Source organism: Flavobacterium sp. KACC 22758 (assembly GCF_028736135.1).
GTDB classification, from domain to species: Bacteria; Bacteroidota; Bacteroidia; order Flavobacteriales; family Flavobacteriaceae; genus Flavobacterium; species Flavobacterium johnsoniae.
Map to the genome: position 1 here is coordinate 3,978,122 of NZ_CP117878.1, position 57,671 is coordinate 4,035,792.

At 33.0% G+C, this 57,671-nt stretch carries 53 protein-coding genes and 3 tRNA genes (2 of these 56 running past the window's edge); 31 read left to right on the forward strand and 25 right to left on the reverse strand.

The window, feature by feature from the left end:
- Together PQ462_RS16535 and PQ462_RS16540 are read left to right on the forward strand one after the other, a co-directional pair.
- Positions 1 to 261, forward strand: the 3' end of a protein-coding gene (locus PQ462_RS16535; RefSeq protein WP_443135204.1) for a putative LPS assembly protein LptD. The gene continues 2,475 nt to the left of window position 1, outside the view; 261 of the gene's 2,736 nt are visible here — the last part of the coding sequence; the start codon falls outside the window, past its left edge; its stop codon occupies positions 259 to 261.
- Between the two features lie 25 nt (positions 262 to 286).
- The gene (locus PQ462_RS16540) at positions 287 to 667 is read left to right on the forward strand and encodes a RidA family protein (protein ID WP_012026552.1); all 381 of its coding nucleotides are present in this window, start codon (positions 287 to 289) and stop codon (positions 665 to 667) included.
- On the opposite strand, the gene PQ462_RS16545 is transcribed toward PQ462_RS16540, so the two are convergent.
- From PQ462_RS16545 to PQ462_RS16565, 5 genes are all read right to left on the reverse strand, one after another.
- On the reverse strand, positions 648 to 1,022 hold the full coding sequence (locus tag PQ462_RS16545) for a methylglyoxal synthase (RefSeq protein WP_044048067.1): 375 nt from the start codon (positions 1,020 to 1,022) through the stop codon (positions 648 to 650). The genes PQ462_RS16540 and PQ462_RS16545 overlap by 20 nt on opposite strands.
- A gap of 10 nt (positions 1,023 to 1,032) precedes the next feature.
- Positions 1,033 to 1,884, reverse strand: a complete 852-nt coding sequence (locus PQ462_RS16550; RefSeq protein WP_012026554.1) for an N-acetylglucosamine kinase-like protein — start codon at positions 1,882 to 1,884, stop codon at positions 1,033 to 1,035.
- A 125-nt stretch (positions 1,885 to 2,009) separates the two neighbouring features.
- Complete coding sequence (gene gap / locus PQ462_RS16555; RefSeq protein WP_012026555.1) at positions 2,010 to 3,014, reverse strand: type I glyceraldehyde-3-phosphate dehydrogenase; 1,005 nt, start codon at positions 3,012 to 3,014, stop codon at positions 2,010 to 2,012.
- 95 nt (positions 3,015 to 3,109) lie between these two features.
- The gene (gene pfkA, locus PQ462_RS16560; protein ID WP_012026556.1) at positions 3,110 to 4,096 is read right to left on the reverse strand and encodes a 6-phosphofructokinase; all 987 of its coding nucleotides are present in this window, start codon (positions 4,094 to 4,096) and stop codon (positions 3,110 to 3,112) included.
- Between the two features lie 309 nt (positions 4,097 to 4,405).
- Complete coding sequence (locus PQ462_RS16565) at positions 4,406 to 8,890, reverse strand: translocation/assembly module TamB domain-containing protein (protein WP_274250826.1); 4,485 nt, start codon at positions 8,888 to 8,890, stop codon at positions 4,406 to 4,408.
- 204 nt (positions 8,891 to 9,094) lie between these two features.
- On the opposite strand from PQ462_RS16565, the gene tsaD reads away from it, so the two are divergent.
- The 8 genes from tsaD (at position 9,095) to PQ462_RS16605 (ending at position 16,371) form a co-directional block, all read left to right on the forward strand.
- Positions 9,095 to 10,117 (forward strand): tRNA (adenosine(37)-N6)-threonylcarbamoyltransferase complex transferase subunit TsaD, encoded by a 1,023-nt coding sequence (gene tsaD / locus PQ462_RS16570; RefSeq protein WP_274250827.1) that lies wholly within the window; start codon positions 9,095 to 9,097, stop codon positions 10,115 to 10,117.
- 2 nt (positions 10,118 to 10,119) lie between these two features.
- Entirely contained in the window at positions 10,120 to 10,827 is a 708-nt protein-coding gene (locus PQ462_RS16575; protein ID WP_012026559.1) for a 16S rRNA (uracil(1498)-N(3))-methyltransferase, read from the forward strand.
- 53 nt (positions 10,828 to 10,880) lie between these two features.
- Positions 10,881 to 11,519, forward strand: coding sequence for a DUF4159 domain-containing protein (locus PQ462_RS16580; RefSeq protein ID WP_274250828.1), 639 nt, complete (start codon positions 10,881 to 10,883; stop codon positions 11,517 to 11,519).
- 131 nt (positions 11,520 to 11,650) lie between these two features.
- Entirely contained in the window at positions 11,651 to 12,148 is a 498-nt protein-coding gene (locus PQ462_RS16585) for a TrmH family RNA methyltransferase (RefSeq protein WP_073408378.1), read from the forward strand.
- A gap of 296 nt (positions 12,149 to 12,444) precedes the next feature.
- A complete protein-coding gene (locus PQ462_RS16590; RefSeq protein ID WP_274250829.1) occupies positions 12,445 to 13,401 on the forward strand; it encodes a zinc metalloprotease in 957 nt (318 codons plus the stop codon).
- 125 nt (positions 13,402 to 13,526) lie between these two features.
- On the forward strand, positions 13,527 to 14,618 hold the full coding sequence (locus tag PQ462_RS16595; protein ID WP_012026563.1) for an AI-2E family transporter: 1,092 nt from the start codon (positions 13,527 to 13,529) through the stop codon (positions 14,616 to 14,618).
- Positions 14,619 to 14,620: 2 nt separating this feature from the next.
- Positions 14,621 to 15,802 (forward strand): THUMP-like domain-containing protein, encoded by a 1,182-nt coding sequence (locus PQ462_RS16600; RefSeq protein WP_274250830.1) that lies wholly within the window; start codon positions 14,621 to 14,623, stop codon positions 15,800 to 15,802.
- A gap of 2 nt (positions 15,803 to 15,804) precedes the next feature.
- Positions 15,805 to 16,371: a hypothetical protein gene (locus PQ462_RS16605; protein ID WP_012026565.1), complete on the forward strand. Its 567-nt coding sequence runs from the start codon at positions 15,805 to 15,807 to the stop codon at positions 16,369 to 16,371.
- Between the two features lies 1 nt (position 16,372).
- On the opposite strand, the gene PQ462_RS16610 is transcribed toward PQ462_RS16605, so the two are convergent.
- On the reverse strand, positions 16,373 to 17,026 hold the full coding sequence (locus PQ462_RS16610) for a M15 family metallopeptidase (RefSeq protein WP_274250831.1): 654 nt from the start codon (positions 17,024 to 17,026) through the stop codon (positions 16,373 to 16,375).
- Between the two features lie 80 nt (positions 17,027 to 17,106).
- On the opposite strand from PQ462_RS16610, the gene PQ462_RS16615 reads away from it, so the two are divergent.
- Positions 17,107 to 18,855, forward strand: coding sequence for a CocE/NonD family hydrolase (locus PQ462_RS16615; RefSeq protein WP_274250832.1), 1,749 nt, complete (start codon positions 17,107 to 17,109; stop codon positions 18,853 to 18,855).
- A 28-nt stretch (positions 18,856 to 18,883) separates the two neighbouring features.
- The gene (locus PQ462_RS16620; protein WP_274250833.1) at positions 18,884 to 20,173 is read left to right on the forward strand and encodes a M20 metallopeptidase family protein; all 1,290 of its coding nucleotides are present in this window, start codon (positions 18,884 to 18,886) and stop codon (positions 20,171 to 20,173) included.
- Between the two features lie 154 nt (positions 20,174 to 20,327).
- On the opposite strand, the gene PQ462_RS16625 is transcribed toward PQ462_RS16620, so the two are convergent.
- The 8 genes from PQ462_RS16625 to PQ462_RS16660 all read right to left on the reverse strand — a co-directional run bounded on the left by PQ462_RS16625 (position 20,328) and on the right by PQ462_RS16660 (position 30,454).
- Positions 20,328 to 21,236 (reverse strand): hypothetical protein, encoded by a 909-nt coding sequence (locus PQ462_RS16625; protein WP_274250834.1) that lies wholly within the window; start codon positions 21,234 to 21,236, stop codon positions 20,328 to 20,330.
- Positions 21,237 to 21,313: 77 nt separating this feature from the next.
- Entirely contained in the window at positions 21,314 to 22,261 is a 948-nt protein-coding gene (locus PQ462_RS16630; protein ID WP_274250835.1) for a hypothetical protein, read from the reverse strand.
- A gap of 224 nt (positions 22,262 to 22,485) precedes the next feature.
- The gene (locus PQ462_RS16635; protein WP_274250836.1) at positions 22,486 to 23,367 is read right to left on the reverse strand and encodes a hypothetical protein; all 882 of its coding nucleotides are present in this window, start codon (positions 23,365 to 23,367) and stop codon (positions 22,486 to 22,488) included.
- 75 nt (positions 23,368 to 23,442) lie between these two features.
- Entirely contained in the window at positions 23,443 to 24,432 is a 990-nt protein-coding gene (locus tag PQ462_RS16640) for a hypothetical protein (protein WP_274250837.1), read from the reverse strand.
- Positions 24,433 to 27,405 (reverse strand): hypothetical protein, encoded by a 2,973-nt coding sequence (locus PQ462_RS16645; RefSeq protein WP_274250838.1) that lies wholly within the window; start codon positions 27,403 to 27,405, stop codon positions 24,433 to 24,435. It abuts the gene before it with no gap.
- A gap of 4 nt (positions 27,406 to 27,409) precedes the next feature.
- Positions 27,410 to 27,901 carry a DUF4280 domain-containing protein gene (locus PQ462_RS16650; RefSeq protein WP_274250839.1) on the reverse strand — a complete coding sequence of 164 codons (492 nt, stop codon included), beginning with the start codon at positions 27,899 to 27,901 and terminating at the stop codon, positions 27,410 to 27,412.
- Positions 27,902 to 27,922: 21 nt separating this feature from the next.
- The gene (locus PQ462_RS16655) at positions 27,923 to 29,026 is read right to left on the reverse strand and encodes a hypothetical protein (RefSeq protein ID WP_274250840.1); all 1,104 of its coding nucleotides are present in this window, start codon (positions 29,024 to 29,026) and stop codon (positions 27,923 to 27,925) included.
- 324 nt (positions 29,027 to 29,350) lie between these two features.
- Complete coding sequence (locus PQ462_RS16660) at positions 29,351 to 30,454, reverse strand: fatty acid desaturase family protein (RefSeq protein WP_274250841.1); 1,104 nt, start codon at positions 30,452 to 30,454, stop codon at positions 29,351 to 29,353.
- A 232-nt stretch (positions 30,455 to 30,686) separates the two neighbouring features.
- Here PQ462_RS16660 and PQ462_RS16665 point away from each other — a divergent pair, with 232 nt between their 5' ends.
- On the forward strand, positions 30,687 to 31,430 hold the full coding sequence (locus PQ462_RS16665; protein ID WP_274250842.1) for a hypothetical protein: 744 nt from the start codon (positions 30,687 to 30,689) through the stop codon (positions 31,428 to 31,430).
- Positions 31,431 to 31,539: 109 nt separating this feature from the next.
- A complete protein-coding gene (locus PQ462_RS16670) occupies positions 31,540 to 32,490 on the forward strand; it encodes an alpha/beta fold hydrolase (protein ID WP_274250843.1) in 951 nt (316 codons plus the stop codon).
- A gap of 8 nt (positions 32,491 to 32,498) precedes the next feature.
- Here the strand turns inward: PQ462_RS16670 and PQ462_RS16675 are convergent, their stop codons facing one another.
- Positions 32,499 to 33,320 (reverse strand): phospholipase A, encoded by an 822-nt coding sequence (locus PQ462_RS16675; RefSeq protein ID WP_274250844.1) that lies wholly within the window; start codon positions 33,318 to 33,320, stop codon positions 32,499 to 32,501.
- Between the two features lie 308 nt (positions 33,321 to 33,628).
- Here PQ462_RS16675 and PQ462_RS16680 point away from each other — a divergent pair, with 308 nt between their 5' ends.
- Both PQ462_RS16680 and PQ462_RS16685 read left to right on the forward strand, forming a co-directional pair.
- Positions 33,629 to 34,306 (forward strand): ThuA domain-containing protein, encoded by a 678-nt coding sequence (locus PQ462_RS16680; RefSeq protein WP_274250846.1) that lies wholly within the window; start codon positions 33,629 to 33,631, stop codon positions 34,304 to 34,306.
- Positions 34,307 to 34,391: 85 nt separating this feature from the next.
- A complete protein-coding gene (locus tag PQ462_RS16685; protein ID WP_274250847.1) occupies positions 34,392 to 34,823 on the forward strand; it encodes a GNAT family N-acetyltransferase in 432 nt (143 codons plus the stop codon).
- A gap of 16 nt (positions 34,824 to 34,839) precedes the next feature.
- Here PQ462_RS16685 and PQ462_RS16690 read toward each other — a convergent pair whose 3' ends face one another.
- The 5 genes from PQ462_RS16690 to PQ462_RS16710 form a co-directional block, all read right to left on the reverse strand.
- Entirely contained in the window at positions 34,840 to 36,027 is a 1,188-nt protein-coding gene (locus tag PQ462_RS16690) for an MFS transporter (protein ID WP_274250848.1), read from the reverse strand.
- A 158-nt stretch (positions 36,028 to 36,185) separates the two neighbouring features.
- Entirely contained in the window at positions 36,186 to 37,169 is a 984-nt protein-coding gene (locus PQ462_RS16695; protein ID WP_274250849.1) for a YheT family hydrolase, read from the reverse strand.
- 117 nt (positions 37,170 to 37,286) lie between these two features.
- Positions 37,287 to 37,360 (reverse strand) — tRNA-Arg (locus tag PQ462_RS16700).
- A 14-nt stretch (positions 37,361 to 37,374) separates the two neighbouring features.
- A tRNA-Pro gene (locus PQ462_RS16705) sits at positions 37,375 to 37,449 on the reverse strand.
- A 14-nt stretch (positions 37,450 to 37,463) separates the two neighbouring features.
- Positions 37,464 to 37,547, reverse strand: a tRNA-Ser gene (locus PQ462_RS16710).
- Positions 37,548 to 37,785: 238 nt separating this feature from the next.
- Between PQ462_RS16710 and PQ462_RS16715 the strand changes: the two genes are divergently transcribed.
- The 3 genes from PQ462_RS16715 (at position 37,786) to PQ462_RS16725 (ending at position 40,882) form a co-directional block, all read left to right on the forward strand.
- Positions 37,786 to 38,964 carry an acetyl-CoA C-acyltransferase gene (locus tag PQ462_RS16715; RefSeq protein WP_073408441.1) on the forward strand — a complete coding sequence of 393 codons (1,179 nt, stop codon included), beginning with the start codon at positions 37,786 to 37,788 and terminating at the stop codon, positions 38,962 to 38,964.
- A 67-nt stretch (positions 38,965 to 39,031) separates the two neighbouring features.
- Positions 39,032 to 39,793 carry a C40 family peptidase gene (locus PQ462_RS16720; protein ID WP_012026578.1) on the forward strand — a complete coding sequence of 254 codons (762 nt, stop codon included), beginning with the start codon at positions 39,032 to 39,034 and terminating at the stop codon, positions 39,791 to 39,793.
- A gap of 30 nt (positions 39,794 to 39,823) precedes the next feature.
- Positions 39,824 to 40,882, forward strand: coding sequence for an SMI1/KNR4 family protein (locus PQ462_RS16725; protein ID WP_274250850.1), 1,059 nt, complete (start codon positions 39,824 to 39,826; stop codon positions 40,880 to 40,882).
- 10 nt (positions 40,883 to 40,892) lie between these two features.
- Here PQ462_RS16725 and PQ462_RS16730 read toward each other — a convergent pair whose 3' ends face one another.
- Both PQ462_RS16730 and PQ462_RS16735 read right to left on the reverse strand, forming a co-directional pair.
- The gene (locus tag PQ462_RS16730; protein ID WP_274250851.1) at positions 40,893 to 41,333 is read right to left on the reverse strand and encodes a hypothetical protein; all 441 of its coding nucleotides are present in this window, start codon (positions 41,331 to 41,333) and stop codon (positions 40,893 to 40,895) included.
- 36 nt (positions 41,334 to 41,369) lie between these two features.
- A complete protein-coding gene (locus PQ462_RS16735) occupies positions 41,370 to 42,215 on the reverse strand; it encodes an AraC family transcriptional regulator (RefSeq protein WP_274250852.1) in 846 nt (281 codons plus the stop codon).
- A gap of 116 nt (positions 42,216 to 42,331) precedes the next feature.
- Here PQ462_RS16735 and PQ462_RS16740 point away from each other — a divergent pair, with 116 nt between their 5' ends.
- The 4 genes from PQ462_RS16740 to PQ462_RS16755 all read left to right on the forward strand — a co-directional run bounded on the left by PQ462_RS16740 (position 42,332) and on the right by PQ462_RS16755 (position 45,101).
- Positions 42,332 to 43,318: an aldo/keto reductase gene (locus PQ462_RS16740; protein WP_274250853.1), complete on the forward strand. Its 987-nt coding sequence runs from the start codon at positions 42,332 to 42,334 to the stop codon at positions 43,316 to 43,318.
- 290 nt (positions 43,319 to 43,608) lie between these two features.
- Positions 43,609 to 44,214 carry an NAD(P)H-dependent oxidoreductase gene (locus PQ462_RS16745; RefSeq protein ID WP_012026582.1) on the forward strand — a complete coding sequence of 202 codons (606 nt, stop codon included), beginning with the start codon at positions 43,609 to 43,611 and terminating at the stop codon, positions 44,212 to 44,214.
- 2 nt (positions 44,215 to 44,216) lie between these two features.
- A complete protein-coding gene (locus PQ462_RS16750) occupies positions 44,217 to 44,495 on the forward strand; it encodes a putative quinol monooxygenase (protein WP_012026583.1) in 279 nt (92 codons plus the stop codon).
- Between the two features lie 141 nt (positions 44,496 to 44,636).
- Positions 44,637 to 45,101 (forward strand): DUF3291 domain-containing protein, encoded by a 465-nt coding sequence (locus PQ462_RS16755; protein WP_274250854.1) that lies wholly within the window; start codon positions 44,637 to 44,639, stop codon positions 45,099 to 45,101.
- A gap of 87 nt (positions 45,102 to 45,188) precedes the next feature.
- Here the strand turns inward: PQ462_RS16755 and PQ462_RS16760 are convergent, their stop codons facing one another.
- Complete coding sequence (locus tag PQ462_RS16760; protein WP_274250855.1) at positions 45,189 to 45,896, reverse strand: class I SAM-dependent methyltransferase; 708 nt, start codon at positions 45,894 to 45,896, stop codon at positions 45,189 to 45,191.
- Between the two features lie 203 nt (positions 45,897 to 46,099).
- Between PQ462_RS16760 and PQ462_RS16765 the strand changes: the two genes are divergently transcribed.
- Positions 46,100 to 46,987 carry a LysR family transcriptional regulator gene (locus PQ462_RS16765; protein WP_274250856.1) on the forward strand — a complete coding sequence of 296 codons (888 nt, stop codon included), beginning with the start codon at positions 46,100 to 46,102 and terminating at the stop codon, positions 46,985 to 46,987.
- Between the two features lie 47 nt (positions 46,988 to 47,034).
- Here PQ462_RS16765 and PQ462_RS16770 read toward each other — a convergent pair whose 3' ends face one another.
- Entirely contained in the window at positions 47,035 to 47,169 is a 135-nt protein-coding gene (locus PQ462_RS16770; protein WP_274250857.1) for a hypothetical protein, read from the reverse strand.
- Between the two features lie 208 nt (positions 47,170 to 47,377).
- Between PQ462_RS16770 and PQ462_RS16775 the strand changes: the two genes are divergently transcribed.
- Entirely contained in the window at positions 47,378 to 48,661 is a 1,284-nt protein-coding gene (locus PQ462_RS16775) for a DUF2130 domain-containing protein (RefSeq protein ID WP_274250858.1), read from the forward strand.
- 68 nt (positions 48,662 to 48,729) lie between these two features.
- Here the strand turns inward: PQ462_RS16775 and PQ462_RS16780 are convergent, their stop codons facing one another.
- A complete protein-coding gene (locus PQ462_RS16780; RefSeq protein WP_274250859.1) occupies positions 48,730 to 49,503 on the reverse strand; it encodes an META domain-containing protein in 774 nt (257 codons plus the stop codon).
- Between the two features lie 270 nt (positions 49,504 to 49,773).
- Between PQ462_RS16780 and nirB the strand changes: the two genes are divergently transcribed.
- From nirB to PQ462_RS16810, 6 genes are all read left to right on the forward strand, one after another.
- On the forward strand, positions 49,774 to 52,287 hold the full coding sequence (gene nirB / locus PQ462_RS16785) for a nitrite reductase large subunit NirB (RefSeq protein WP_274250860.1): 2,514 nt from the start codon (positions 49,774 to 49,776) through the stop codon (positions 52,285 to 52,287).
- A 369-nt stretch (positions 52,288 to 52,656) separates the two neighbouring features.
- Entirely contained in the window at positions 52,657 to 53,034 is a 378-nt protein-coding gene (nirD, locus tag PQ462_RS16790) for a nitrite reductase small subunit NirD (RefSeq protein ID WP_008468748.1), read from the forward strand.
- A gap of 342 nt (positions 53,035 to 53,376) precedes the next feature.
- Positions 53,377 to 53,961 carry a DUF4202 domain-containing protein gene (locus tag PQ462_RS16795; RefSeq protein ID WP_274250861.1) on the forward strand — a complete coding sequence of 195 codons (585 nt, stop codon included), beginning with the start codon at positions 53,377 to 53,379 and terminating at the stop codon, positions 53,959 to 53,961.
- A gap of 7 nt (positions 53,962 to 53,968) precedes the next feature.
- Positions 53,969 to 55,780 (forward strand): PAS domain-containing sensor histidine kinase, encoded by a 1,812-nt coding sequence (locus PQ462_RS16800; protein WP_274250862.1) that lies wholly within the window; start codon positions 53,969 to 53,971, stop codon positions 55,778 to 55,780.
- Positions 55,781 to 56,173: 393 nt separating this feature from the next.
- The gene (locus PQ462_RS16805) at positions 56,174 to 56,833 is read left to right on the forward strand and encodes a response regulator transcription factor (RefSeq protein WP_012026593.1); all 660 of its coding nucleotides are present in this window, start codon (positions 56,174 to 56,176) and stop codon (positions 56,831 to 56,833) included.
- Positions 56,834 to 56,931: 98 nt separating this feature from the next.
- Positions 56,932 to 57,671, forward strand: partial view of an MFS transporter gene (locus PQ462_RS16810; RefSeq protein WP_274250863.1) — the start only. Its footprint extends 745 nt past the window's final position; only the first 740 of its 1,485 coding nucleotides appear in the window; the start codon lies at positions 56,932 to 56,934; its stop codon lies beyond the right edge, outside the window.

The window sequence follows — 57,671 nt, forward strand, 5'->3', positions numbered from 1 at the left end:
ATAACCGGAAACTCAATTATGATTTCTGCCAATATGGATATTACTCCTAAATGGAAAGGCGGGGTTTCTACTGGTTTTGACTTTGTTCAAAAGGGTGTTACTTTTACTCAGTTCCGTTTTGAAAGAGACTTATTAAGCTGGAGAATGGCTTTTAACTGGCAGCCTATGGGAACAAGTTCAAACTGGAACTTCTTCATAGGAATTAAATCTGGTATGCTTAGTGACATTAAGTGGAACAAACGAAGCACTATAAATCGATAATTCATCGACTTAAAATAATTTTATCATGAAAAAAATAATCTTTACAGAAAAGGCTCCGGCTCCTATCGGTCCTTATAATCAAGCCGTTTTATCAGGAAACACATTGTATGCTTCTGGCCAGATTGCAATTAATCCGGCTACAGGAGAATTAGTTACTGATACTATCAACAACGAAACGACTCAGGTAATGGAAAATATTGCAGCTATTCTTGAAGCTGCGAATATGACTTTTGAGAACGTAGTTAAAGCTACTATCTTTATTATGGATATGAACAATTTTGGTGCTATAAACACTATTTACGGTTCGTATTTTAACGAAAAAACCGCTCCAGCACGTGAAACGGTTCAAGTGGCATGTCTGCCAAAAAATGTAAATGTTGAGATTTCTATAATTGCTGTGCAATAGCATCTAATAATAATTGTGCCGTTGCTTCATTTGTTGCCAGCGGCACATTATGTACATCACAAACACGAATCAGCATATTAATATCTGCTTCATGAGGATGACTGGATAATGGATCTTTAAAAAAGAAAACCATTTGTGTAATTCCTTCTGCAACTCTTCCAGCAATCTGCGCATCACCTCCTAAAGGCCCTGAAAGCATTCTCTGCGTTTTAAATCCCGCTGCTTCGGCTTTTCCTCCAGTTGTTCCGGTACCAATAAGTCTGATTTTCTCATTATGAAGAACAGCTTCATTTTTAATCAAAAAATCAATCAAATCAGCTTTTTTACCGTCGTGTGCGATAATTGCAATTTCCATAAACCCAGAACTATTGATTAGCGACATGGTAAGCAATTAAACCGTCAATAGGTCTTCTTAATACATTTCCTAATTTAAGCTCGTATTTATCGAAAGTTTCCTGCAATTCATCTTTTAAATAAAAAGCAATAGAACCAACAAAATGTACAGGAACTTCTTTACAGTTGTCAAACTGTTTGATATAGTTTTTAACGAAAGATTTCATTCCTTTGAAAATAATTTTTCTGCAGAATTCAGTGTCTTTATGTTTAATTAAAAACTTAGCAAAAGTTGCTAAATAAGCATTTGGGTTTGGTTCTTTATATAATTTATTTTTAATAAAATCCGGATCAACGTCGTACTCTTTTTCAAGCTCAACTGCTAATTCTTTAGGCATTTTATTAAAATAGTATTTTCTAATTAGTTCTTTTCCAAAAACGTTTCCGCTGCAGTCATCCATTACGATATAACCTAATGATTGAACTTTTTGGTGCAATACTTTTCCATCAAAATAACTGCAGTTAGACCCAGTTCCCAAGATAGATACAATTGCTTCTTCTCCTTTTGGAGTTGTAGCATAAACAGCAGCATAAGTATCTTCCTGAACATCAACAATAGCGTTAGTAAAATACTCCTGAAAGATTTGTTTTAAAGCTTCTTTCATTCTGTCTGTTCCACAACCTGCTCCATAAAAGAACAAATGTGTTGCATTTTTTTTGTTTTGTAAAATATCGAAACGGTCGTTTAATCTTGAGATAATTTCCGGTCCGTCTAGAATTTCAGGATTTAATCCTAATGTTTGTGTGGTGAACAATACTTTTCCGTTATCATCAATTGCAATCCAATCTGCTTTAGTAGACCCACTATCAACTATTAATTTCATTTTATTTTTTGTTTTTGGTTTAGTTTTTCTTCAATAAGTGTAGTTTTTACATTAATTAAAGACGTAACAAAATAAGAAAATCCCGTTACTTTGATGATAACGGGATTTTGCAAAAATATATAATATTATTTTAAACCTGCGATATGCACAGACAAATCGATTAATTTGCTTGAGTATCCGTACTCATTGTCATACCAAGATACTAATTTGAAGAAAGTAGAATTTAATCCAATTCCTGCACCAGCATCAACGATTGAAGTTCTTTTATCAGAGATAAAGTCTTGAGAAACAACTGCATCTTCAGTATATCCTAAGATACCTTTCATTTCGTTTTCTGAAGCTTTTTTCAATACAGCTAAGATTTCTTCGTATGTAGTTTCTTTAGCAACTTTTACAGTTAAATCTACAACAGAAACGTCAGCAGTAGGTACACGGAAAGACATTCCAGTTAATTTTCCATTTAAAGATGGGATAACTTTTCCAACCGCTTTAGCAGCACCTGTTGAAGAAGGAATGATGTTGATTGCAGCTGCACGTCCACCTCTCCAGTCTTTTCTAGAAGGTCCGTCAGCAGTCATTTGAGTTGAAGTAGTTGCGTGAACAGTTGTCATTAAACCTTCAACGATTTCGAAATTATCGTGGATAACTTTAGCTAAAGGAGCTAAACAGTTTGTAGTACAAGAAGCGTTAGAAACAACTAAATCAGAAGCTTTTGCAGTTTCGTGGTTCACTCCCATTACAAACATTGGAGCATCAGCAGATGGAGCAGAAATGATAACTTTTTTAGCTCCTCCTTTTAAGTGCTCGCTTGCAGTTTCGATAGTTGTGAAGATACCAGTACATTCTGCTACTACATCAACATCAACTTCGTTCCATTTTAAGTCAGCAGGATTTCTTTCTGCAGTGATACGGATGTTTCTTCCGTTTACATACAATTTTCCTTCTTTAACTTCAACAGTTCCGTTGAAACGACCGTGAACTGAATCATATTTTAATAAGTAAGCTAAGTGATCTACGTCTAATAAATCGTTGATCGCTACAACTTCTACATTATCTCTATTGAAAGACTCTCTAAAAACGATTCTTCCGATACGTCCAAATCCGTTTATTCCTAATTTTACTTTTGACATTTTACTAAATTTTTGCTTTTGTTTTTATTATATTAATTCAAAGTCTAATTTCCTCACAATAAACTTCTTCTCTTTTAAACTTTTATCTTATATAATTATGTAGACATAATGTCTGACACTCTCAATAATTCTCTATCAATTTCAGATTTACCTTTAATTGCCTGCTCCAGCGGAGTTAAAACAACTTTATCTTCCTTAAGACCAACCATGTAGTTTGATTTTCCTTCAATTAAAGACTCTACTGCTTTTACACCAAGACGGCTTGCCAGAACACGGTCAAAACAAGATGGCGAACCACCACGCTGCATGTGTCCTAAAACAGATACTCTTACGTCGTATTCAGGTAAATTAGCTTCAACGTAATCTTTTAATTCGAATACATTTTTACCAATTTTATCACCTTCGGCAATAACTACTATACTTGATGATTTTCCTGAAGCTTTACTTTTTTGAAGAGAGTCTAACAATCTGTCAAGACCTAAATCTTCTTCAGGAATAAGGATTTCTTCTGCACCGGCTCCAATTCCGGCATTAAGTGCGATGTGGCCTGCATCTCTACCCATAACCTCTACAAAGAATAAACGGTTATGTGAACTTGCAGTATCTCTAATTTTATCTATACAGTCAACAACAGTATTTAAAGCAGTGTCATAACCTAAAGTAAAGCTTGTACCATAAATATCATTATCAATTGTACCTGGAATTCCCATTACAGGAAAATCATATTCTGAGTTAAAAATTAAACCTCCGGTAAAACTTCCGTCTCCACCAATAACAACTAAAGCATCGATTCCGGCTTTAAGAAGATTTTCGTGAGCTTTTTTACGGCCTTCCGGGGTTCTAAAGTCTACAGAGCGAGCCGATTTAAGGATCGTTCCTCCTTTATTTACAATATTATTAACGCTTCGAGGGCCCATTTCTTTAAAATCACCTTCGATCATTCCTTGATACCCTCTATAAATTCCTATGCATTCTATATTATGATAAGCACATGTTCGAACAACTGATCGTATTGCAGCATTCATTCCCGGTGAGTCTCCTCCTGAGGTAAGAACACCTACTTTTTTTATTGTTTTTGACATTATTTAAGTATTAAAGTTGTAAATTTAGCAAACATTCAGCACTTCTGCGGTTATATTTATTATAATTTAATAAAATCTGTTAAATTCAAACGTTTTCGTTAATAAGTTTTTTGATACCAAAAATTTCATTTAAAATAATAAATAGGGCATTTTTTAATTAATTCTTTAAAATTAACAATACCCAAAAGAAGTGTTATAAAAATCTCACTTAGAGCTTTTTAGAAAAAACTTACAAAAACTATAAATTTAAGCATAAAAAAACCATTCGTTGTTTCGAATGGTTTTTTTATACTCTTTTTAACAAATTATCTAGAAATCATTGTCAGGAATTAAGCCTTCATTATTGTTTTGCGGTTTTGGCTTTTTCTCTTCTTCTTTTTCAGGTTTCTTTTTGTCTTTTTCTGCCTCTTTAGCGCTTTTAAAATTCAGATAATCCGGATTTAGATTTGAATCCTGAAAATCATCTGATTTTTTAATCGCTTTCTCGAGTTTATGGCTTTTAAACAATTTATTCACCAATTCGCTGAAAGTATCAAAATCTACTTCATAAGAAATACCAACTCCCTGCGTATAACCAATTCCTTGTCCTATATAATTAATATCATTTTCTTTATTGAATAATCGAAGGTTCATTGATCCGTCTTCGTTTACACGGTATAAGATTTCAATATCACCCACAATAGCAGATTCGTTTACTCCGCCTACCGGAACCCCTACTTTACCATTAATAGAAATTCTTTCGTTAATCTGCGATGAAATATTGGCTACAAACTGCCCGTCGGCTTCCTGACCTAATCTTCTGTCGGCAGAAATAAAATTCAGGTCAATATTAATAAGGTCGTTATCTGATTTGATAATTCCTCCTAATAAACTTGCAGCAGTTTCTGCAAATGTTCCTGACAAATCGCTTTGGTTAAATCCGTCCTGACTCATAAATGAACCTGTAGATAATAAATACAAAGCCTGCGTTTGACGAACGTCTTTATCATCTAACTTATATTGTATTTCAGATTTCAATACATTACTTACCGATGGAAACTGAATATCGAAATTAGGTTCAGGACTAGTTAAATCTCCTCTTAAACCAATTACAACTTCTACAGGTACTTTTTTATTGAAAGAAGAATTATCCAGCAATACGGCAGGATTTGCCGATGTTTTGTAAACGGCTTCTAAATTCAGCTGTGCTTTCATCGGGTTTCCTTCCCAAATAATAGAACCACCTTTTTTAACTGCGAATTTTTTATCGATTAAACCTCCGTATTTAAAGTTATAAGTTCCTTCGTATGCCTGGAAATCCCCCCACATATTAAATTTACCCAGTGTATTAATCTTAAATAACAGCGATCCGTATCCTTTTCCTTTCATACCGTGACCGGAATTTCTGTCAAGGATAACTTCTACTTCGGCATCCGGCGTAATGTCAAAATCAAATTCCAGCTCCAGACCATTGTAGTTTCTGGTTCTTTCGACAATTCCTTTTTGCAGATTGTATTTTTCTTTTGGTGTTACAAAATGTATCCAGCTGCTTTCTCCTACACTTTGTACATTATTTATAGGAATCTTGACTTCGGTCCCTTTTTCAGATTTTGCATCAACCTTAATAAATAAACTTTCTGTTGGTCCTTTTATACTTGCAGTTCCGTTTATGAATGCTGTACCAAAATAAGCCGCATCTTCACTATCTTTTGTATCAAGTGCTAATAAACGTTTAGAAGTTATGGTTAAATCTAATTTCCAGTCGCCAAAATTATGATGCTCGATTGTTCCGTTCAGCAGTCCTTTTGTTTTATATTTAGTATCTGTTAACTGATTATTTCTAAACAAAAATTTCTCATCTGTTAAATCGATGACCGTTCTGTCGCTCAATTCGTAATCCGTATTTAGGTACGGAATTGTCATTCCGGCTTTTTCTACATATAAACGTCCGTTGATTTCAGGTTTTTTCAAATTACCCACAACTGCTGCATTTCCTGAAACAGAACCTCTAATATTCGATAAAACATCTCCTCCTATAGTTCCTAAAGTCGCAAGATTAAATCCTTCGAGTTTAAGATTCAAGTCCATAAAAGTTTCCTTATTCTCAATATTAAAAGTACCATTTGCCCTAAACGATTCTGCAAAACCGTTTACGATAGAAGAATTTACGGTAAATTTTCTAAAAGTCTGATCTCCCGAAATATCAAAATTCAGGGTGCCTAAATCAACTTTATTCATATTAAGATGATCGACGACAATACTGGCTGTCGGCTGATAAACATCTTTATTCTGCTTATAATTTATGTTTCCGTTTAGGTTTCCGTTAAAAACAAACTTCGAATTTGAAGGCGTAATTTTATTTATGTCTACATCTTCAAAATTGAGGACAATATCCTTATAATCTTTTCCTTTAATTATCCCGTTTAAATCAATTTTCTGGTTTTCGTGAGATAAAACTATATTGTCAATGGTAAAGTTTTTAAAATACTGATCAAAAACGATCTGATTATCCTTTGCGGCGTCTTCATTTAAATACCATAAATAGTCTTTAAACTTCATTTCAGATTTCTTAATTCCAACAATATTATTTTTCTTTTTGTCGATGGTGTGATATAAATCGAGATTAAAATAATCCTGTCCTTTATCACCACCTTTAAACTCAGAACGAACAAATAAAGTATCTTTTGATGTTACGTTAATTAAATTGAAATCGCGGATTTTATAATAAGGTGTTTTAATACTATCGAGCTCAACGAAAGCATTGTAAAGCGGGTTTTTATTATCTATGCTGATTCTGATATTATCAAAAGTATTTTTGGCCGCAGTAATTTGTTTGGATCTGAAACCAAATTTAAATTCCTGCAGGTCTGCATCAATTTTACCGCGGACCACTGTACTGGAATCAATTTTTAAATCCGGATACAGCATTTCTACTACCTTATTATATACGTGGAAATTAAAACGCAGGAATTGTCCTTTTTTAACTTTATAAGGTTTATAGTTGGTATACAAACTTCCCACAGAATTCATAACCAGTTTATCCAGCTGTGCAAATTGAAATTTACCCACAATTCTTCCTTCAACAATATCTGCTGAATTAATTGTTATGGTTCTTAGTCTGTCAGCATCAAAATTGGAACTTATTGTTACGTCATCAAAAACGTAAGTCGCCTGTGGATTTTGATATTCTGCATCTTTAATAATAATGTTTCCCTGAAGATTTTCGATAGAATTTCCGCTTACCTGAACTACTGCATCACCTTTAAAATGAGAAATCGAATCGTTTACGAACCTCAATTTTTGTAAATCTGAATTTTCTACATTTATATGAAAATCATAACGGCTTTCACGTTTACTTAAATCTACTAATCCGTCAAAAGTCAAATTCAAATTCGGATCATTAATTGAAACCTGACCTTTATAATAAGGAAGCTTGAAATTTCCGTTTACAACAATATTACTATATCTGTATTTATTGTAGTCTAATTTATTGATATCACCTTTAACAATTGTATTCAAATATTTTTCGGTAAAACCAACACCGTCAACATCTAAATTTAAAGTCGTTCGGCCAACGTCTTTTCGGCCTAATAAAGCGCCAATATTAAAATTATCCAAAACAATATTACCGGAATAAGAAGCTTTATCGATAAAATCCATATTATTCATATGAAGATTGACCTTACCGTTTCCTAAATCAGTAGCCATTTTAAAATCGGTTTCTAAAGCTGTTGTTGAGACTTTTGCTTTCCCGGTGATATTAAACTTACCTATTCTTTTCAGCTCTTTTGGAAGGCTTTTGCCTAAAATACCCGGAAGTATAAAAACCAGATTATCATAGCTGGCAATTAATTTATCAAACTTTCCATCCATCGAGAACTTTTGTTCTTTTGTACCCAAAAGATTTTTAAAGTTGATATTTCCAAAGATTTTGGAACCATTTGCATCGCTCAGCCTTAAATGATTAAGGTTCAAATCATTTAAAGGTCCTTTAATCTTGGTTTTAACTTTAAAATGCTGGTTTTTACCCAGTCCGTCATAAAAATAACGAATATCGTTTGAAGCTATAGAAGACGAATCTAATGCTACATCAAAACGAACTTTATCTGTAAAATCAAGAAAATCTTTAACCTTATAATTTAAAATTGCTTTTCCATAAATCCACGATCTCTTGGTTTTTATGGCAAGGTTTTCTACTTTAATCTGTTTTTTGGTATAACTGAATTTTCCGGCAAAATTAGAAACATACAAACCTCTGTGATCTAAAAATGAAAATCTGTGAATGTTTGTATTTACATCTGAACCATACAATTTAAAATCGCTGATATAGGCATTCAGCTTTGTAAAATCCAGGAATTTTGGTGTGTGCTTATTTTCATCAACAACAGAAAAATTTCCGTTGGTAATGTATGCGTTTCTGGCTGTTAGAAGGAAATGTTTAGTCGATTTTGTTTTTACCTGTTTTTCAGTTTCAAACAGTTTTATAAACTTATTTATATTGTTTTCGTCTTCGCCTTTATAGGTTTTAAGATTAAAAATTAAACCTGTTAAACGAATATCTCCAAAAATTAAGTCTCCATCGATTGCTCTTTTAATACTTAAAATATCAGTATTTATAAGGTCTGAATAGATTAAAGTTTTTTTATGATGGTCTAAAATAAGTACTTTCTTTAGTTTTACGCCGCCAAAAATATTTATTGCCGCTTTATCAATACTAATGTTGGTTTTAAAATCTTTATTAAGAGTTTCGGTAATATATTTAGCAATTTTTGTCTGTACGACAGGCAGAGACAGAGTGATAGCAAGTATCAGCAAAAGTAAAATTAAGCCAATCAGGGTTCTGGATACTATTTTCTTTACTCTTTTGATAACGCTATTATTATTGTTTTTGTATTAATTTAATTTGAACAGACAAAGGACGGCTGTTTTGATAAAAATTCTTTAATTTTGGCATCTGCTTCAATCAAAGAAATTTCAAAATTTGATTTGTCAAATATAATCCAAAATTCGTGCCTTTATATGCAAAATTCAGAGGTTTTTATTCTTGCCATCGAAAGTTCATGCGACGATACTGCTGCCGCGGTTTTAAATAACGACAAAGTACTCTCAAATGTTGTGGCCAATCAGTTAATTCACAATCAATATGGCGGTGTAGTTCCTGAATTAGCTTCGAGAGCACACCAGCAAAACATAGTTCCTGTAATCGATGCTGCACTTCGCAAAGCAAATGTACAAAAAGAACAGCTATCTGCCATTGCCTTTACACAAGGTCCCGGATTAATGGGATCACTTTTGGTAGGAAGTTCGTTTGGTAAATCGTTATCATTAGCATTAAATATTCCGTTAATCGCTGTAAATCACATGCATGCCCATATTTTAGCGCATTTTATTGACGAAGAAGGATACGATAAACCAGAATTTCCTTTTTTAGCTTTAACAATTAGCGGCGGACATACGCAGATTGTAAAAGTGAACAGTTTTTTTGACATGGAAATTATTGGAGAAACTACAGATGACGCGGTTGGAGAAGCTTTTGATAAAAGTGCAAAAATATTAGGACTTCCTTATCCGGGCGGGCCTTTAATTGATAAATATGCCAAAGAAGGAAATCCAAAAGCTTTTACTTTTACGAAACCAAAAGTTCCGGGATTAGATTTTAGTTTTTCCGGACTAAAAACGGCTATTTTATATTTCATTCAAAAGAATAAACAAGAAAATCCAAATTTCATCGAAGAAAACCTAAACGATATCTGCGCTTCAATTCAGCATACGATTATCGAAATTTTGATGGATAAATTAAAACTGGCTGTAAAAGAAACCGGAATTAAACAAATCGCTATTGGAGGCGGGGTTTCTGCAAATTCAGGAATCAGGACTACTTTAAAAGAAAGTGAAGCCAAATACGGCTGGAAAACTTTTATTCCAAAATTTGAATACACTACAGATAATGCCGCAATGATAGGAATTGTAGGCTACCAAAAATATTTATCAAAACGTTTTGAAGATTCTTCAGTAGTTTCTAAAGCGCGAATTCAGTTTTAATTATGCAGTTATTTTACAATCCGGATATAGACGAAACAACCGAGAGTTTTTCTTTTGATAAAGAAGAAAGCAAACACATTATAAAAGTTTTACGCAAGAAAGATTCAGATATTCTTCACGTTACAAATGGTCAGGGATTATTGTTTGAAACCGAAATTACTCTGGCATCTGATAACAAATGCATTGTGAGCGTTCTTTCTATAAAAAAATCTCCAGAACCAAAATTTCGTCTGCACCTGGCTGTTGCGCCAACTAAAATGAATGACCGTTTTGAGTGGTTTTTAGAAAAAGCGACAGAAATAGGCATTCAGGAAATTACGCCAATTATCTGCGATCGTTCTGAAAGAAAAGTGATTAATTTAGAGCGTTTTGAAAAAATAGTTTTATCGGCAATGAAACAATCTAATGAAATGTTTCTTCCAAAATTAAACGATGCTGTTTCGTTTAAAGAATTTATCAAGCAAAAAAATCAAGGCTTGCAGTTTATTGCGCATTGCGAAGAAACCGATAAAAAATCTTTGAAAGAATCTTTAAAATCAAACGAAAACGTAACCTTATTAATTGGTCCCGAAGGTGATTTTTCTGAAAAAGAAATTGCATTGGCTCTTGAAAACAACTATAAACCGGTAACATTAGGAAATACTCGTCTGCGTACAGAAACTGCCGCAGTTGTGGCCTGCCATAGTGTTGTATTTTTTAATGAAGTTTAAATAAATTCCGAGGGTTTTGTGAAAAACAAAACGAGTAGACAAATTACAATTCTATGAAAAAAATATTTTATTTGCTTTTACTTTTTTCAATCACTTCTTTTTCACAAGAAATTGCATTATTAAAATACAGCGGCGGAGGCGATTGGTATGCAAATCCAACTTCACTGCCGAACTTAATTCATTTTTGCAATTCGACTATCAATACCAGAATAAAAGCTAAACCTTCAACTGTAGAGCCAGGCAATCCTGATTTGCTTTCGTATCCGTTTGTACACATGACGGGACACGGAAATGTAGTTTTCAGCGATTCTGATATTTCGAATTTGAGAAATTATCTAAACGGAGGCGGTTTTCTTCATATTGATGATAATTACGGAATGGATCAATACATTCGAAAAGAAATCAAAAAAATATTTCCAAATAATAATCTGGTCGAAATTCCTGCCAGTCACCCTATTTTTCAAAAACCTTTTCCTTTTCCTAACGGATTACCTAAAATTCATGAGCACGACGGAACCCGCCCGCAGGCTTTTGGAATTTTTGTAGAAAACAAACTGGTTTTGCTATACACGTATGAATGTGACTTAGGCGATGGCTGGGAAGATGCCGAAGTACACAACGATCCGGCAAATGTTCGCGATAAAGCCTTAAAAATGGGCGCTAATATTATTAACTATATTTTCACTAATTAGCGACTAGTTAAAGTGATTAGTAACTAGTAATTCATCAAATTAAAAAGAAAAATTATTTAGATTCTGAGTCACCACTATTTACTATTTACTATTTACTAATTACTTTTCACTAATTACTTTTCACTAAAAAAATGCAGCTGACTCACGAAGAAAATCAATTTGAGAGAAAAACATTTCCAATAACTTTGGTTTGCGATCATATTTATTTTCAGCAGAATATTGGTTCGCTTTTTAGAATTTCAGAAGCTTTTGGTGTAGAAAATATTATATTTTTAGGAAAAGACATTCCGCTTACGCCAAGAAAAATCAACAAGACTTCACGCAGTACGCATCTTCATGTACCGCATCAAATTATTGAAGAAACGGCAGAATTAACTGCTTATCTTCAAGAAAACAACTTCGAAATTATTGCTTTAGAAATTACAAGCAACAGTAAACCCCTAAAAGAAGTTCTAATTCCAAAGGATAAAAAAACGGCACTTTTGATAGGAAGTGAAATTGCCGGAATTTCAGAAGAACTACTAAAAATTTCACATCAAATCGTTCACATTAATATGTTTGGAAAAAATTCAAGCATGAATGTAGTCCAAGCTGCCAGCATTGCTTTGTATGAGATTACTTCTTTGTAATTTTTTGTTAAATTTAATAGAATAATTGGTTCGATTTTCGAATAGTTATGTAAAGAAACTTTCAAAACCTCGACAAAAAGCAAATAACAACGTTAAAATGCATTCAAAAAATTAATAAGTAAGAAAAAACATCTTAAAAATATTTTTAACTTTTTTGTAAGAACTAGATTATACAAGGGATTGTAAAATTCTCACAAATAAATCTGTATAAAAATTTGGCTACAAATAGTATTTGTTATAAAATTGCGATCTGGTTAACCAAAACTATTATTTTATAACAAAAACCCCTAGAATTTATGAAAAAAGTTATTATTACCGCAATTACAGCATTAGTGCTGTTTTCATGTCAAAATGATCAGGCTGAAGGAACAAATTCTGAAGCAGCTGCACAACCAACTCTTCGTACTTGCGCAAGTCAGGATGTTTTAGAAGCTCAATTAAAAGCTGATCCAACATTAGCAATCAGAATGAACGAAATTGAAGCTTACACAAACAAAGCTTTACTTACAGGTAAACTTGTAAATGGAAAAATTGAAATTCCTGTTGTAGTAAATGTTCTATACAGAACAACAGCAGAAAATATTTCAGCTGCACAGATTCAATCTCAAATTGATGTGTTAAACAAAGATTTTAATGCATTAAACTCAGACTACAATAGTGTTCCTGCATTATTTGCTGGTGTAAAAGCAAACGTTGGAATTACATTTGTATTAGATCAAATTATCAGAAAATCAACAACAAAAACCTCTTGGGGAACAAATGATGCCATGAAAAAAACGGCTCAGGGCGGTTTAGCTCCAACTTCTCCAACAACAAAACTTAACTTATGGTCTTGCACAATTGGAGGCGGAATTTTAGGTTATGCACAATTTCCTGGTGGAGCTTCTTCTACAGATGGAGTTGTAATTGATCCAAAATATTTCGGATTATCAGGTGCTGCAAATGCTCCATATAACTTAGGAAGAACTGGTACTCACGAAGTGGGACACTGGCTGAATTTACGTCACATTTGGGGAGATGCAACTTGCGGAAGCGATTTAGTTGCTGATACTCCAACTCATAATGCAGCAAACTATGGTGTACCTGCATATCCACACTACAGTACATGTTCTGGAACTCCTGTAGAAATGACAATGAACTACATGGATTATACGGATGATGCTGGAATGTACATGTTCTCTAACGGACAAAAAAATAGAATTGCGGCTATTTTTACAAGTGGAGGTGCAAGAAATTCTTTTGCACAGCCTTAATAAAAAAAATCTAATTAAAAGCGGGATGATTTCATCCCGCTTTTTTTTTATTAATTATTTTTAGAACACCCGAAACACTAGAATTATAAAAGCTTTTTCCTATATTTATATTCTAAATTTTAAATATGATAACGTCAAAAACTATTTCTAACGGAATCTTACGAGCATTGGCAACAATCTTAGTAATAGGTATCGTTTTATACTTCTTATATGAAATTCAAACCGTAATTGTTTATTTATGTGTTTCCCTGATATTGTGTTTAATTGCAAATCCGCTGGTTCTATTTTTAAAAAATAAACTAAAATTCAGCAATTCAATGGCCGCTGCAACTACAATTATCTTTTTCATATTTCTTATTGTAGGCTTTATTCTCCTGTTTGTGCCATTAATCATTTCTCAGGCAAATAATCTGGCTCTATTAGATACGGCACATCTTCAGACTAAATTTATGGAGACAGAAAAACATCTAGAAGAATATTTTAATATTCAGCATATTGATTTAAATAAAGTTATTAAAGATTCTAAACTAACTTCGGTATTAGATTTTAGTTATTTCACCAGATTTATCAATTCGATTATCAATTTTATGGCCGATATGGGAATGGGATTGGTATCGGTATTTTTTATTACTTTCTTTTTTATAAAAGACCAGACTATTTTTAAAGATCAGGCCAGAAGAATACTTCCAGATTCTAATGAAGATAAAATTTTAAATTCTATAACAAAAATTAACCACTTGCTAACCCGCTATTTTATTGGTTTATTATTGCAGTTAATCGTTGTATTTATTCTGTATCTGATTGTGTTATTAATCTTTGGAAACAAAAACGCATTTGTAATTGCTTTTTTATGTGCCATACTAAATATTATACCTTATTTAGGTCCTATTATTGGAACTACTTTGGCTGCGATTTTAACCATGATTAGTATGATTGGACAGGATTTTCAATCAGAAATTCTACCCAAGACCATTTACGTTGTTATAGGCTTTTTAGTAGTTCAGGCAATTGACAATAATATAAGCCAGCCGATAATTTCATCAAAAAGCGTAAATTCGCACCCGTTAGAAATATTCCTAATTATCTTAATCAGCGGTATTACATTTGGAATTGTCGGGATGATCATTGCAGTTCCGGCTTTTACAATGATTAAGGTAATTTTAAAAGAATTTTTTCCTAACAACAAGATTGTATCCGTATTAACCGAAAGAATTTAGCTTTGAATAATCCTATTTTGCATCCAGAGATTCAGGAATTTATAATTCAGAATACTGGTGCAGATTTAACAAAATTGGCACTGCAGAAAAATCCGTTTCCAGAAGTGGACTGGATTTCGATTTTAAACCAGATTGAAGCAAGAACTAAAGCAAAGGACAAGTTACCAACCTGGTTTTCTGCCAAAGATATTATCTATCCCAGCAAAATTTCTGTTGAACAGACCTCATCAGAAAAAACAGCTGCTTACAAAGCTTCTTTAATTGAAGGTGAAACTTTAATTGACCTAACCGGTGGTTTTGGAGTTGATGATTATTATTTTTCTCAACGATTTAAATCTATTGCACATTGCGAAATAAACGAAAATTTATCTGCCATTGTCAGTCATAATTTTGAGCAGTTACACGTTAAGAACTCCCATTTTTATGCAGATGATTCGGCAAATGTTTTAAATAACCTCAACCAAAAATGGGACTGGATTTACATTGATCCTTCGCGAAGAAATGATGCAAAAGGCAAGGTTTTTATGCTCAAAGACTGTCTGCCAAATGTACCGGAATCTTTAGATTTTTATTTTGAAAAAAGCGATACTATTTTAATTAAAACTGCTCCTTTACTCGATATTTCTGCAGGTTTATCTGAATTGAAATCAGTAAAAAACATTCATATTATTGCATTAGAAAATGAAGTAAAGGAACTGCTTTTTGAAATTCACAAAAATTATTCGGGCGGAATCACTTTAAAAACAGCCAATATTTTAAAAGACAAAATAGAAACTTTTGAATTTATTTTAGGTGCCGAAGATCAATTCCCATCGTACAATCTTCCTCAAAAATACCTTTACGAACCTAACTCGGCTATTATGAAATCGGGCGGTTTTGATGAAGTCAGTACTTTTTTCAAAATAAACAAACTTCATAAACATTCGCATTTATATACTTCAGAAGATTTAATTGATTTTCCCGGAAGAAGTTTTGAAATCGAAAAAGTCATTTCGTACAATAAAAATGACATGAAAAATGAGCTTTTAAATAAACAGGCAAATGTTACAACGCGTAATTTTCCGGAAACAGTAGAAAACATCAGAAAGAAGTGGAAAATAAAAAATGGAGGAAATTTTTATTGTTTTTTTACAACTGATAAAAATGATAACAAAATAGTTTTAATTTGCAGAAAAATAAACTAGAAATGAAACAACTAATTACACTAACACTTTTTTTATTAACCTTCGCCGCATTTGCTCAAAAACCATGTGAATACAGTGTAAACGTAAATGACTCTATTGGATCTTATAAAGTAACAAACGAATACTTAATGAGTGAAAAGTATTTTGGAGGAAGCTTCAATTATATTTTCTTTTCTCTCGCACAAACTGATGGCCTGCCAACTTTAAATTTACAAAACATTCAAAAAAGCAAAGATTTCATAAAGGCAAATTGTTTCGATAAAAACTCTAAAATCTTTTTACAGTTAGAGAATGGCAAAATTGTTACTTTAATGCATATCAACCAGGAAAACTGCGGTACTCTTGTACGTGATGATAAAGGCTTTGACAACAGAGTTAACACTGGCATTTTTATGTTTGTGAAAGAAAATTATGAAGAGCTTAAAAAATCTCCAATATCAATCATGCGAATTAAATACCTTACGAACATAGAAGATTATATTGTAAAAGCCGATCTTACATCTGAATTAACCGGGAAAGTAACGCACCCCAATACTTATTTTATAGAAAATATCAGATGCGTAGAATAATTTAATTGCAATTCCATTTTTGATTCGAAACATTATCCTTTAAACCTGCTTTTAAATTATAATGCCACCATTCTGAATCAAATGAATTGAAACCATTTTCTACCATTATCTTTTTTAAGAATTTTCGGTTTGATAAAACTTTTTTAGAAAAATTGGTATAATTATGAGCGGCTTCTGGTCCAAAAAAATCAAAAGCAGTTCCCATATCCAATTCTTTCCCGTTCATATCAACCAGTGAAATATCTACGGCTCCTCCTCTATTGTGGATGGAGCCTTTTTTTGGATCGGCCACATATTTTGGATTTGATACAATTTCCCACATTTTTTTCTGAATCGACAAAGGACGATAACAGTCGTAAAGCTTTATTTTATATCCTTTTTTAATAAAATCTTTGTTCGCGGCAACCAATGCTTTTACTGTTTTTAAACGCAGTAAACATTCAGCACAGTCATATACTTTGGCTTTTAAGAAATTATCTTCTGTAGCATATTTCATATCATATACAAAATCTTTACTGTAATCTTTTAGATTTACAAACGTGGTATCGGCAATCTGCTGTTGTACAGGTTCTGCATAAGCTTCATGCTGTGCATGGGCAGAAACTGCCCCAAAAATCAAAAAAGAAAAAGATAATATTTTAAAAAAATGTAACATATAGTTATAATTTACGTCTATCATAAAAAGTAAATATAGAAATAATAATTAAATTCGTTTAACCCAAAAACTTAGTAATTATGATTCATAAAGTAACATTATTATTTCTGAGTTTATTTTTCATGGTAATTTCTGTATCTGCACAGCAGACCAAAGCAGTAAAACTGGCAGATCAGGAAAACGCTTATGATATTCAGGACAGCATATCCATAAAAACGCGTGACGGAGCGATATTATCTGCCATGATTGCCCGCAAAAAGAACGATAATGAACCACGGCCTGTAATTCTTCAATATACTATTTATGTTCGGGATAAAGGCAGAGACCTAAAATCGATCAAAGAATCTGTAGATAAAGGCTATATCGGGATTATAGTTTATTCCAGAGGAAAACGTTTCAGTCCAGACGAGATTAATCCGTATGAAAATGAAGCTAATGATGTTTATGACGCCATAGACTGGATCAGCAAACAAAAATGGTGCAATGGAAAAACGGCGATGTATGGCGGCAGTTATAACGGATTTACGCAATGGGCTGCCTGCAAAAAAATGCATCCGGCACTTAAAACGATTGTACCTTATGTTGCAAACAGACCCGGAATGGGACTGCCAATGGAAAACAATGTTTTTATAAATCCAAATTACGAATGGGCGTTTTATGTAGGAAACAATAAATATCTGGATACAGTAACGAATAATAACAGACCTCGTTTTAGAGCTTTAAAATTTAGATGGTGGGAATCTGGAGCTGCGTACAAAAAAATAGACAGTATAGACGGCGAGCCCAACAGATGGTTTCAAAAATGGATAAGCCATCCTTCATTTGACTCTTACTGGCAGAAAATGGCGCCTTATAAAACTGATTTTTCACAGATTAATATTCCTGTTTTAGCATTTGACGGTTATTATAACGATTCTCAAAATTCAAGTTTGTATTATTTAAAAGAACTTCAAAAATACAGCCCGAAAACCCCTTTTTATCTGGTAATTGGACCTTACGGGCATTTTGGAACTCAAATTGGCGGTGAAGCTGTTTTAAACGATTACAAAGTCGATCCTGTTTCTTTGTTTGATATCAAAAAAATCACTTACGAATGGTTTGATTATATTTTGAAAAACGGCGCTAAACCAGAAATTTTAAAAGATAAAATTAATTATGAAGTCATGGGAGCAAATGAATGGAAAAGCGCTCCTTCATTTGAAAAGATGCATAACGAGTATCTGACTTTTTATCTGACTTCTGCCGTTTCACAAGATTTTCGTCTCGCAGATATCAAAAAACCAAAAAAGAAAGAATTCTTAACACAAGAAGTTGATTTTGCTAACAGAGAAATCAGCAATAACAATTATTATCCAAGTCCGATTATTCAAAAAGAAGTCAACAAAAATGACGGTTATTTTTTTATAAGCGAACCTTTAACTGAACCTTTAATTGTAAACGGTTCTTTTTTGGGAGAAATCAAACTTAGCATCAATAAAAAAGATTTGGATTTGGGCGTAACCCTGTATGAAGTAACTCCAAACGGAGAATATTTTCACCTCTCCTACTACATTGGACGTGCCAGTTATGCTAAAGACATTGAAAAAAGACAGCTTTTAGAACCTAATAAAATTGAAACAATTGCTTTTTCTAATACTCATTTTGTAAGCCGGCAGCTGAGCAAAGGAAGCCGATTATTGATAGCATTAAATGTCAATAAAAATCCTTTTTCGCAATTGAATTACGGAACAGGAAAAGAGGTCAGCGATGAAACAATTCTCGATGCCAAAGAGCCTTTAAAAATTAAATGGTACAATGACAGCTTTGTAAAAATTCCGGTTTTGAAATAAAACGATTCGGTTCTAATTAAAATATAAAATGAGAAAACAAATTCTATTGACCCTTTTTATTGTGAATGCATTCTGTATGCAGCATATTATTTACGGACAGAAAAAAAATAATACAATTGATATTCGTGAATCTATTCAGCTTGAAACAGATAAAATCTTTGACAAACTTGTTCAGATTAGAAGAGATTTTCATGAAAACCCGGAACTGGCCGGCAAAGAAAAAAGAACTCAGGAAGTTGTCAAACAACATTTACTGGATTTAGGTCTTCAAGTCGAAACTGATATTTACGGCTATGGAGTTGTAGGTATTTTAAAAGGTGATAAAAAGGGAAAAAACATAGCATGGAGAACTGACATGGATGCTCTGCCAAATGATTTTCCTGACAAATCTGATTTTAAATCTAAAGTAAAAGGTGTTCAGCACGGCTGCGGACATGACGTACACTTGGCGGTTGCATTAGGAATTGCAGAAGTTTTAGCAAAACACAAAAAATCACTTCAAGGCACAGTTTATTTTATTTTTCAGCCCGAAGAAGAAACCTTTAAAGGAGGAAAAGCGATTGTTGAAAATAAAAAATTCACACAATTTAAACTCGATGAAATTTATGCCCTTCATGTAACAGCTTTGCCTGCAGGGCAGATAATGGTTAAACCAAATGAAATGTATGCCTATCAAAAAGAAATAGGAATACAGTTTAAAAATGCATTATCAAACGAGGAAGTAAAAGATCTGTCTGCCAAAATCCGTAAATCATTGGTCAGAACTATTAATGGCAGTAAACCGTGGGAAATTCAATCTATTTTAGATCCTAAAATTGGATTAACAAATCCAAACACCATATTTAAAAATTACTTAATTGCCGATGAAAATTTTAGAAGTTATTCTAAAAACGACACATTCCGTATAAATGCAGAAATCTATGAAACCGATGCTTCCAGGGTAAAAAATATTATTCCTGCTGTTGAACAGGTAATTAAAGACAATAATCTCGGTTCGCAGCTGCTTTCTGTTTCGTTTATAAAAGAAAATCCAACCGTTTTAAACCATCCAGATTTAACAAGCAATTCTGTAAACACACTTGAAAATATTTACGGAAAAGGATTTATTACTGCCGACTACGGGCAAATTCCTTATTTCAATGATGATTTCGCTTATTTTCAGCAAAAAGTCCCAGGAGTGTATTTCCTTCTTGGAGGTTCTAATTTCGAAAAAGGAATCATAGCCATGAATCACACTCCCAATTTTGAAGTCGATGAAGAATGCATTAGAGCTGGAGTTAGAACATTTTCTTCATTACTGTTTCAAAGAGGTAAATAAAACTTAGAATATTAAAATATAAAAAAAGCGATTTCAAATGAAATCGCTTTTTTTATATTTTGATCTTAGCAGATCATTAATTGTTATTTCGTAATTAAGTGTTGTTTCTATTTATAGACTGATAATCAAAATATTTTATTTTGTCTGTTATAATTTAACGTATGATTTCTAGTTCTTTTGAGCCTTTTGGAATATGCAAAAATAAATTATTCCATTCAATAACCTTGGCTCCAGAATTATTTACAAACTGATAAGAAAACATTGAATTTCCCTTATTATGTCCTGATAAACTTTCTAAAGCTATTACAGTATTGTTACAATAATAAGATAATTTATAATTTTTTAAAGGAAGCATCTCTAAACTATTAAAGCTATTTTGATATAGCGCTTTTTGATAATTAGCTCTAACACTTTCAGAAAAATATTGTGCTTGATACCATTCTGTATCAGCCTTAAGATAAAGAGTATTAAAATAATCAAAATCCTTATCTTTAAAAGCATCAATAGTTTTATGGTAATATTGTAATACATTTTTCAATAAAACTTCTTTATCTATTTTACTTAGGTCTTCACTTTCTGACCATCCTTTTAATTCATAAGGTACTTTTGCTGTAAATGTAAATTCTTTAATTAATTGATTTTGTTCACTATAGTCAATAGGTTGTTGGTAATCAGGTTCGTCATTATTATTTGTTTTGTATTTTGGGAGTTCATATTCCAAAATTGTTTCGGGTTTTTCTAAATTGCCATTTTTATTCCAAGATGTTTGCTCTATTTCTAAAGAAAAGAAATCTTTATTGGTTAGATATTCATTTTGAATATTTTGAGAATTGTAACTTGGATATATCTTAATTTTTAAAGTTTGAACCCCGCTTTTTAAAATTGCTGAATTAATATTAAAACTGATTTCCCCTCCGATTTTATCAAAATAAGTATATACAGGAAAATCATTTACCAATATCTGATAGCAATTTTGTGTTTTCACTTTTATTTGATACAAGGGTTGATAATCGTACTTTTTTATTTTGCTTGATATATAACATAATCTTTCTTCTGTATTCATTTTATTTTCTTTTATTTCTTGCGAGTTAAAGCTCACAAGAAATAAAAGAAAAAATAGAGAAGCCAATTTTAGATTTATCATTTGGCTTCTCCTTTTAAGAAGTTTTTATCAAGCATAGTATATCGAATAAATTCGAAATTATCTGAACCTTTTGGTTTGTGTAAAAAGATGTCAAAAACTAATACATAGTTAAAAGGTCCTTTTTTATAAGGATATCTTAAAACTCCTTCATTCTTATCCCATGATTTAATTCCTCGAATACTCACAATTTTTCCATTACCATAAAATTGCAATTTTCCTGTCTCTATAGGTTCAAAAACTTTTCCTTTAGCAACAAAATCGATCCACTTATTACTTTTTGATTTGGCACTTTCAATTGTAAAGTAATTGCTTTGATAATAATTAAATTCAGCTTTTTTGATGTTATTAAGATAAAAATCGCTGTTTCCATCCTCAATACTTTTTCTAAAATCATTATAAAAAGCTAACACTTCCTTTTTTAGTTCCAAAGTATCTATTTTTGTTAAATTTTCGCTGTCTTCCCAATCATATAAACTATAAGGCACCTTAGCTGTAAAGTCAAACTCTGTAGTAAACTCTTTTAATTTACTATAATCAATAGGTTTATTATGATCTTCCTTATTATTTTCGTCAAGTAGATATTGTGGTAATTCGTATGTTAAGATCTCTTTTGCATCTTCAAGACCGCCTCCTCCTTTTATCCAAGCTGTTTGCTCTACTTTTAATGTAAATTTAATGCCATTTTTTAGATATTCATTTTGAGCAATCTGTCCTTCTCCTTGAGGAATGTTAGGATAGATTTTAACTTTTAGTTTATATGATCCACTTTTAGGTAGAAATGAATTATCAAAAGTTCCAAAAGTATTCATAACATTGTTATGTTTTGTTAGAACTAAAATATCATTAACCCAAATATCATAGTTATATAAAGTTTCTACTTGTAGCTGATAAATAGGTTCATAATCATACTTCTTTATATTTACCAATAAAGGATTTTCTTTCATAGTATTCTTTTTTTCTTGTGAATTGCAATTCAGCAAGCAAAAGATTAATACGAAAGTTAAAATTACTTTTTTCACTTCTTTTGTTTTTATTTTTAAGATGAAATTGTAGGAAGCAAACATTTTGATTTGTGCGATTTATAAACTAAATAGACTGAGAGCCTATGTTATTATTGCATTCCTTTGGGTTATGAAATAAATATTTTAAATTCTCAAAAAAATTAAATTTACATCGATGCACCTTTCATATAGTTCATATACCAAATTACTTCAAAGTCCTTACTTCCTTTAGGTTTATATAAGATTATATCATCAATTTGGACTTTTTCTACATTGTTTTTTATATAATTTCTCCTTAAAATTCCTTCACCAATATTGTAACCATCTATTCTTTTCAAACTAATTAAATTATTATTGCCTAAGATTTGAACTTTATAATTATCAAATGAAGATAAAGTTATTTCTTCCTTATTTATAAATTCAATTTTCTTAATATAGTTATCTAAAGCATCTTTTTTAGTATAGTAACTTGCTTGGTATATATTAAATAGCCCTTTTTGAAGATTGTTGGTGTAATTTTCTCCTTCTTTATTTTCAAAATAAAATTTTAGTTTTTCGTAAAAATAAATTACTTTATTTTTTAGATTAATACTGTCTTTAAGATCAAATTTTTCTCCTTCATTCCAATCGATTAACTTGTAGGGTACATCTGCTTGAAATTCATAATTATAAGAATAACTTTTAGAATTAGATAAATCTATTTTTGGTAATTGATAGTTAGAAATATTTTTAGGTTTATCTAAATTTCCATTATGATTCCATGCAGTTTGTTCAATATTTAATTCAAATGAATTATTTCCAATATAATCTTCGAATGTCCCATCCTCTTTCATTGGAGGAAATAATTTAATATCTATTTTTTGAATACCACTTTTTGGAATACAATTATTAATATTGTTTCCAGAAAAGAATAAGTCTGCTTCATATTTATTAAGAATTGGAATACCATTTATTGCTATTGTGTATGACAAATTACTTTTTACTCTAATATTATATATTGGTTCAAAATCATATTTTTTTAAATTATTTAGCAAAGGATTTTCAGTCATACTTTTTTTTTCTTGTGAATTACAATTCACAAGAAAAAATAAAAAGAAAAAAAGGAACTTATTTATCATTTTGATTTAGCGTATAATTTCTAGTTCTGTAGAACCTTTTGGAATATGAAGATATAAATCAAGTGATACTAGCTTTTTATTCCCTTCTTTGTCTATTTTTTCATGTAAAAAAAATGATTTTCCTTTATTTTTAATGTCGCTTCTTTCTATAGTAATTATTTTATTATCACCATAGAAAAGCATTTTGTATTCACTTAAAGGGATAAAGTGATTTATAAACTTACCTTTATTAGCATTCATTGCGTTTTGATATTTTTTTATAACATCTTTTTTTAGGTATTCAGATTGATACCATTCAATATCTGCTTTTAAATATTTTGTTTTTACATAATCAAAATCTTCCTCTTTGTATCTATCAACTAGATCTTCACAGAATCTTAATACTTTTTCGTGTAAAGTTTCTTGATCTAATTTGCTGAGATCTTCACTGTCTGACCATCCTTCAAGCTTATAGGGTACATCGGCTATGAAGCTAAAATCTTTAATTAATATATTTTGCCTGCTGTAATCAATAGGTTGCTTATAATCAGAATTCCCATTATTGTCTACTTTATATTTAGGAAGCTCATAGTCCATGACTATTTTTGGTTCTTCTAAATTACCATTTTTATCCCATGCTGTTTTTTCAATTTCTAAATTGAATTTTGAATTAGGGGTAAAAAAAAGGTTAGGAATATATTTATCTTTATAAGAAGGATATATTTTTATTTGCAACTCTTGCGTCCCGCTTTTAAGCAATGCATAATTAATAGGAAACCAAAGAGTTCCAACATCATTATTGTTTTTTTTAGCAATGGGTAAATCATTAATTGTTATTTCGTAATTAAGTGTTGTTTCTATTTTTATTCGATATATTGGCTGATAATCAAAATATTTTATTTTATCTGTTATTGCAGATATTCTTTCTTCTGTATCCATTGCGTTATCTATTTTTTCTTGTGAATTACAACTTATTAGATTAATATTTAAAACTATTGCTAAAATTATTTTTTTCATTTATAAAGATATTAAAGGTAATTTCCAACCTGTTTTCCATTCGTAAGGGTCTAATACAACAATTTTTCCTTCGCCCTCATAATGTAGACCACTTTGTTCTTTTAATTCTTCAATACTGCTTCCTTTCGCCCCATCCTCTTCCACTGCTCCAAAATTCGCATTTCCTTTCAAAATAAGACCGTCAAATTTTATGGTTGGTTCTAAATAGATTCCGTCCTTATCTGCTTTAGTGACGCTTTCTATCGATACTCCAGTAACAATGGAAGCTTCTAATTCTCCATATATTGAATAATTTCCGAAAACGAAGTTTTTGTAGGTCGCATTTGCCTGAATATATCCTTTAAGATTTATTTCTAGTTTTCCTTCTAATTTACAAGGAGAATCATCATCATCTTTCATCAGTCTTTCAGAATATTTACTTCCATCGGCAGTATTTATAGTTCCTTTTAGTGCACCACTAATTTCGGATGTTATTATTAAATCAAGATTAATATCAAAATTATCTCCAAGTGCTTCGTCTAAAATATCTAGTGTTGCTACTACTGCTAGCACAACGGGATGATTTATTTTATACAACAACTGATAAACGTAGTACTTAATTTCAAAACCAAAAAAAGGATCGAGATCTATAGCTCCTTCAATCATGGTTCCCATAACTGGAGTATATAAATCTTTTGGAGGATCTGCATACCAGCTTACCGATACTCCCACACTTGGAGGTATAAATTCATAACTCCAATTACTTTTTTTTGTTGCTTTATCTTTTTCTAATTTTTCTTGTAATCTTTTCTTTCTATGGTCTGTTGTACCATTTCCCTTTGGTGAATTTTGAGTAGTATTGTCGTTTGTACCATTACAAATACTTTCAATCAAATCTTTGATATCGCCTATTTTTTTTAAGAAATCACTTATTTCGGGCATACCCGATGATAACTCTAAAGCCTGATGAGGACGGTCAAATTCACACATAAGTGAAAATTCACAATCAATTAGTCCCACTTTTGTAAAATTACTCAGCATGTGCGAAGCCTGGCTTCTATAAGATTGTTTTCTTTTGGCCTGAGCTTGGGCTTTTTTGGCTTTCAATCGCTCTTCTTCTCTTATTTTTTGCTGCTTTTTCTGATAATCACTAAGATTCTCAGAACGTCCTTTTAATTTTTTCAGATCAGCTTTTGCTTCCATTTCCTTCAGTTTCCATTTATCATGATAAATTTCCCGCAGCTTTTCAAATTCTTCTCCATCATAATTAAAAGCAAGCTGCAATGTCCACTTGGTATCAGGATAAACCATAATGTCTAAAGGTAAATTTGGACAGCATGTATGTAAACTAACTGGATATTTTTGTGCTAGATTTTCATTATTAGGCCATAACGTTGCCAACAATCCATTTAATGCGGGAACAGTTTTTCCATGAGTAAAATCATATCCAACCTGTAATTCTAATTTCTCATCGGTTGGAGGCTGTAAAATAAAAGGTTTATGATCTTCTAAAATCTTAAATGATTTTTGTGCTTTTAAAGAGGAAATACCATTGATAAATTTAAAATTGTTAGTAAAAGTACTATCATCAGAACCATGATTTTCAGGTTCTACATTAGGATTATCTTTATCAGGACTATTGCTTTTATACTCTGCTAATCTCCATTTTTTACTTCTTTCGCCTTTGCCGTTTTCAATTAATTTTTCAATTTTAGAAATATCAATTACATGACCGGTATGTGTTTTAGCAGGGTCATCAGAATAAAGACATTCTTTGGTTTGTAAACCCTCTAATTCTACTGTAAAATCCTTTCTGGATTCTTTTATCCCCGCCACTAATGGGAAAACCAACTGGGTCAAGTTTAAATTATTTTGAACATTATAAATTTCAATTTCAACTGTATCTTCACCTCTTGCATACTTACCTACAGCTCTGCTGAATCGGCATGGCAAAAAATTGGCAATATTAGTTTCTATGGTGCCTACTACAGCAACTTTATTTCCCTCAGGTTCTAAAACCGTTTTCTGATTTGTTTTACCTAATATTTTTACAAAAGGCTGGTTGTTAGAATTATCAATTTTTAAATATTGGTTGTTGATTTCCGTGAATATATAGGCTTTCATCTCAATAGAATTATCAGTTCCTTGAAAATTGTTTTTCTCTTTATTAACAAAAAAAGCCCAAAGGGGATCTACATAAATATCAACAATACACTTTTGTACTGACTTTTTCGTGGTTTTATTGTTATTCTCATCAGTTACATTTAGAATGTATAATTCACAGTCAATAACACGGTCTTGCAAATCGTTGTGTACTTTTACTTCTCTTGTTAATGTTTTGTGGGATATTGGAGCATTTTTTTTATTAATTTCCTCTTTAGGTCTGGGTACACTTTGATAAACTCCGTTATCCTTTTCAAATAGAGGCAGATCCTCGTCCTCAAATTGAATATCATACAGATCAATTAATATTTCATCTCCATATAAGCCTTCTGTATAGATATGAAGCTGAATAGTCTCACCATATTTAATATCACCTTTAATAATAGCACCATTACTGTTTGTTGAATATTCCCTCCATTCGTAACCTACTACTTTTGGGGTTGCTTTAGACGATACAAAAAGACCGTTTTTAGGACTCCCTGTTGGAGGTGCTACTCCGTATATATAAGGTTCCAGCCAGGCAACTCCATTGCCGCTATAAACTTTTGGCAGGTAAAAATTTCCTCCTGGATATCCTTTACCGATAAATTTATTATAGTCGTCATATGTAAATGATAACTTATTCCCAACTAAATTCCAGATCCAGACCGTTTCTTTTTTTTCTGTTTCTGATAATTCATTCCAATTTTCTATTTCAACGTGAACAGTAGAATCATTATTCGCTATTTCATTCTTACCATTTGTTTTGGAACTTTCAATTTTAATAAATGAGTTACCCGGATTATAAATATCATTAACTCCAGGGTTAACTTTTAACTTAAGTTTTGGCATAATACTAATCTTTAATTGGCAGTTGTGTGTTTTCCTTTTCCAGAGTACTCAGATCTATTCCTGGAAATATTTGTGCGTTTATTTCACTATCTGTGTTTTCTACATTTTTTTTAGAAACTTCTGCAACTTGTCCATGATTTTTTATTGTGATACAATCAGGTCCTCCAATAGGACAGGCTGCTTTACTGTCTTCAAGTAGTATTTTGCCTTCATTAGATAAAGTCACTTTTTCATAAAACCCGCTCCATTTTGTAATTACCGCCTGACAAGGCAGATAATCTCCGCTTCCGTTTGGCTGCATTTTACATTTCCCGAAAGTATTTTTTTCTAATGTCTGCCCTATTTCTTTGTCTGTCCCAATAAGTTTTTCTCCTCCATCTTTATCATTTGCATAATGCTTAGAATGTGTTTTAACTTTTAACTTGTCGGTTTTGGGTTCAACACTAAATTTACACTCACATGTTGCACCCTGTACAACAAAATGTTTTTCGGCCATAATAATCTGGATTAAATTATTTTATTTTTTAAACATGTTTAGGAATTTCGCTAAAGAGCTTTTTCTTTCAACGGTTGGGATTTCTTCTAGAAACAGGCTTATTTTTTCTTTGGGTTCTTGTGAACTTGGAATATGTTTGTAACCTTTCAATCTTTTACTGATATCTATAACATCTTCGTCTTCAACAGTTTGAAAGTTTCGAAATTGTTCCTTAGCTCTTCGTGCTCCAACATCTGAATCAGGTCTAAAATCCTCATTTTCAGCCAAATGATATAATGATATTTTTTGTATTTTATTTTTAGTATCACTTATTTTAGTATGATAAGTGGAACTAATCGAAAATATTGACCTGTCCTCTGCATAGAGTTTATATTTTACTTCCATTTCCGATTCTAAAGTTTTACATGAAATACCTTGTAATTTTGCCTTTGGGTAATCAATTCCCTGTAAAAACTCTTCAATAGATCGCTCATCTATACTTTTCCCTTTGGCATTAATAATTATCTTGCCAGTCGAAGTGTAATATTCGTCAATAGTATGATTTACTTTATAATCAATAGACTGATTTCCCAAAACAGGTGATTTCCATTTGTAAGTTTGAGGTGTCTGCAGAGGATAATCAATATAGAGAGGAGAAAAATACAAATGAAAAAACCAATCTTTGTTTAGCGACCTTTCAAGTTTTTGTTTGTTTAAAATTATATTTTGAACATTGTTTAGTATTTTATAAGCAGCTTCACTGTAGTAATAAGAACCTAGATGTTCTTTTAAAGAGTTCCATCTTTGTACAATTTCTTTATGATTTTCGATCTCAGATATTGTACCATCTTCGGCAGGTATAATTTTTATTGGAAAAATTACTTTGGCGCACTTTTCAAGCATCTGCTCTACTAATAGATTTGGTACTTTATTGTTAATATAAACTTGCTTTCGATTAATTTCAAAAATAAAATCATTATAAGTGTTACTGGTTTTACAGTTAATTTCGACTTCATAATGTACTTCTTTTATAAGTTTCTCATTTTCAAAATCCTGATATCTGTATCCATATTTTCTTGTTTCATGAAAACTGCTGTGTTTTAACTCACGGCCATTATAAAAATTTATTTTTTCTAAACTAAACATATATTAAGAAAAGCTTTGTTATTTTTCCGGAGTAAATGTAAGTTTTAGTTTTCAAAAAAAGAGAATTTAAACTTCTATTTTAACAAAAAAAAACTCAAATAAACAAGGTTTGTTTATTTGAGTTTGTTTATCTACATATAGATTGATATACTAATAATTAAAAATTAGTTTACATACTTAGGTTTAGCATATCTCGAAGAAAAAAAAAGTCTGCAATATTTATTTACAGTTTATAGGTTAATCCAAAGATCAAATTGTGAATTGTTTTCAAAATTGTACTTTGATTTATAATTTCCATAACCTGACCCCGGAGGGATTCGAACCTTAAATCTCCCCCGTCATTAAAATATTTTCTTTTACGCCTTTACTTTTCAGCATTCTAAAATGCGAACGTACTGCATGGTAAAAAGGATATGAAGTATACGGAAGATCGTATTCTTTCGCATAACGCATTATAATAGGTGTTATATAAGGATAATAAGTGTGGCCGACTCCCGGAAAAAGGTGGTGTGCTACATGATGGGTAAAACCGCCGTATAAAAAATTAGCCAGTTTACTGTTGGTGCTAAAATCTTTGGTAACAATCATTTGGTGAACTGCCCAGGTAGCCGAAAGATTTCCGTCTTCGTCAGTTACAGGAAAATGTGCATCTTCATCAACATGAGTAGAAACAAGAGCAACAACTCCTAAAACACTTCCAAATAAGTGCATGGCAAACCAGCCTGCCAAAACCAAATACCAAGGCTGATTTAGAACCATCATTGGAATAAAAAGTATATAAAACAGATTGATGATTTTTGCCGCAAAGAGTATTAAAATCTGCTTTCTCGGAATTACTTCAACGACTTTTTTTACATAATTATTTTTAGTGCCGAAAAAATCTTTAAAATCACGTATATAAATCCAGTTTAAGCTGTAAAGCGGATAAACAAACCACATATAAATATGCTGATATTTATGGTATTCGAATAATGGACTGTTTGGAAAAATCCTGATAATGTCACTTTGTTTAATGTCGATATCCCAATCAGGAACATTAGGATAAGCATGATGGAGATTGATATGCCGGCGCATCCAAAGCCAGTGATTACTGCCAAAAAGTTCCAGAACATACAAGAACCATTCATTGTGTTTTGCTTTTTTAAACAAAGCTCCGTGTGCAGCATCATGAAAGGCATTTATAAAAAGAACAATCATGGTAAAACCACACAAAATATAAAAGAGAAAAAGTAAGGATGTATTGCTGCCAAAAAATAAAATACAGCTATAAAATAAAAAAAACAGAACCAAAAGACCTAAAGACTTTATTACGTTAAAATGGTATAATGATGAGTTTTGTAAAACAGTTTCGTTCACTTCTGTGCGCATCTTTTTAAAAAAATCATCAGAACCAGCTTTAAGATAAACCGGGCGTTTTAATTTTTCCATAATTGGTATTGCTAGAAATTGTACTATCAAATTTAATAAAAAAAAGTTAAAACACATGATTTCAAATCATTACATAAAAACCATTTCCAAGAAAGCATTTTTAAGAATGACATAAAGGATTTACTAAAAACAAAAAACCAGTAGTAAGCAATCTAAATTTCATAACTTTACTTGACCTAAACTCTGGAAAGATACTTAATCTGCAATCTCAGAAACTTCAAATTTTCTAAAAATGAAAAAAAGAGAGAAATTAGAAATCATTAGAAAACACTATCCTAATGCACTCACAACGATTGATTTTATAAATAAAATTATCGATTTTATAGAAGAAAAACTCGATCTGGAACCGGCCGAAATTATGTTTGCAGACAGTATTTGCAGTGATGATGTAAACAGTATTCAATATCCCGTAAGAGCAAATGAATTTCTGGGGCCTTTTAAAATGGGAGGTTTAGACGGTTTCCCTTTTACCGGACTAACAGGCATGCAGGCCTTTGCCAGCCACGTACCAGATGATGGAGCCGTTTTTATTTATTATGGACCGCACATTGGAATTTCTAAAGAAGGTACTATTGGCGAAATTAATCGTTTTGGACAGCATAAACCGTCAAGCTGCTGCGGAGCCACACATGGAGCCTTGCATAAATTATTAGATAATGCTATTAAGCCGGGACACATTACCGAAATAGATTATCAAATGAATACGATTGAACAAATACTTTACAATCAAAAAGATAGAATAGTAAAAGCCGATATTCCGCTTTATGAAGCAACAGAAATAATCTACGAATCTATTGACAGCAGAATTCAGCAGCTTATTGAGGCTACAAAATACAATTGTAAATATATTGTTCTGGTTGGAGCTGTTTTAATTAACAGCGACAGCGATATTGGTTCATTTTCATCAACCAAAAGATTTGATGTTATCGATTTGAAAAAAGGAACCAGACAAGATTTATTATCTACATTAAATTAACCTTATAATAAACATTTTATTTTATCTTTAAGCACTTATAATCATCAAGTTAATTTTATAAATAAATATTTAAAAATCTAATCTGATCTCATAATTAATTGCATAAAAGATGAAAAATAAAATACATTTTACTCTGATTCTTATTGTAGTATTCCTTAGCAGCCTTTCTGCACAAATCCAAACCAATTACGACACTTTATCTGTTGGTAAAATAAAACAGATTATTTCTTATAAAGGAAACCAAAACGCTCCTCTTATTCTTTTTTTACATGGAGGTCCGGGCAGTTCCAGAATGAATCAGGGAGAAAAATTCAGCAATAAACTTCAAGACCATTTTTTAGTTGTGCAGTGGGATCAAAGAGATGCCGGAAAAACTCTGGCTTTAAACAAATCGTCGGTTCCAATCACTCTCGAATTAATGGAAAATGATACTTACGAATTGGTAAAGCTTCTTTTAAAAAAATTCAATAAAAAGAAAATCTATCTTGTGGGCGAATCCTGGGGAACTGTTTTAGGGTTCTATATGGCCGAAAAATATCCTGAATTGTTAAATGCATATATTGCATTCAGCCCGGTAATTGATCAGTCAAAAAGCGAGATGATACTGCTGGAAAAACTGAAAGCCGATGCAAAAGAAAAAGGAAATACAACCGCACAAAAAGAATTAAATACTGTTAAAATTCCTTTTGAAAACTCCAACCAAATCTATTATTCACGAAAGTGGATGTTTAATTATGACGGACAGCCTTTTCCTGATAAAGATACAACTGCAGTAAAACAATATCTTAAAGCCTGGTCTGATACATGGATGCCAACATGGAATAAAGCTATAAAGCAGAATCTCTTTAAACAACTCCCTTCGGTTAAATGCCCTGTGTATTTCTTTATTGGGAAAAAAGATCTTCAGACCAATTTTACTATTGCCGAGAAATATTTTGAAAGCCTGAAAGCACCTAAGAAAAAAATATTTTTATTTGAAGATGCCGGACATTCTGTTTTAACCGAAAAACCAGAAGAAGTTCAAAAAATAATTATTGAACAAATTTTAAATGCTGGCTGATAACCCGTTTAAAAAATTCCCATATTTTCTGGTTTTATAGTAAATCCAAGACGTATCATGCTTTTGTGTTCCTGATAATCAATTAAACTTTCTGTATATCCTACAAACCATTGCAAGGTGAGATAATAATTTTCATCTTTATAAGGTCTCCAGTTCAATTGTGTTTGTAAAGAACCGTAATTGATAAGACCGCTTCCTTTTCTAAAAAGAACATCTGCACTCCATCTTCCGGGCTGTATCTGGTAAGTTGCGCTTGCTTCGCCGTAGCCTACATATTTTGTAAGTCCGGGATTGTCTTCTTTGTCAACAAGCGGAATCCATCCTCTAAGTCCAACAGTCCAACGCGGCGAAACCTGAGATTTTAACGAAAAAGCAAGCATATTCCAGGTTCTGGAGTAAATAGAATCTCTTCCGTTTGATTCGTGTTCTAATGAAATGGTTCCATACGTCAGCCTTCCTCCTTTTAAATAAAACGGACGGACAATTGCTACTCCGGGATTAAAGTTAATTTCTGAAAAGGGTTTTGAATTTGCATAAATATCCCAAAAAGCTTTTTGAGTATACATTAAATAAGGGAAAAAACCGCCCCACAAAGGTTTTGAGTTTAATCGGAGTTTAAAACTAACCTGATATTTGACATCGGCTGTGTTACGCGTAATATCTTCATCTAGAGGAATTCCAGTTAAAAAATAATTATCCTTATGGACAGAAAAACTATGTTCTTTGAGCAGCGAATCTGCTGCACGGAAATTTTTTTTATCTTCTACAATTTGTGAATTTGCTTTAATTGTTAATAAAACAACGCATGCTAGTATATATCTTAAGTACATTTTTATAATTTAAATTCAGGGCTTTTCTTAAGCTTTTATACTAATATACGGTATTTTTATGAATTTAAAAACTTCTGCTTATTTCATTTTTGCAAAGAAAATTTGAAACTCTGTACTTAATACTACTTTATTAAGACACTATATTAATGATTGAAAAGTGAAAAGCATATTGTAAATTTGAAATTAAACATTCATCTTTTTGGCAGCGAAATGAAAAATTCAATAACGGCAATTACATTATTTAAATAAGTTTTTTTCTTCACGAAAGTTGTTTTGGTCAGGCATCGAAAAAAACAAAATTTAAAGTTTTGGTTTTATATGAAAACGGCGGACATCATCTGGCTTTTTCTAAAGCAGCCAAACCCTGGCTGAACAAACTGGCAGCAGGAAACAATTTTACAATAGATTATATTGAAAATACGAAGACAATTAATGAATCTCTTTTAAACCAATACCGTCTTTTTATACAACTCGATTATCCGCCTTACACATGGAGTGAAGAATCTATGAAAGCTTTTCAAAAATATATAAATGATGGCAGAGGAGGCTGGATAGGTCTGCATCATGCAGCTTTATTAGGAGAATTTGATGGTTATCCTATCTGGAATTGGTTCTCTGATTTTATGGGCGGTATTCGATTCGTTAACTATATTCCTGATTTTGCTAGTGCAAAAGTTATTGTTGAAGATAAAGTACATCCTGTAATGAAAGGAGTTCCCGCTGATTTTCTGGTACAAAAAGAAGAATGGTATACTTATGACAAAAGTCCGCGCAAAAATGTTCACGTTTTAGCTTCTGTAGATGAGTCGACTTATCAGCCGGATTCAAAAATAAAAATGGGAGATCATCCTGTTGTTTGGACAAATGAGCATTTTGCATCCCGAAATGTTTATATTTTCATGGGACATTCTCCTGATTTATTTAATAATAAAGCCTACACTGCTCTTTTTAAAAATGCAATTTTATGGGCATCAAATAAAAAATAAGTCCGCCGTTTTATCTATTTTCAGAATATCTATTTGTTCATGAAACCTTATATTCGCAGAGAATTTAAACAAACAAAAAAGAAAAATGATCCAAAAGGTTAACGAAAAAGAATACAATGATCTAATTTCGGTTTGGGAATCTTCGGTTAAAGCAACACACCACTTTTTGACACTCGAAGATTTCAACTTTTACAAAGAACTTATTCCAACTTTTTTTAAAAGTGTTTCATTACATTGCATAAAAAACGAAAATCATACAATTATTGGTTTTATCGGCACTCACGAAGAAAGTTTAGAAATGCTTTTTGTAACAGCAGATGAAATTGGTAAAGGCATTGGAAAAAAACTTCTGCTGCATGCAATCGAAAATTTAGGCGTTACAAAAGTCGATGTAAACAAAGACAATACGCAAGCTGCGGCATTTTATAACCATTTCGGTTTTGAATTAAAATCTACTTCTGATGTTGACGGCTGCGGAAAACCTTACCCTATTCTGCATTTAGAATTAGCAAAATAACAGAAAATCCTGTTTTTTAATTGTTCTGTATCTTTTTATTGGCAGATTTTCTTTTCCAGTATAAAAGATACAGAACCCCCATGAACAAGACCAGAATATCTATTTTCATTATTTGAGGGATACGGGATATTTGATCGCTGTAGTAACTTCCTCCAAGTAAAGCCCCCAAACCAATTCCTAACTCCATAGAAATATACATTGTGGCTATGGCTTTTCCACGGTGCTGCGGATTACTCAAATCAATAGTCCATGCATTAATTGCAGGTGATAATATACCTGTACCCATTCCGTAAATAGCGGCCCCTGTTAAAAGTACTGTAATACTATTTCCGGTACTAATTACAAATAATGCAATAGAAGTAACAAGTAATCCTGCGAGTATAACATTTGTACGTCCGTGTCTGTCAGAAACTTTTCCAGCACCAAATCGTACTAAAACTGAAGCAATCGTAAAGGCAGTAAAAAACACTCCTTTATTTTCTGCTCCCAGATGTTCGCTCCAATCCGGAATTAAAGTAAGTATTAAACCATAAGCCGTATAAGAAAAAAAAGTAATAACTCCGGCAGGAAGTGCTCCAATATCAATAATATCCTTTCTTCCAATATAAAACATCGATTTATGAAGTTTTTCTTTTGTGGCCAAAGTTTCTTTCATATTCATTACAATAACAATAGACAAAAAAGCAAGAAACGAAGAACTGTAAAACATTACATCAATTCCATACGCATTTACAACCATTCCGCCCAGCGCAGGGCCTAAAGCTCCGCCAATACTAAAACACAAACCATGCATTCCTAAAGCTTCGCCCCAGCGTTCCTGCGGAATAATATCTGCAACATAAGCAGAAGTTGCTGTCGGCTTAAATCCAGTTGAAAAACCATGAACCAAACGCAAAAACAAAAATCCTGAAACTGAACTCAATATTGGATACAAGAAACCGCAAATCAAACATACAACAGACCCAACAGCCATTACAGGAACACGCCCCCATTTATCTGTAAGCTTACCGCTAAAAGGCCTTGATATAGCAGCCGTAAGTGTAAAAAGCGAAATAATAAACCCTTTGTATTCTGCTCCGCCCAAACTCGTTAAATAACTTGGAAGCTCCGGAATAATCATATTAAAACTCGACGAGAACAAAAGAGAACTCATGCAAAGTAAAATGAACTGAAGAGTATAAATTGATTTATTTTTAGGATGCATTATTAAATTATTAAAGTAGTATCTACAAAGAGAAAAATTTAAGTCTGCAAATATAGGCTTCTATTTAGATAAAACTTCTGCAAATTTATCTATTACTACTATACTTTAATAATTGTATATTAAAAATATCGTTTAAAAAACAGCTGAAATTTTTACTGCTAAGCTTTTATAATCTGTGCATTTTTTTCACGAGATTCAAAAAATTCATATGCTCTTTTCTCTGCATAAGAATACATAGAATCGCGAAGCGGAAAGGCACAATGTCCGCCATATTTTGGAGTTTCCAGATAAACATATTCACTGTCTTGTGCAATAGCCCTTGGATAACATCTTTCGCCTAAAAAAGGATCATCAAGAGAATTAATAATTAAAACCGGAGTGGTAATGTTTTTAAGAGAAAATTCGGGAGAAACACGCTGGTAATAATCCTCACGACTTGCAAAACCATGCAGAGGCGCTGTAAAGTAATGATCAACTTCGTCAAAAGATGAAATTTTGTCAATTTGATCTCGATTTATAAAATCCGGAAACTGAGCTGCTTTATATTTCAGTTTTCTTTTTATATCAATTGTAAAATTCTTTAAATATACCCTGTTAAAACCTTGTTTGAGTACTGCGGCACTTGTTGCAATATGTGTAGGCACAGAAATAGAAACTCCTGCTTTTATACGCTTATCAATTTTAGTCCAGCCAAAATAATTCAAAAGCTGAACACCTCCCATTGAATAACCAATCAAATAAACATCTTCAAATCCTTTTCGCAAAACAAACTGAACGACTTCGTCTAAATCATCAACTGCACCATGATGATAAAGTCTTGGCAGGCGGTTCATTTCTCCTCCACAAGTGCGGTTGTTCCAGGCAAAAACAGAAAACTCTTTCTGTAGAAAATAAGCTGCACAGCTGTTATTATAAGTTCTACGGGAATCTCCTTCTAAACCATGACATAAAATAACTGCTTTTTTCGAATCGTTTAAAACAAAATCAATGTTGATAAAATCTCCATCATTGAGCTCATGTTTCTCTCTTGTATATTCCGGAACTTCAAATTTTTTAAACAAAGCGGCATAAATAGTTGAGACATGCCTGTTGCGATGAATAATAGAAGGGAAATTATATTCTGACTGTTCGATTAGCGGCATAACAAAAAGTTTTACGGTGCGCACTACAAATCTAAGAAATCAATCAATATGTAATTTAAAACTGTCTTTTTATTTCTTTTGAAAAACAAAAAAGCCACTCGATTGAGTGGCTTCTTGTGATCGCAGAAGGATTCGAACCTTCGACCGCCTGCTTAGAAGGCAGGTGCTCTATCCAGCTGAGCTATGCGACCAATATTTCAAAATGTCGGGGTGGCAGGATTCGAACCTGCGGCCTCCTGCTCCCAAAGCAGGCGCGATAACCGGGCTACGCTACACCCCGAGGCAAAATTTAAGCGGAGAGACAGGGACTCGAACCCTGGCGACGGTTACCCGTCGACAGATTAGCAATCTGCTCCATTACCGCTCTGGCACCTCTCCTTGCTAGTGGAATTGCTTCCGTTTTGCGAGTGCAAATGTATAACAACATTCCTTTTCTCACAAGCTTTTTTTTGAGTTTTTTTAGTTTTTTTTCATCTTTTTTCAAAACCTCTTCACAATCAAACGAATAGAATTAACAAAAATTTCACCTTAAATTTAAAATTCACCTATTCAATACAAAATTTGAATTTATTCAAATAAACAGTAAATTTGCTTACTAACTATTATTAAACAGAAAATGAACAAAAGAGTTGTTATCGTTTCTGCCGTTAGAACACCTATCGGAAGTTTCATGGGCGGGTTATCTAGTGTACCTGCACCAAAATTAGGAGCTGCTGCCATAAAAGGAGCGCTTTCAAAAATTAATCTTGACCCAAAATTAGTCGATGAAGTTTTCATGGGGAATGTAATTCAGGCCGGAGTTGGACAAGCTCCAGCGCGTCAGGCTGCATTATTTGCCGGATTATCTGAAGAAGTTGCTGCCACAACAGTAAACAAAGTATGTGCATCCGGAATGAAAGCTGTAATGTTTGCTGCTCAGGCAATCGCATGCGGTGACGCTGAAATTGTAGTTGCGGGCGGAATGGAAAGCATGAGCTTGATTCCTCATTACGTACAAATGCGTGCCGGAAACAAATTTGGTCCTGCAACTATGCTTGACGGAATGCAGAAAGACGGTTTAACAGATGCTTACGACAACAACGCAATGGGAGTTTGCGCTGATTTATGTGCATCTGAATACAAAATCAGCCGTGAAGAGCAAGACGCATTCGCAATTCAATCGTATGAAAGAAGTGCAAAAGCCTGGGATGCCGGAAAATTCGACAATGAAGTTGTGCCAGTTGAAGTACCTCAGAGACGCGGCGAACCTATTATATTTTCAAAAGATGAAGAATATACTAATGTAAAATTAGATAAAATTCCATCTTTAGCCCCAGTTTTCACAAAAGACGGAACTGTAACTGCTGCAAATGCTTCAACAATTAACGACGGAGCTGCTGCTTTAGTTTTAATGTCTGAAGAAAAAGCAAATGCATTAGGTTTAAAACCTTTAGCTTATATAAAAGGCTACGCAGATGCTGCACAAGAACCAAAATGGTTTACAACAAGTCCGGCAAAAGCATTACCAAAAGCTTTAGACAAAGCAGGAATTTCAATCTCAGATGTTGATTATTTCGAATTCAATGAAGCTTTCTCTGTAGTTGGATTAGCTAATGCTAAAATATTAAACCTTGATAACGATAAAGTAAACGTAAACGGTGGTGCTGTTTCATTAGGACATCCGCTTGGAGCTTCCGGAGCACGTATTATTGTAACTTTACTAAATGTTTTAGAACAAAACAATGCAAAAACCGGAGCTGCTGCAATTTGCAACGGCGGTGGCGGCGCATCGGCAATTGTTATCGAAAGAGCTTAAAACAATATCATAAAAAATCAGGAGTTATACATATAACTCCTGATTTTCAACTAATACTTTCCCTTAAATGTTTGGAATTTGTAATCTAGCCATAGTACCCGTTCGAGCTGAAGCCAGCGACAGAAGTGAAATTGTTACACAGCTCTTGTTTGGCGAGCATATCGAAATTTTAGAACGTCATAATCAATGGGCGCGAATCAGAATTCAATATGATGACTACGAAGGCTGGGTAGATTCTAAGCAATATCAGGTAATTTCAAAAGAACAGTTCGATTTGTTGAGCAAAGAAGCCATTATTCTAAATGCTGATTTAATTGACTACATCACTGCACCAAACAACCTATTGCTTCCAATTCCGCTTGGAGCTTCTTTATCTTTTTTAAACAATAACGAAATCAATACTTCAAACTTTGATTTTGAAGGAACCAAAACCAGCGGCGTAAAACCTAAAAGCGCATTAATCAAAACTGCTTTTATGTATTTAAATGCTCCCTATTTATGGGGCGGAAAAACTCCTTTTGGCATTGATTGTTCAGGCTTTACCCAAATGGTTTATAAATTGAACGGTTATAAAATTCATCGTGATGCTTCTCAGCAGGCACTTGAAGGCGAAGCTTTAAGTTTTATCGAAGAAAGTGAAGTTGGCGATTTAGCCTTTTTTGATAACGACGAAGGCAATATCATTCATGTCGGCATCATTATGGAAAACAACTACATCATTCACGCAAGTGGAAAAGTCCGCATTGACCGCTTGGATCATTTAGGAATTTACAATCCTGAACTAAAAAAGCACACTCACAAACTGCGTGTTATCAAAAAAATCATATAAGCCTTTTCATTAACTCTAAAGCAATATACCTTGGCAAAGTTTTCATTATCTAAAACAGATTTCAGAATAAACGATACAATTGTTCAACTTCCAGCTGCTATAGATGTTTTAAAAAAAGCTTTGGGTGACTGCCGTTATATCAAAAAACAATACAATCATATTTATACCTGGGATGATCTAGGTATTATGGCTTTTTCTAAAGAAGGTAAACAGGCTGAAAGTCTCGCAATTGAATTTGAGGTTAGAGAATATGATTATTGCGCAAAAAGCATCTTTGCAGGAGAATTTATTTTTGACGGACAAGAATTATTTCAATACCACGAAGACAACAAAAATCAGCTTGTAAAGCTTTTTAAAGGAGACCGAAGCGGTGCCTTTATCCTTAACGGAATAAGCGTTTGGTTTGATAAAGAAGATGGCAAAATTACGTCTCTGAGCATTTCTGCTTCTGAAGAAAAAGAAAAGAAAATCAGCGCAGCTATTGACCCTGAATTCAAATTATTTGAGCCCCTATGGCAGGAATGGATTTCGGAAATCAATAAAATTGTTTCAACAAACAACGATTACTACAATCTTACAGAAGGAATTTCTGAAGAAGATATTCAAGAACACATTGAACTTGAAGATGATATAACTATACCGCCAGCTTTAATAAATTTTTATAAAGTTAAAAATGTAGATTACGACCCCGTAACGGCTGTTTTTCAGTTTGGAGTAAACAATTGGAGCTACGATTTAATTCCGTTTGAAGATATTGCCGAAGAATGGAATTCAATTCAAGATTTGCAATTTGACGAAGAAGACTTACCAGAACAAGAAATTGATTTCGAAAAAATACAAACCAATAATTATGCTAACCCAAAATGGATTCCGTTTGCTACAGGAAGAAATGGCGATTATTTGCTTTACGATACAGATCCCGCTTCAAAAGGAAAATTTGGACAGATTATAGAGCTCCAAAATGAATCTTGGGACAGAAACATCGTAGCTGATTCTTTAGAAGAATTAATCCAAAATGAAATCCGCAATCTAAGAGCCGGTAAAACTGAGCATTTTGATTTTATTATCGGAAAAGACAATTGTGAATAGAGAAAATAATCTATAATAAATTTGGATACGGATTCTCTAAACTAGATTTTCTCCATATACTAGCATCGGCTCTTTTTAAAGCATCCAGTAAATTAAAATCTTGACCTAATTTATCCTCAAGAAAATCAAGTTTGTATTCAACTTCATCTACACAAATTTTCTGTGAAGTTTCCTTTGCTAATAAATAAGCAGCTCTTTTTGCAACATACTCATTATAAGACGAAATTAAATAAATTAAAGAATTGTCTTTGTTCTGCTCTATAGTAAAACTTTCACCTTTTTTGACCCTGCTTGACATGTACAACTCAGTCCAATTTCTACTTGCTGGATTGTAACTATCTCCTTCAGAATCAACATTATGTCCACTGCCCCAAATAAAATCTATAAACAGGCGATAATCAGGAAGATTACTGTTTACAATTACATCTATTTTATATTTATCACCACTCATCGTTTAGAATGTTTTTTATTTCTAACAGAACAAAAACTAAGCACTCAATCGAATCGTCTTTCTAAACTCAGACGGACTATAGCCCTTTTGTTTTCTAAAAAACTTATTAAAGTGGCTTTCATCCGTAAAACCAAATTCATAAGCAATTTCATTAATTCGCTTATCACTAAATTGCAAACGATGTTCAATCAGTTTTGTTTTGTAATTACTGATATACTGTTGCATCGTTTCACTGGCATGTTTCTTAAAATAACGTCCTAAATACGTATTCGAAATCCCAAAATAATCGCTAATAGATTCCGCTTTAATCTTTTCAGGATAGTAAATATTATTCTGAATATATTGTAGTATATCCATCGCTTTGGCTTCCGTATTTATCGTTATTTGTTCCGGAAGATATTTCGCAATATTTCGCGCCACAATAATAATCAGCGTATTGACCAACTGCTGAATCAGTTCCTGATTGTAAACATCTTTATCCTGATGCTCACGACAGATTGCTTCAATCATTACTTTTACCAGACATTTATCAGGATCATTTTTAAGAATACAGCCCGGCTGATGATTGGCATTTTGAAGTATATATTCTAATCGCTGAATATTTTCATTCTGCAGACTCGAATTTTTCAAATAAATATCATTAAACCTCAAAAAGAAAAACTTCGTTTTGGTCTCAATTGTAAAATTATGGCAATCCTCTGGGGTTAATAAGAACAAATGCCCTGGATCGTATTCAAAAATATTCTTATTAATACACTGTCTTCCTGTTCCTTCCAAAATGTAAACCAGTTCGAAAAAATTATGACGATCTCCTACATCTGGATATTCATTCAGCGTTTCAAAAGAAACCGTAAAAGGTTCATATAAGTTTTCTTTTTTCATAATTCTATTTATTTGAAGATGCAAATATACCTAAAAAAGACAAATATATACCAAATAAGAATCATAAAAACAGTATAATTTTGCTTCATCAATTTTAAACACAAAAAATCACAATCATGGAATATAGAAAACTAGGCAGCTCAGAACTTGAATTATCAGCTATTACTTATGGTGCATTTGCTATTGGCGGAACCATGTGGGGCGGAACAGAAAAGAAAGATTCAATCGATTCTATCCACGCTTCAATCGATCATGGTGTTACAACAATCGATACCGCTCCTTTTTATGGATTTGGTTTAAGCGAAGAAATGATCGGAGAAGCTATTAAAAGTCAAGATCGTTCTAAAGTTCAGTTGCTTACAAAATTCGGTTTGGTTTGGGACGGAAGCAATAACGGAAAAGGAGATTTCTTTTTCGACGCAGACGATAACGGTAAAAAAGTTCCGATTTACAAATACTCATCAAAAGCAAACGTAATAAAAGAAATCGAAGAAAGTTTAAAACGCCTTCAAACCGATTATATCGATTTACTGCAAATTCACTGGCCAGACTCAACGACCCCAATTTCTGAAACTATGGAAGCTGTTGAAACTTTAATTCAGCAAGGAAAAATCAGAGCTTTTGGAGTAAGTAATTACAATATTGCACAAATTCAGGAAGCGCAAAAAACAATTCAAGTTGCTTCAAATCAAGTGGCGTATAGTATGCTAAACCGTGGAATCGAAGCAGATTTAATTCCGTTTACAGTGGCAGAAAACATCGGCATTATAGCTTACAGTCCAATGGAAAGAGGTTTATTGACTGGGAAATATTTCACAGACAGCAAATTAAAAGAAAACGACCATAGAAACGGTTATTTCGGAAAATTCGATTTGCAGCAGGTAAAAACCTTAATCGAAGAATTAAGCTCTTTAGCGCATTCAAAACACATTTCAATTTCACAATTGGTTTTACGCTGGACAACTTTACAAAAAGGAATTTCAATTGTTCTAGCAGGAGCAAGAAACGCAGAACAAGCCATTTCAAATGCCAAAACAATGGATTTCGATTTATCAGCTTCAGAATTGGAATTTATCAATCAGGCAATTGCTAAAATAAAATAATTCTCTTTTTAAACACATAGAAACATAGTTTTACTTTGTCTATAAAGGCGTTTCACTTACATACACACACATACCTATGTGTTAGAAACTAGTTTCTTTCCATTCCCTTTTCCAAGAAACAAAAACCTATGTTTCTATGTGTTTAAAAAAATCTCAAAATTAAATAATTAGAATTTGGGCGTGCCCCTCCGGGTCGGGCTTTCGACTATATTTTTTGCTCCATTTCATTACGCAAAAAGATACCGCCTCTATCCCTCACGCATCCATTTTCAAAAGAAACAACAGTAAAAATGAAAAAGATATTTATAATTAACGGCGGGCAAAAATTTGCTCATTCAGGAGGACAATTCAATAAAACCGTTCAGGATTGGACAGTTGAATTTCTTTCTAAAAACAATAATTACGAAATAAAAACAACTCACATTGAAGACGAAATAGATCTTCAAAAAGAAGTAGAAAAATTCGTTTGGGCAGATTTAATTATCTATCATACACCAGTTTGGTGGTTTCAAATTCCGAATCTTTTCAAAAAATATATCGATGACGTTTTTACACAAGGACACAACAACGGAATTTATAAAAGCGACGGAAGAAGCCGCGTAAATCCAGACATCAATTACGGAACCGGCGGACTTTTACACGGACGCAAATACATGCTTACTACAAGCTGGAATGCACCTGCAACAGCATTTACACTTCCGGGAGAATTCTTTGAAGAAACTTCTGTTGATGACGGCGTAATGTTTGGCTTCCACAAAATGAACAAATTTACCGGAATGGAACGCATAAACGGATTTCATTTTCATGATGTTGAAAAAGGTGCAACACCAGAAAATATTGTTATCTTTAAAGAACAGTACACCAAACATTTAGAAGAAACCTTTAAAACTTTATAATTATGATCTCAATCACTGCAATCATTAAAAGTAAAAAAGAAAATCTTATAGAAGTTCAAAATATGATTACACATCTGGTTACAGAAACCAGAAAAGAAGAAGCATGCATTCGCTACGATCTTCACACTACAGAGAATGTATTCATTATTTGGGAAGAATGGAAAGATCAAATAGGACTTGATTTACACAACAATCAGTCGTATTTAGTCGATTTCATTACAAAAAGCGAAGCTTTACTATCAGCTCCCGTTCAGGTTTATAAAACGGCACAAATTCTATAGTTTTTTCAGAGTTCTGAATTCTTTTCTGCATAGGTAATTCGAGAATTTGTAACTAAAAAATGTTACAGATATAACTTAATTATACAAAATAATTATTCAGAAAAAAGCTAAATTGCCTCGCATTCAGAAACATAAAAAAATATGAGTCATTATCATCTTGCCGAAATTAATATTGCAAAAATGAAAGGGGTAAACATCAACGACCCTATAATGAAAGAATTCGTAGACAATTTAGACACCGTAAATACTTTAGCCGAAGAAAGCGAAGGTTTTGTCTGGAGACTAAAAGATGACACTGATAATTACAACGCTACAAGCCTGAATCCGTACAATGACGAACAAATTATTATTAATGTATCGGTTTGGGAAAGTATCGAAACTTTAGAACACTATATGTACAAAACTTTTCACAGTGACTTTTTAAGACGCCGAAAAGAATGGTTCCAAAAATTCGGTAAAGCGCATACGGCTATGTGGTGGATTCCTAAAGGACATATCCCAACCATGGAAGAAGCCGTAGAAAAATTAGATTTCCTGCAAAAAAACGGCCCATCAGAATTAGTTTTCGATCTTCGAAACAAATATCCAATGCCGGTTAATGCATAGTTGTATAGCCACGAATCACGAATTTATTTAAAAATGTTTGCGTATAGATTTTAAAAAATACATTCGTGATTCGTGGCTAACAAAAAACTACTTTATTCCTCCAAAAGCTCCGAAACACATATTTTTATGCAATATTTCGACTTTTGAAAAACCAACTTTTTTCATCAAATCCAATTGATAATTCATCGATCTCGGAGAATCTTCTTTTTCGATATAATCCAAAACTTTCTGGCGATACTCTACTCCTCCTATTCCTTCTAAATATTCGCCATAACGCTGCCAGGTATAATCATTCAATAAATCTGTGTCTTGCGTGATTAAATCAGAAATCATCAAACAACCTCCGGGTTTCAATAATTTGAACAATTTTGCAAAAGTAGTTTCCCAATCCTGATCGTCTCTCAAATGATGCAAAACTGCACCCGCTAAAATAATATCAAAACTGTTTTCTTGTAAATCTACTTCTCTAATATCACCTTGTTTTACAACGACTTTTCCGTTTGTTGCTGCCGAAACTCTTTCAAAAGCTCTGTCTAACATTGGCAAACTCAAGTCGACCAAAGTGCAATTTAAATTTGGCACTTTAGATAACATTTTTAAAGTGTAATTTCCAGCACCACAGCCTACATCCAGCACGGTTGCAGCATTCGGAACAATACGTTTTGAAGCTTCGGTTATTAATTCTAAAGAAATAACAGCATCAATTGTGGCCACTTGTCCTGTTTCCAAATTTGAAAATCGTTCGACATCATTGTCAAATCTTTCCTTGATTTCTTCAATAGTTGATTTTTTCATGGTCTTTTGTTTTTTAATCTCTCGCAGATTTCGAGAATCTTTTTGCTATTATTGATTGGAAATATTATGGTTTACACGATTTTCTCTAAATTAATAATCTGCTATATCTGCGAGAGATTTATTTTTTGATTTTTCAAAACTATTCTTTTCATAAATACTTTAAAAATACTATTTTTATCAATTAATAATACTTTAAAAGTATCATGGAATTACGTCACCTAAAATATTTTCTGGCTGTAGCCGAAGAACTAAACTTTACCAAAGCATCAGAAAAACTGTTTATCTCACAGCCTCCATTGAGTCGGCAGATTGCTGAATTAGAAGAAGAACTTCAGGCAAAACTTTTCATCAGAAACAATAAAAAAGTAGAATTGACCGAAGCCGGGAAATATTTCGAAAAAGAAATAAAAGAAATTTTTCAGAATCTGGAACGTATTTCTATTAAAACAAAAAAGATCGCAGAAAACGTTTCGGGTGACTTTAGAATCGCTTATATAAGCTCAATATATTCTTCTATTATTTCAGATTTAATAAAACACCTCAAAGCACAATTTCCGTACGTAAATTTTAAACTTTTTGAAATTTCAACCACCAAACAAATCGATGCATTAGAACAAGGAAAAATAGAAATGGGAATTATTCGATCACCAATTCAGTCACCAAAAATAAAATCGCATCTGTGGTTTAAAGATGGTTTTTCATTGGTTTACAATAAAAAATCTGTTCAGATAAAATCAGAAAATGAAATTGCAAACCTAAAAGACGAAACATTTGTTTTCTTCAACAAAGATTATGCACCGCATTATCACGAAGTTTTATTAGAACTTTGTGCTTTTTATGGCTTTACACCGCAGATTATTCATGAAGCCAACAACATCAATTCCATCGTACAATTAGTCAAAAACGGATTAGGAATTTCGATTGTTCCTTCAAACGTTGCCAAAAACAATCAGGATCCTGAAATTGGTTTTATTGAACTGAAAAAAGTCAATTTAAAAACAGACGTTTCTATTATAACTCCAAAAGAAGATAATTCAGGAATCACTCGATCAGCTGTTGAGTTTTTGTTGAATAAAAATGGTTCACGCTAAGTTTTGTGGTGAAATTAATCGCGCAAAGACACAGAGGCGCAAAGCTTTTATTTATAAGTTGCCTCCAGCTTTAGCTGGATGGAAAAATAATTAAGTTCAAAAGGCTTTAGCCAAACAACTACTGATTTGGCTAAAGCCTTTTCTAATTCAACTTTTATACCTCCAGCTAAAGCTGGAGGCAATTCAATAAATCCTTTTAATCCTTAATCTGTGGCAAAAAACTTTGCGCCTTCGCGGCTTTGGGAGATTAATCATAAGAAACTTCGCGTCCTAGCGCCTTAGTGACCATAACAAAAAATCGTTACAATTTAGTACAGAAATCCACATTATAAAAAGAGAAGTTTTAAATATCTTAGCAAATTCAAATTCTACAATAAAATTTCAATAAAAATGGCTGAGCAATCTTCAATTCAGTGTCCAAACTGCGGAACTCCTATCGACGTAAATGATGTTTTAAAACATCAATTAGAAGACAGCATCCGTAAAGAATTTCAACAAAAAGCTACTATTCAAAATAAAGAATTAGAGCTTAAAAACGAACAATTGGATAAAGCCAAAGCCGAATTTGAAGCCAAAAAGAAACAAGAAAACGAACTTTTTGCCGAGCGTTTGGAACGTGAAAGAAAAATTGCGGAAAAAGAAATTTCGGAAAAGTTGAAAACAAAACTTGAAGAAGAAAACAAGGATCGTTTGCTTTTAATGGAAAAAGAACTCTCTGAAAAATCGGAAAAAATCAGAGAATTAAATAAAATGGAAGGTGAAATCGCCAAGTTACAGCGCGAAAAACTGGAAATGAAAGATGCCATTCAAGCCGAAGCCGAAAAGCAATTAAATGTGCAATTAACTTTGGAACGCGAAAAAATCAGAAAACAAGAAGACGATAAAAACGAATTGAAATTCAAAGAACTTCAGAAACAGCTAGAAGAACAAAAAAAACTGACTGAAGAAATGAAACGCAAGCAAGAACAAGGTTCTATGCAATTGCAAGGTGAAGTAATGGAATTAGCTATCGAAGAATGGCTGGCAAACAATTTCCCTCTTGACAGCATTGACGAAGTTAAAAAAGGGGCAAACGGCGCCGATTGTCTTCAAATTGTAAACACGCGTGAACATCAAAACTGCGGTACTATTTATTACGAAAGCAAAAGAACAAAAGCATTTCAGCCTTCTTGGATTGAGAAATTCAAAAATGATATCAGAACCAAACGAGCCAACATTGGAGTTTTGGTTACCGAAGTAATGCCAAACGGAATGGAACGAATGGGCATGCGCGACGGTATCTGGATTTGTACGTATGAAGAATTTAAAGGTTTAAGCGCTGTGTTGCGTCAATCTTTAATTCAGATCAATCAAGCGGTTCAGGCACAGGAAAACAAAGGCGATAAAATGTCAATGTTGTACGATTTCCTGACCAGCAACGAATTCCGTTTACAGATTGAAGGAATTGTAGAAGGTTTTACCCAAATGCAAAGTGACTTAGATTCTGAAAAAAGAGCCATGCAGAGAATCTGGAAACAACGCGAAAAACAAATTGAAAAAGTAGTTCACAATACTTTAGGAATGTACGGTTCGATTCGCGGTATTGCCGGAAATGCAGTTCAAAGTGTAAAAGCCTTAGAATTGGATTTTATTGAAGGGAATGACGAAGAGGAAGAAACTAAGGAACTAGAATAAATCCTTCGACTTCGCTCAGGAAGACAAACGAAATGTCAGGCTGAGCGAAGTTGAAGCTCTTATAAAAACTAATCCACCTTTTTAAAAACAGCCAATTTCCCTGAAGGATTAGACAAAATCAATTGATTATTTCCAATAGAATAAGTTGTTGTGCTTTGCAGTGCTTTTGTAAACTCACCTTCTTTATTTCCTTGTGGGCAAGCCATTAGAGTCGAAATTACCTTTGTAAATCTTAGCAAATCCTTTTCATAAAAAATAGAACCACTAATTGCATTACAGCCGCCATAGCCAGAAAATCTATTTTCGGTTGAATTAATTTCAATTCGTGGCATTTCTTTTTGAAAATCAGTGGCAAAAACTTTATAGCCATTCAATTCTTCCAAAACCCAAATATCATGAAGTCGGTAATCGGTAAGATATTTTCCGCATCCGCTGAGTTTTTTTGCTTCTAGTTCCGAATTATTTCTAATTTCAACTTTTACGCTGTAAGGCGAAATTGCACCAGACATTGAATCCTGACAATCCAGCTGCTGAATCGTAATCGCAGCCGAAGTCGTTTCATTACTTACTTTATACATTTTCACATTGGCATCCATAGCTCTAATCGCTTCAACGGCAGGAAAAGTTATTTTTTCTTTTCCTGGTATTAGTGATGTAAAGACAATTTCGTCATTCCCCATTTTGATTCCCCAAAACGGTTCGTTTCCTGTTCCTTTAAAATAATATTTTAAATCTTCTTCTGTCGAAGTTGTTGAATCTGTTCCTGCAGTTTCTTTATTCGCTGTCGTTTTACAGCCTATCATTAAAAATGATAATAACACTATTGAGAGTACTTTTTTCATGAGATTTTAGATTAAAAATGTTCTTCTTCGTAAAACACCTGTAAAATTCTTATGAATTTACGACATTTTTTTGAAACGTCTATTTAGAATCCTTTCAAATTTAAAAAAACCAAATCACTCAAAAATTACTTAAAACCCGCACTACGTAAAAGATTCTGATAAAATACGTAGTAATAAAAATTTCCATCTACTTAAAAAAATAAAAATTATTACGTATTTATATAAGTATAAATACTTATATTTGCGTAGTAATACTTAATTAAAGAAATCATGATTAAAGTAATAGTAGTTGGAAACGGCATGGTTGGTTATAAATTTTGCGAAAAATTCGTTGCAAAATCAGGACAAGAAAAGTATCAAATCACAGTATTTGGAGAAGAACCAAGACGCGCTTACGATCGCGTTCACTTAAGCGAGTACTTTGGAGGAAAAACGGCTGATGACTTATCACTTTCAACAAGCCAATGGTACGCAGAAAACAACATTATTCTAAATACATCTGAATTAATTACAGATATTAATCGTGATGCAAAAACTATTCATACACACTTAAACAAAACACATACGTACGATTACTTAGTTTTAGCAACAGGTTCTTCGGCTTTTGTACCACTAATTGAAGGTGTAGAAAAAGAAGGTGTTTTTGTCTACAGAACCATCGAAGATCTGGATGCTATTATGGCTTACGCGAAAAAAATAAAACAAAAAGGCGCAACTGAAGCTGCTGTTTTAGGTGGCGGTTTATTAGGATTAGAAGCAGCAAAAGCAGTTCGTGATTTAGGCTTAAATCCACATGTTGTGGAATTTGCTCCGCGTTTGATGCCGAGACAATTAGATCAAGGCGCAAGTGATATGCTTCAGTCAAAAATCGAAGAATTAAACATCGGAATTCATCTTAACAAAGCAACGCAATATATTGACGGAAAAGAAAGTATAACAGGAATGATGTTTGCAAACGACGAATTGTTAAAAGTAGACATGTTGGTTATATCTGCTGGAATTAAACCTCGCGACGAACTGGCCAGAGTTTCGGGACTTGAAGTTGGCGTACGAGGCGGAATTGTGGTAAACAATGAAATGCGAACATCAGATCCTTTTATTTTTGCTATTGGCGAAGCGGCGCTTTACAATCAAAACATTTACGGATTGGTTGCTCCAGGTTACGAAATGGCCGATGTTGCTGCTGAGCAAATCTTAAATGGGGATAAAACCATGAGAGAAACCATCGATATGTCGACTCAATTGAAATTAATTGGCGTTGAAGTAGCTAGTTTTGGCGATCCTTTTATTGAAAACAATGACGTTACTGCTATTATTTATGAAAACAAATTAAGCGGCGTTTATAAAAGAATCAACGTTACAAAAGATTCTAAAAAACTGTTAGGCGGAATTTTAGTTGGAGATTCCAGCGATTACAATTCGCTTTTCCAGATTTATATCAATGAAATGGCATTACCTAAAAATCCTGAAGATTTGATTTTAGGCTCTCGCGATGGTTCTGAAGGTTCAAGTTTAGGAAGCGTAATGGATTTGCCAGACACAGCCGTGATTTGTTCTTGCGAAAACGTAACGAAAGGCTCTATTTGCTGTAAAATTCTAGATGAATCTTGTGCTACTTTTTCAGATGTCGTTAAAGCAACAAAAGCAACTTCTGGATGCGGCGGCTGTAAACCAATGGTTTCAGATTTGATAAAAGCGACTCAAAAATCACTTGGAAAAGAAGTAAAAGAAGTTATCTGCGAACATTTCAATTATAATCGTCAGGAATTATTCGATTTGGTAAAAATCAATAAATACGAGAATTTCTACGATGTTTTAGATCATCACGGAAAAGGTGACGGATGCGAAGTTTGCAAACCAGTTGTTGCTTCAATTTTCTCTAGTATTTATAATGATACGGCAAATAAACACGTAACTACTCAAGATACAAACGACAGATTTTTAGCAAACATTCAACGAAACGGAACGTATTCTGTTGTTCCAAGAGTTGCCGGAGGAGAAATTACAGCCGAAAAATTAATTATAATTGGTGAAGTGGCAAAACAATTCGATTTGTATACCAAAATTACGGGAGCGCAAAGAGTAGATTTATTCGGAGCGCATTTAAGTGACTTGCCTAAAATCTGGAAAATCCTAATAGACAATGGTTTTGAAAGCGGACACGCCTACGGAAAATCACTTCGTGCCGTAAAAAGCTGTGTCGGAAATGCTTGGTGCCGTTACGGAATGGACGACAGCGCCGGATTTGCCATCGAACTAGAAAATAGATATAAAGGAATCCGTTCTCCACATAAACTAAAAGGCGGTGTTTCGGCCTGCATTCGCGAATGCGCAGAAGCCCGAGGAAAAGATTTTGGATTAATTGCCGTTGAAGGCGGATGGAACTTATACATTGCAGGAAATGGCGGTGCAAACCCAAAACATGCCGTTTTATTAGCAGAGAAAATCGACAAGGAAACGGTTATTAAATACATGGACAGATTTTTAATGTATTACATCCGCACTGCTGGCCCGCTAATCCGAACTTCAACTTGGTTAGAAAAACTAGACGGCGGTTTAGAATACTTAAAAGAAGTTATAATCGAAGACAGCCTAGGAATCTGCGAAACGCTTGAAGCCGAAATGCAGACTTTAGTAAACACTTTCGAATGCGAATGGAAACAAGTTCTGGAAAAACCAAGATTATTAAAACGTTTCAATCACTTTATAAACTCCGACGAAAAAGACGACAATGCAGTTTTTGTACCGTTAAGAGATCAAAAAATGCCTAAAGCTTGGTCGTAAACTTAAAACATAAATTTTTAAACACATAGGGACATAGATTTTAAAAACTTAATAAAGGCGTTTCACTTGCATAAATACACATATCTATGTGTTAGAAACTAGTTTCTTTAATTTTCTTTTTCTCAAACAAAAAACAAAAAAATCTATGTTTCTATGTGTTTAAAATAAAATCCCCAGATTAAAGGATTAAAAAGATTAAAAAAAAATCGCCTAAATCTGCCAAATCTGCGGGAAAAAAAATAGCTCCAAAAAAAGAAAAAAAATCATTAAACGTTTGCTGTCCTTCTTACCCTCTTTTTTACTGCGCCATCATAACTCTCATGATTGTAAAAAGAGGGCTAAGAAACAGGAAATCAAAATTCAATCAAAATGGAAGAAATCTTAAATCAATACGAAACGGTTCATGCGAGTGATGCTACAATTTGGTTCAAAGCAGGTAAAGTAGAAGATTTTCCAACCAACCGAGGCGGATGCATTAAATACAAAAACAAACAAATTGCCATTTTTAATTTCACGCGCCGCAACGAATGGTACGCCTGCCAAAACGCCTGCCCGCACAAAATGGAAATGGTGCTTTCAAGAGGAATGACTGGATCTGCCGATGATATTCCGAAAATTGCTTGTCCGATGCATAAAAAGACTTTCTCATTAGTTGACGGTTCAAATTTAAACGGCGAAGAATACAGCATTGCCACTTATCCTATTAAGATTGTCGAAGATGAAGTTTTTGTTGGCTTTGTAGATTAATTTATAGCCACAGATTACACAGATTAAAAGGATTTTTTCTTCGCCACGAATTTCACAAATTACACTAATTTAATTTGTGGAGATTCGTGAAATTCGTGGCGAAAAAAAATAAACCCCAAATTAAATCCAAAAAATCCTTTAATCTGTGGCAAAAAAACAAAAACAATAATTCGTGCTAATTCGTGAAATTCGTGGCGAAAAAAAAATAAACACCAAGTTAAATCCAAAAAATCCTTTAATCTGTGGCAAAAAACAAAAACAATAATTCGTGCTAATTCGTGAAATTCGTGGCGAAAAAAAACTTAATTCCGTATCTTTGAAATTCTATTATCAAACCAAAAAATGACTACACCTTTTCAAAAAGCAAGCGAATGGATTGATGCTGAAAACGCTCAGGATCCAAACATAGAATTAGACCAAAACAAAGAATATCCAAAAGAATTATTGTATTCAAACAGGATGTACGAAAGACTGATGCAATTTGAACCCAATGCATCCGAAGAAATCCAGATCGCTTCAAAAGCACAGCACATCTGCCGATGGAAAGTTGCTCGCGAATCGTATCCAATGGATCGTATTGGTTATTTGAAATGGAGAGAAGAACTTAAAAAATTTCACGCAAAAACCACTGCCGAAATTCTAGCAAAAGCAGGTTACGATCAAACTTTTATCGATCGTGTTTCTTTTTTAATTGAAAAAAAACTGCTTAAAAAAGATGCCGAAACGCAATTATTAGAAGATGTAATTTGTTTGGTGTTCTTAGAATATCACTTAGAACCTTTTGTTCACAAACACGATGAAGAAAAACTGAAAAATATCATCAAGAAAACCTGGGATAAAATGTCCGACAAAGGTCACGAGGAAGCTTTAAAAATCACTTATTCTGAAGAAAATTTAAACTTAATAAAAGCTTCTTTAGGATTGTAAAAAAGATATGAAGAAAAGCAATCAGGAAGCTGCAGAAAAAATCACATTCAAAAATTTACGCCGTCTGTATTTTTTTGCACTTCTTACTATTGCCTTAACTATAATTATCAGTCAGTTTTTAGTACAATACAACCTGAATCAGCAGTTAAGCGATTCTAAGATTATCAATTTTTCTGGTAAACAAAGAATGCTGAGCCAGAAAATTGTCAAAGAAGTTTTGATCCTGCATTACGTTTCTGATACCGCTTCTGCCAAACAAATTTCGCATTTAGAAGAAGTTTTAGCGCTTTGGAAGAAAAACCAAAATGCACTCGAAAATGGCAGTGACAGTCTCGCTTTTCCAAAAGAAAAATCAGAAACACTTTCTAAATTATATCTCGAAATCAATCCGATTTTCAATAAAATTGTCAATTCAACCGATTCGTTTTTATTGAATGTAAAGCAGAAAAAAACAACTGCTGAAAACCAAAAATTCGTAAATATTATTTTAGAAAACGAAGGCATTTTCCTTTCGAAAATGAATCAGATTGTAACGCAATACGATCTTGAAGCGCACGAAAAAGTAACCGAACAGCGAAGAATAGAATACTGGATTTTCGGTTTTACACTTTTAGTTCTTCTTTTAGAATTCTTCTTCATTTTTAAACCAACCAACAAAAAAATCGAAAGGTTAATTGCCAAGCTTTTATCTTCTGAAAAGAAAGCTTTAAAGCTCGCATACGACACCGAAATATTAAGCGAAATCAAAGAAAATTCAGTTAAAGAATTAAAATCGCTCAATTACGCAATGGAAAACACGCTTCTCTATTGCCGAATTACACCCGACGGTTCGATTATTCATATCGGAGAAAAATTTGCCAAACTTCTCAATTATACCAAGTTTTCATCCAACAAAAAATTCTCCGAAGTTTTAACTGTTGACGAAAAAGAGCAAACCAATTTTGATCGTTTAATTTTTGAAAAACAACGCAGCGGCTGGCAGGGCGAAATCAGTATTTTAAACAAAGAAAATGAAACTATTTGGCTTGATTTGTCAATGGTTCCGGTCATGATCAAAAAAGACGAACTGGAACTTTTGATTGTTTGTTTTAACATCACTGAACGCAAAAAAGCACAACGCGAAGTCGAACGTTTAAATCTTGAAAACACAACCGAAAAAATCAATCAGCAAAAGATTATTTCGAGCAAAATTGTTGAAAATCAGGAAAACGAACAAAACCGAATCGCCAAAGAAATTCACGACGGAATTGGCCAAATGCTTACGGGTTTAAAATTCAGTTTAGAAAGCATTAATCTCGATGACAAAGAAAAATCAGAACAAAAAATTGAGTACTTAAAGAAACTTTCACTTGATATTATCAAAGGTGTCCGCACGGCAACTTTCAACTTAATGCCACCGGAATTAAGCGATCACGGAATCGTTTCATCACTTTCCAAACTTACTCAGGAACTATCAAAATTAACTGGAAAAGAAATCCTGTTTTACAACAAAACCGATTTCGATCAGCGTTTAGATTCCTTAATCGAAATCAATATTTACAGACTTACACAAGAAGCGATTAACAACGCCATAAAATATGCTGAATCATCGCATATTATTGTGCAGCTTTCGCACAGCGAAACACTTCTCAGTATTATTGTTGACGACAACGGAAAAGGTTTTGATGTCAATTCAGTCGACAAAAAGCGCAACAGCGAATCCGGAATGGGACTTTTATTTATGAAAGAAAGAATCCAATACATTAACGGACGCGTTTTCATGAACTCCATTCCAGGCGAAGGAACGAGAATTACTTTTAATATTCCCATTCTCAAATGAGATAATTTGTCAATTAGATAATTAGATAATTTATTTATCTAAACGTCGAACTTCTATTTGTCAGGCTGAGCGATCAGGATGCTTCGGAGAAGTCCAAGCAAGTAACTCCACAAAGATGGTGATTTAGATTACGGAATTTCTTAACGTGGGCTTCGACTCCGCTCAGCCTGACAATACAAAGTGTTTAAATTTATATTTAGATATTAAAATTGTTTTTTGCAATTGCTATTGACATTGTAATTGTCATTGATATTGCAATTTTTTCTAATGATTTTTTAATGTTGGAGTTTCGAATTTCAAAAATTTGGATTTTTAAATGAAAAAAGTACGTATATTAGCATCTTCTTTTTAGATGAATATACGTAAAAATCCAGAATCAAAATTAAGTAAACTATGAGTAATATCATTCGTGTAGTATTGGCAGATGACCATGTTTTTGTTAGAGACGGAATCAAATCTTTACTGGAAAACGAAGCAAACATAGAGGTTGTTGGTGAAGCAATTGACGGTGCAGATGCTCTGGAAGTGGTTACAGCAACAAAACCTGACTTACTTATAGTAGATATTCGTATGCCAAACTTAACGGGCATCGAGGTAGTAGAAAAACTTAGAAGCGAGAATAATAACGTAAAAATCATCATGCTTTCGATGCACGAATCAGAAGAGTATGTTTTGAAATCTATAAAAGCCGGTGCCGACGGTTATTTACTGAAAGGTTCATCAAAAGAAGAATTTTTAAAAGCTCTTCATGCCGTTTCTTCAGGCGGTAAGTATTTCAGCGGTGATATTTCTTCTATTTTGATAAGTCAATTAACAAATTCGACTGCATCTTTAGAACCTAAACAAACTTTAGGTGAAGAAATGATGATTACCAAAAGAGAAAAAGAAATCCTGACACTTCTTTTATCAGGAAAAGGAAATAAAGAAATTGCCGAAGCTCTTGAAATTAGTAAAAGAACTGCCGAAGTGCATCGTTTTAACCTAATGAAAAAGCTGAAAGTTAAAAACCTAATGGAACTTTCAAACAAAGCGGCTGAGTATTCTTTAATCTAAAAAAATACGTATAAATACGTAATTATTTTTCAAAAACTGCGTTTTAGCAGGTTTTAACTAAGTTATAGTACTTATTTTTACATAAAAATATAAGTGCTATGAAAAATACAAACTCACTATCGCAATCACACAAAATTTTAGTTTTGAACACATTGGCTTTTACAGTGTGTTTTGCCTGCTGGACATTAAACGGGGTTCTGGTAACTTTTTTAGTCGATAACGGAATTTTCCATTGGGATGTTATTCAAGTCGGATGGCTTTTGGGTATTCCAATTTTAACCGGATCAATCATGCGTCTGCCAATTGGTATATTGACGGATAAATTTGGCGGAAAATATGTTTTTACACTTTTACTGCTTCTAAGTTCAATTCCGCTGTTCCTCCTTCCCTACGCTGATAGTTTCGCCATGTTTGCTTTACTAAGCTTTTTATTTGGAATGGTCGGGACTAGTTTTGCAGTTGGAATTGGTTATACTTCTATCTGGTACCCAAAAGAATGGCAGGGACGCGCTCTCGGAATATTCGGAATGGGAAATGCTGGAGCTGCAATAACTACTTTTCTTGCTCCTTCCTTATTAAATCATTTCTCTATTGATGATCCGCAAAACGGCTGGAAAGTACTTCCTGTTATTTATGCTGTTTCATTAGTCGTAATTGGTATTGCGTTTTTAATTTTCGCACAAAATAAAAAAATAGAAAGCAGCGGTAAAACAATTTCGCAAATGCTTACACCTTTAAAATCGCAAAGAGTTTGGCGTTTTGGAGCTTATTATTTCTTAGTTTTTGGATGCTTTGTAGCATATTCGCAATGGCTGCTGCCAAATTTCATGAACGTTTA

Coding starts and splice junctions, on each gene's coding strand:
- PQ462_RS16655 (WP_274250840.1), bottom strand. CDS start 29,026: ATGTTTAGTTTAGAAAAAATAAATTTTTATAATGGCCGTGAGTTAAAA.
- PQ462_RS16620 (WP_274250833.1), top strand. CDS start 18,884: ATGAGAAAACAAATTCTATTGACCCTTTTTATTGTGAATGCATTCTGT.
- PQ462_RS16545 (WP_044048067.1), bottom strand. CDS start 1,022: ATGGAAATTGCAATTATCGCACACGACGGTAAAAAAGCTGATTTGATT.
- PQ462_RS16670 (WP_274250843.1), top strand. CDS start 31,540: ATGAAAAATAAAATACATTTTACTCTGATTCTTATTGTAGTATTCCTT.
- PQ462_RS16630 (WP_274250835.1), bottom strand. CDS start 22,261: ATGAAAGAAAATCCTTTATTGGTAAATATAAAGAAGTATGATTATGAA.
- gap (WP_012026555.1), bottom strand. CDS start 3,014: ATGTCAAAAGTAAAATTAGGAATAAACGGATTTGGACGTATCGGAAGA.
- PQ462_RS16635 (WP_274250836.1), bottom strand. CDS start 23,367: ATGACTGAAAATCCTTTGCTAAATAATTTAAAAAAATATGATTTTGAA.
- PQ462_RS16750 (WP_012026583.1), top strand. CDS start 44,217: ATGATCTCAATCACTGCAATCATTAAAAGTAAAAAAGAAAATCTTATA.
- PQ462_RS16610 (WP_274250831.1), bottom strand. CDS start 17,026: ATGTTACATTTTTTTAAAATATTATCTTTTTCTTTTTTGATTTTTGGG.
- PQ462_RS16745 (WP_012026582.1), top strand. CDS start 43,609: ATGAAAAAGATATTTATAATTAACGGCGGGCAAAAATTTGCTCATTCA.
- PQ462_RS16580 (WP_274250828.1), top strand. CDS start 10,881: ATGAAAAAAATATTTTATTTGCTTTTACTTTTTTCAATCACTTCTTTT.
- PQ462_RS16715 (WP_073408441.1), top strand. CDS start 37,786: ATGAACAAAAGAGTTGTTATCGTTTCTGCCGTTAGAACACCTATCGGA.
- PQ462_RS16685 (WP_274250847.1), top strand. CDS start 34,392: ATGATCCAAAAGGTTAACGAAAAAGAATACAATGATCTAATTTCGGTT.
- PQ462_RS16740 (WP_274250853.1), top strand. CDS start 42,332: ATGGAATATAGAAAACTAGGCAGCTCAGAACTTGAATTATCAGCTATT.
- nirD (WP_008468748.1), top strand. CDS start 52,657: ATGGAAGAAATCTTAAATCAATACGAAACGGTTCATGCGAGTGATGCT.
- PQ462_RS16695 (WP_274250849.1), bottom strand. CDS start 37,169: ATGCCGCTAATCGAACAGTCAGAATATAATTTCCCTTCTATTATTCAT.
- PQ462_RS16800 (WP_274250862.1), top strand. CDS start 53,969: ATGAAGAAAAGCAATCAGGAAGCTGCAGAAAAAATCACATTCAAAAAT.
- PQ462_RS16575 (WP_012026559.1), top strand. CDS start 10,120: ATGCAGTTATTTTACAATCCGGATATAGACGAAACAACCGAGAGTTTT.
- pfkA (WP_012026556.1), bottom strand. CDS start 4,096: ATGTCAAAAACAATAAAAAAAGTAGGTGTTCTTACCTCAGGAGGAGAC.
- PQ462_RS16590 (WP_274250829.1), top strand. CDS start 12,445: ATGAAAAAAGTTATTATTACCGCAATTACAGCATTAGTGCTGTTTTCA.
- PQ462_RS16805 (WP_012026593.1), top strand. CDS start 56,174: ATGAGTAATATCATTCGTGTAGTATTGGCAGATGACCATGTTTTTGTT.
- PQ462_RS16615 (WP_274250832.1), top strand. CDS start 17,107: ATGATTCATAAAGTAACATTATTATTTCTGAGTTTATTTTTCATGGTA.
- PQ462_RS16760 (WP_274250855.1), bottom strand. CDS start 45,896: ATGAAAAAATCAACTATTGAAGAAATCAAGGAAAGATTTGACAATGAT.
- PQ462_RS16605 (WP_012026565.1), top strand. CDS start 15,805: ATGAAACAACTAATTACACTAACACTTTTTTTATTAACCTTCGCCGCA.
- tsaD (WP_274250827.1), top strand. CDS start 9,095: ATGCAAAATTCAGAGGTTTTTATTCTTGCCATCGAAAGTTCATGCGAC.
- PQ462_RS16645 (WP_274250838.1), bottom strand. CDS start 27,405: ATGCCAAAACTTAAGTTAAAAGTTAACCCTGGAGTTAATGATATTTAT.
- PQ462_RS16720 (WP_012026578.1), top strand. CDS start 39,032: ATGTTTGGAATTTGTAATCTAGCCATAGTACCCGTTCGAGCTGAAGCC.
- PQ462_RS16660 (WP_274250841.1), bottom strand. CDS start 30,454: ATGGAAAAATTAAAACGCCCGGTTTATCTTAAAGCTGGTTCTGATGAT.
- PQ462_RS16765 (WP_274250856.1), top strand. CDS start 46,100: ATGGAATTACGTCACCTAAAATATTTTCTGGCTGTAGCCGAAGAACTA.
- PQ462_RS16755 (WP_274250854.1), top strand. CDS start 44,637: ATGAGTCATTATCATCTTGCCGAAATTAATATTGCAAAAATGAAAGGG.
- PQ462_RS16730 (WP_274250851.1), bottom strand. CDS start 41,333: ATGAGTGGTGATAAATATAAAATAGATGTAATTGTAAACAGTAATCTT.
- PQ462_RS16665 (WP_274250842.1), top strand. CDS start 30,687: ATGAAAAAAAGAGAGAAATTAGAAATCATTAGAAAACACTATCCTAAT.
- PQ462_RS16595 (WP_012026563.1), top strand. CDS start 13,527: ATGATAACGTCAAAAACTATTTCTAACGGAATCTTACGAGCATTGGCA.
- nirB (WP_274250860.1), top strand. CDS start 49,774: ATGATTAAAGTAATAGTAGTTGGAAACGGCATGGTTGGTTATAAATTT.
- PQ462_RS16795 (WP_274250861.1), top strand. CDS start 53,377: ATGACTACACCTTTTCAAAAAGCAAGCGAATGGATTGATGCTGAAAAC.
- PQ462_RS16735 (WP_274250852.1), bottom strand. CDS start 42,215: ATGAAAAAAGAAAACTTATATGAACCTTTTACGGTTTCTTTTGAAACG.
- PQ462_RS16550 (WP_012026554.1), bottom strand. CDS start 1,884: ATGAAATTAATAGTTGATAGTGGGTCTACTAAAGCAGATTGGATTGCA.
- PQ462_RS16775 (WP_274250858.1), top strand. CDS start 47,378: ATGGCTGAGCAATCTTCAATTCAGTGTCCAAACTGCGGAACTCCTATC.
- PQ462_RS16650 (WP_274250839.1), bottom strand. CDS start 27,901: ATGGCCGAAAAACATTTTGTTGTACAGGGTGCAACATGTGAGTGTAAA.
- PQ462_RS16585 (WP_073408378.1), top strand. CDS start 11,651: ATGCAGCTGACTCACGAAGAAAATCAATTTGAGAGAAAAACATTTCCA.
- PQ462_RS16780 (WP_274250859.1), bottom strand. CDS start 49,503: ATGAAAAAAGTACTCTCAATAGTGTTATTATCATTTTTAATGATAGGC.
- PQ462_RS16690 (WP_274250848.1), bottom strand. CDS start 36,027: ATGCATCCTAAAAATAAATCAATTTATACTCTTCAGTTCATTTTACTT.
- PQ462_RS16675 (WP_274250844.1), bottom strand. CDS start 33,320: ATGTACTTAAGATATATACTAGCATGCGTTGTTTTATTAACAATTAAA.
- PQ462_RS16640 (WP_274250837.1), bottom strand. CDS start 24,432: ATGAAAAAAATAATTTTAGCAATAGTTTTAAATATTAATCTAATAAGT.
- PQ462_RS16625 (WP_274250834.1), bottom strand. CDS start 21,236: ATGAATACAGAAGAAAGATTATGTTATATATCAAGCAAAATAAAAAAG.
- PQ462_RS16540 (WP_012026552.1), top strand. CDS start 287: ATGAAAAAAATAATCTTTACAGAAAAGGCTCCGGCTCCTATCGGTCCT.